Source organism: Bradyrhizobium sp. USDA 10063 (assembly GCF_054063735.1).
Window position 1 is genome coordinate 6136519 of record NZ_JBSSGP010000002.1, and the last position, 55989, is coordinate 6192507.

The following is a 55989-nucleotide window of genomic DNA, read 5'->3' on the forward strand; positions in this document are numbered from 1 at the left end:
AAGCGCCCGGCATCCGCATCAATGCGGCGCACTTCACCGGCGATCCGCGCGAGGACGAAATCGTCGGCGACGAAATTCACGTCCGGCTTGCGTCTTCGGGAAATCCGGAAGGCCGGCGCGAGCGGCTGCGCGTGCTCGACGAACGGTTCGTGGTGCTGATGCGGAACACCAATCCGGCGCGTCGCAGCAGGATGACGCTGCCGTTCTATGCCTCGCTCTCGCATGTCAAGGTCGCCGGCACGATCGGCACCAACGTGATTGACGACGCCTTGCGCATCCGCGGGCTCTATCGCCATGTCGTGTTCAACGTGCCGAGCTGGCGGGACGCGCGCCATATTGTGGCCAACAGCGATCTCGTCGCCGCTATACCGGCGCGATGGGCGCGCGACAAGGAAGCACCGCTGCCCTGCACCTCGGTCCGCTTTCCGCTCGACGACGTCACCTTCGCGATCGACCTCGAATGGCATCCGCGCTTCGCGGTCGATCCCGGCCAGACCTGGTTCCGCGCCCTGATCGCGAAGCAGTTCTAGTGTGCGATGTTATGCCAGCGCCGCGTTCGCGAACCGCGTCGACAGTCTCAGGGTGGATAGAGTCCTCACCCCACCTCCCCCGCAAGTGCAGGGCTAAAGCGGGGGAGGAGGCGCTGCTTTCTCGCGGATGCAGCTCGCCTCACTTCTCCGCGTCGATCACTTCGCCGATCGGCTTCCATTTCACGCCGTCGAACTGCATCAACTGCTCCTGGCTCATTGGCGTGTAGCGCGTCGGGCTGGTGTTGAGCTTGATGCCGGGAAGCATGATCGGGAGAACGAGGTCCTTGATGCTGGTCGCCTGCTTCATCAGGTTCTCGCGCGTCAGGTCATCGCCGCAATTCTTCAGGACGTGAACGAAGGTCTGCGCCGTCGCATAGCCGAACACGTGATAGGTTTCGGACGGATTGGCTTCGGGCATGTATTGCTTCATGAAGGCGAGATATTCCTTGATGCCGGCATCATCGGCCCATGCCGCGTCGTTCGGATCCTTGCGGAAAGCGACAGTGATGACGCCCTTGGAATTGTCCAGCCCCGCCGGCGCCAGCGTGCTGGAAATCGAGCCGGCGGCGTCGCTGAGAAGATGCAGCGCGTCCCACTTCGTCTCAGCCATCTTCTTGATCGCCTGCGCCGAGAATTTCGGCGTCGAAATGTCAAGGAACACATCGGCGCCGGTGGCCTTCAGGATCAGGATCTGCGAGTCGACGGTTGGCTCGGCAATCTCGTAGCTGAGCTCCTTGACGATCATCGTGGCGGCCTTGTCGCCAAGCCCGTCGCGAAAGCCCTTGAGGTGGTCGCGGCCGAAATCGTCGTTCTGGAACAGCACCGCGACCTTCGCGTTGGGCCGCTCCTTCAGGAGATATTTGGCGTAGATCACGCCCTTGGCATGGTTGTTCGGCTGCCAGCCCATCGACCACGGATAGGTCGCGGGCTCGGAGACGCGGTTGGCGCCGGTGCCGAGGAACAGGCCCGGCACCTTCTTGGCGTTCAGATATTTCTGCGTGGCAAAGTTGGTCGGCGAGCCGAAGGTGCCGACGATCGCCAGCACCTCCTCGCTTTCGACCAGCCGGCGCGTCTGCTCGACCGCCTTGGGCGGGCTGTAGCCGTCATCGAGCGAGACCAGGTTGATCTTGCGGCCGTTGACGCCGCCTTCCGAATTCACCTTCTGGAAATAGGCGGTCATCGCGCGGCCGATCGCCGCGAAGCTCGATGCGGGGCCGCTATAGGGCATGGTCTGGCCGATCTTGACTTCGGTATCGGTCACGCCCGGTCCGTAGTTTTTCTCCTGCCCGAACGCGGAGAACGACAATCCCGCCCATGCGATCGCACAGGTCGCCACCATGAGCTTCTTCATGCTCTTTTCCTGTCTTCGTTGTTGATGATCTCTGATCAGGCCGGCTGCAGATAGCGCTGCTTCAGCACGTGCTTGAACAGCTTGCCGTTCTCCTGCCGCGGCAACTCGGCCTCGAAATCGATCGAGCGCGGACACTTGACGTGCGACAGGCCGTCCCGGCAGAACGCCATCAGTTGGTCCGCAAGCGCCGACGATGCCTTTGCTGGCTGCTTGAGCTGCACCACCGCCTTTACCTCCTCGCCATATTCCGGATTGGGGATTCCGAACACGGCGACGTCGGCGACTTCAGGGTGCAGGGCGAGGCGGTTCTCGATCTCGGCGGGATAGATATTGACGCCGCCCGAGATGATCATGTGCGAGCGGCGGTCGGTGAGATAGAGGAAGCCGTCCTTGTCGAGATAGCCGACGTCGCCGATGGTCGACCAGCCCTTGGCGTTTCGCGAGCGCGCGGTCTTCTCGGGATCGTTGTGATAGACGAATTGCGGACCGTCGAAATAGACGTCGCCGATCTCACCTGGGCCGAGCTCGTTCTGCGCGTCGTCGAGGATATGGATGGTGCCGACGCAGGCACGCCCGACCGAGCCGCGATGCGTCAGCCAGTCCGCGGTCGAGATGCAGGTGGCGCCGTTGCGCTCCGAGCCCGCGTAATATTCCCAGACGATCGGTCCCCACCAGCCGATCATCCGCTCCTTGAGCTCGGGCGGACAAGGTGCGCGGCGGCGTGGATCGCACACCGATGCGAGGAGAGATCGTAGCGGGCGCGTGTCTCGTCCGGCAGCGCGAGCAGACGGAAGAACATCGTCGGCACCCACTGGCTGTGGGTGATGCGGTACTGCTCGATCGCGGCGAGCGCCTGCTCGGCCACGAACTTCTTCAGGATCACGGCGGTGCCGCCGCTCTCCAGCGTGCGCATCGTGAAGCGCAGCGGCGCGCCATGGTACAGCGGTGCCGGAGAGAGATAGACCGTATCCTCCGCGAAGCCGAAATTGTCGCGCACCCAGTCGCCGGAGGCCTGAGCCTGGCGGAGATTGGCGAACAGCGGCTGCTTGATGCCCTTGGGCTTGCCGGTTGTGCCCGAGGAATAGAAGAAATCCTTGCCGACGGGGCCGTCGGGAATCTCGATCAGGCGATCGAAGCGGGCGAGCTCTGCGGCGTAGTCAAGACTGCCGTCCAATGCACCGCCAACGGCGTACACGGCACAACGATGCGGATTGTCGGCGAGCAGTGCCTGGACCGCCTCGGTGAAACGCGAGGCGGCGAAGAACAGCTTGGCGCCGCTGTCGCGCACGATATAGGCCGCTTCTTCGGGCTTCAGATGTGTGCTGACCGGCGTGTAATAGACGCCGTGGCGTCGCGCGCCCCAGATCAGCTCGAAATAGGTGGAATCGTTGTCGAGCATGATCGCGATGCCGTCGCCGGCGGCGAGCCCCATCCAGATCAGGAGCTGTGTGACGGCATTGGCCCGGCGGTCGAGCTCGCCATAGGTGATCGCTTGGTCGGAAAACGCGACGAGCGCGGCGGTCTTGTCGGGATGACGTTCAGCCCATTGGCGCAGGATTGGCATTTCTTCCCCGTGATGGCCGAACACATCGGCCTTGCCGGGATTATCCGCATCAAGGCTGCATCATTGAATGACCGCGCCTGCCAATCCGATTGGCGGAATCCGACGCCGCTATTTTACCGGCGAGCCGCGGTGCTCGCGGTACTCGCCGGGCGTCACGCCGGTCCATCGCCTGAACGCCCGGTGGAAGGTGCTGAGTTCGGAGAAGCCGAGCGAGACCGCGATTTCTTCCAGCGACAGGCGGGACTTCTGCAGCAGGTGGGTGGCGAGGTCTCGCCGCAGCCGGTCCTTGATGTCCTGGAAGCCGCAGTCCTCTTCTTCGAGCAGGCGGCGGCGCAGCGTCTGCGGAGAGACCGCCAGCATCCCGGCGATGTCCTCGAACGATAGCGCGCGCTTGAGGTTGCGGCGGAGAATGCCGCGCACCCGCTCGGCCATGCTGCTGTCGTCGCGGTAGCGCACCAGCAGCGCATTGGGCATCGACGCCAGGAAGCGCCGCAGCCGCTCCTCGTCAGGCATGATCGGCAGATCCAAGAGCTCGGCATCGAAGCGGATTTCCGTGCGCGGCTGCTCGAACAGCATCGGCGCCCGGTAGAACGGCTCCAGCTCCGAACTGAACGGTTCTTCCGGGAAGACGTAGTGAACGGTGATCAGCGGCAGCCGGCGACCCACCAGCCAGCACATCAGCCCGTAGGCGAACAACAGGATCGCGCCATTGACCATGCGCCGCCGGTTCGGCTGAGCGATGGTGTCGGTAACGTAGAGCGAAGCGTCATCAAGCCCTTCCGCCAGCCGCACCACGAAATCGTCCGCGACCAGATGGTAGAACTGGCAGCCGATCCGGATCGCCTCGCGCAGATTGGCAGAGCGGATCAATAGCCGGCACATCATGCGGAAGGTGCCGGGCTTGATCGGGCGGTTGCACAACAGCCAGAGCTCGTCGCGCGTCTCCCGGGTCAGGATCGCGATCAGGCGGGCGAACTGATCCTGTGGCAACCGGGCGCCGGGCTTCTCGAGCTGCTCGGGCGCGATGCCGGCGCGGGCCAGCAGTCGGTCGATATCGAAGCCGGCCTCGCGCACGCCGCTCAGCACCAGTCCGACATAGCCGGAATCGATCGCTGAGCGCGACGGCGCAGCGCGTGATGATCGAAGTGCGGCGGAGGCTCCCGGCATGACGTCATCATGTTAGCGCCGGGATTGTTCCGTCGCCACCATTCCTGTGGCAGCCAAGGTCAACGCAACTGGTCGTTTTCGTCATTGCGGGCGCAAGACTTCTTTTCATTGTCGCCAATGGGATCGTCGCCGGAGGAGACTTGATGCGCGCATTGATGAGTTGCGAGCCGGGCGGGCCCGAAACGCTGCGGCTGCTCGATGTGCCCGAGCCGGTCGTAGGGCCGGGACAGGTGCTCGTGGCGGTGAAGGCGTGCGGCGTGAACTATCCGGACTTCCTTACGATCCAGGATCGCTATCAGGTCAAGACGCCGCGGCCGTTCGCGCCGGGGGCCGAGGTGGCCGGCGTCGTGGCTGCGATAGGGGAAGGGGCTATCGGGCTGCACGTCGGCGATCGGGTTGCGGCGCGGACCGGAACCGGCGGCATGGCGGAGTTTGTGGCCGTCGATGCCGCGCGCTGCAGCCCGATTCCCGACGGCATGTCGTTTGTCGATGCCGCGGTCATGCAGTTCACCTTCGAGACGGCCTATTACGCGCTGCACACCCGTGCCGGCGTGCGGGCCGGTGAAACCGTGCTGGTGCTGGGCGCAGCAGGAGGCGTCGGTATTGCCGCCGTGCAGGTTGCGCGCATTCTCGGCGCCCGTGTCGTCGCCGCGGCATCATCGGAAGAGAAGCTCGGCTTTGCTCGTCAGCACGGCGCCGCCGAGGGGGTGATCTATTCGGCCGGGACAACAGGGGATGGTCGCGAGCTCGCTGCGCGGCTGAAGCAGGCGGTCGGTTCGCGCGGCGCCGACGTGATCCTCGATCCCGTCGGTGGATGGCTCTCGGAAGCCGCCATTCGCTGCATCACTGAGGGCGGGCGCTATCTCGTGCTCGGCTTCACCGCGGGGATTCCATCGCTGCCGCTCAATCTTCCTCTGCTGAAGAACTGCGACGTGCTCGGCATCAACTGGCGCACGTTCACGCTGTCGCAGGATTCGCGCGTCGCCGAAAATCGGTGTGCACTGCAGGCCTGGTATTCGCGAGGCGCCCTGTCGCCCGGCATCAGCGCCGAATTCCCGCTGCAGGAGGGCGGCAAGGCGATCCAGCACCTCGCCGACCGGCGCGCCCTCGGCAAGGTCGTTGTGGTGATCTGACCTGCGCATCCCAGTCTGACCTGCGCGTTTCGAAATTCTGCAATGCATCAGGGCTCTCACGGCAAGATGACCGCAGGCGCCGCTTGCCGCCGTGCGGCACGCTGATATGGTCTGCGGCCGGCGAAACGGATCGCATTCGCCGCTTTCGCCGAAATTCACGATCATCCCGCGCTGCAGGAGCTTCTCATGACATATGCCTTCCGTTTCCATCAGGCCGGCGGTCCCGAGGTTCTGAAATGGCAGGAGGTCAAGCTCGGCAAGCCTGGTCCCGGCGAAGCGCGGATCCGTCACACCGCAGTCGGCCTGAACTTCGTCGATATCTATAACCGCGCGGGCGTCTACGGCGTGCCGCTGCCGAGTGGCCTTGGCAGCGAGGGCGCTGGAATCGTCGAGGAAGTCGGGCCCGGCGTCACCGACCTGAAGCCGGGCGATCGCGTCGCCTATGGCAGCTCGCCGCTCGGCGCCTATGCCGAGGAGCGGCTGATCCCGGCCGATCGTCTGCTCAAACTGCCCGACGGCATCGACGACAAGACCGCCGCCGCGATGATGCTCAAGGGCCTGACGGTGCAGTACCTCATCCGCCAGACCTATCGCGTCAAGAGCGGCGACACGATCCTGCTGCATGCCGCGGCCGGCGGCGTCGGGTTGATCCTGGGCCAATGGGCAAAACATCTCGGCGCCACCGTGATCGGCACGGTCTCCACCGACGAGAAGGCGAAGCTCGCGAAGGCCCACGGCACCGCGCATGCGATCGTCTACACGCGCGAGGATTTCGTCGCGCGCGTCAGGGAGATCACCGGAGGCAATCTGGTGCCGGTGGTGTATGATTCCGTCGGCAAGGACACGTTCCTGAAATCGCTCGATTGCCTGGCGCCGCTCGGGGTTGCGGTGCTGTTCGGCCAGTCCTCCGGCAGCGTCGAGCCGCTCAATCTCGGTCTGCTGGCGCAGAAGGGCTCGCTGTACGTGACCCGCCCGACGCTGAACACCTATGGCGCCAAGCGCGAGAACCTGGTAGCGATGGCGAATGAGCTGTTCGACGTGGTGAAATCCGGCGCGGTCAAGATCGAGATCAACCAGACCTATCCGCTCAAGGACGCTCCCAAGGCGCACGCCGATCTCGCCGCCCGCAAGACCACGGGATCGACGGTGTTCCTGGTGTGAAGCGATTCAGTTGAGCGGTCCTTCACCTTTCCCGCTTGCGGGAGAGGTCGGCGCGTAGCGCCGGGTGGGGGCTCGCTCCGCAGGTTCGAACAGCGTGAATCGCGGAGACACCCTCACCCCGCCCTCTCCCGCAAGCGGGAGAGGGAGCATTCGTCACTCCACGTTGAAGCGGCGCCGGTAGTCGCCCGGCGTCAGGCCGGTGATGCGGGTGAATACCTTCCTGAACGCGCTGGTGTCGCCATAGCCGACGTCCCAGGCGATGCGGTCGACGGGCAGCTTGCCGAATTGCAGGAGCTCGCGCGCCTTGCCGACGCGCAGCCGCTGGCAATATTCCGTCGTCGTCAGGCCTGTCGCCTTCTGGAAGCGGCGCAAGAAGGTGCGCTCTTCCAAGCCGGAGCGCGCGGCCAGCGTTGCCAGCGCGATGTTCTTGGCGCCGGTCGCCTGCAGCCAGTGCTGTACCTTGAGCACGGCCTTGTCGCCATGGGTCAGCCGCGGCGCGAACGCGCTGTAATAGCGCTGCTCGCGACCGGGCGGGTCGACCAGCAGCAGACGCGCGGTCTCGATCATCACCGTCGGCCCGAGCAGGCGGTCGACCAGTTTTAAGCCGAGATCGGTCCAGGCCATCACGCCTCCGGCGGTGATGATGTCGCCGTCGTCGATGATGAGCCGGTCGATATCGACGTGCGCTTCCGGGAAGCGGTTCTGGAATTGCTCGGCATAGGCCCAGTGCGTCGTCACCGATCGTCCCGCGAGCAGGCCGGTCTCGCCGAGCAGGAATGCGCCCGCGCACACGGAGCCAAGCGTGACGCCCTCATCGTGGTGGCCGCGCAGCCAGCGCACGAAAGGCGCCGCCTTCTCGGGCGTGGGCGGATCGCCCAGGCTCGGCGGCAGGATCAGCGCGGCAGGTGCAGCCTTCGCATCGCCGTCCGGGGCGGTGTCGAACACCCGCGCCGGCGGCTTGTCGGGTGCTGCCTGCTGCCAATGGCTGATCCGGAGCAGCGCGGACTTCCGCTTGCGGTGCCGGGTCGCAATCCGGTCGGCAACGCCGAACAGATCGGTGAGCCCATGGATCGCGGCGAGCTGCGCGCCGGGATAATGCACCAGTCCGATCTCGATGGGATTGCGGGCAACGGCCATGTGTCGATATCAACCCCTTTTATGTCGGCATCGCCAATTTGCACCATGCGATGGCGGGCCTAGGCTTGTCCAGCAAGATGCGAACCAATCCGCGGAAAGGACGGTCCGGCCATGAGCAGGCGCGCGATCATCGTTGTCGATCTTCAGAACGATTATTTTGCTTCCGGCAAGCTGCCGCTGGTCGGCATCGACGCGGCCGCAGCCAATGCGGGGCGCGTCATTGCTGCCGCCCGTGCGAGCGGCGATCCCGTCATTCACATCAGGCATGAGTTCGTGCGGCCGGATGCGCCGTTCTTCGTCGCGGGATCACAGGGCGCGCAGATCCATGCTTCCGTTCAGCCGGCTGAAGGCGAGAGTGTGATCGTGAAGAACTATCCCAACTCGTTTCGCGACACGGCGCTGAAGCAGGCGCTCGATGCGAAAGCCATCGAGGACGTCGTGATCGTCGGCGCAATGAGCCATATGTGCATCGACGCGACAGCGCGGGCGGCCGCCGATTTCGGCTACAAGGCCACCGTCGTGTACGATGCCTGCGCGACCCGTGACCTCGCGTTCGGCGGCGTCAGCGTTCCCGCCGCGCAGGTCCACGCCGCGTTCATGGCCGCGCTGGGCTCGTCCTACGGCACGCTGGTAAGCACGGCGGATTATCTGTCGCGCTAATCCGCGCCCGCGCCGAAGCGCTCGACCAGGAAATCGATGAACAGCCGCACCTTCACCGAGAGGTGCCGGGTCGGTGGGTAGATCGCATAGAGCGTCAGCGGCGGTGCGTGATAATCCGCGAGGATGATCTTCAGCGCTCCCGTATGGAGCGCATCGCCGGCGATGAAGGTCGGGATCAGCGCAATGCCATGTCCCTTCACGGCGACGTCGCGCAGCACTTCCGCGTTGTTCGCGCACAGCGACCATGATGGCTGGATCCAGTGATCGCCATCTGCACCCGTCAGCTTCCATTGGTTGCCGGTAAGCAGGAAGCCGTAGGTCAGCGCGGCATGCTCGCGGAGATCGCGCGGATGGGCCGGCGTGCCGTGCTTCGCGAGATAGTCCGGCGAGGCGCAAACGACGCGGTCGATCGGCACGATCCTGCGCGCGATCAGGCTCGAGGATTCCAGCTCCGCGATCCGTAAGGTGACGTCGAAGCCGTCCTGCACGGGGTCGAGCAGGTCGTCGCTGAGGACGAGCTGGAGCTGGATCTTCGGATATTTCCCCATGAAGTCCGCGACCGCCGGGCCGAGCCGCAGCGTGCCGAACGACATCGGCGCGTTGACGCGAAGCAGTCCGTGGGGCGTCGATTGCGCCTGCGACACCGCCTGATCGGCCGCGTCGAGTTCGGACAGGATCGAGAGCGCGCGCTCGAAATACATCTGGCCGTTCTCATTGGTGCTGACATGGCGGGTGGTGCGGTTGAGGAGCTGCACGCCGAGGCTCTCCTCGAGTTCGGCCACATACTTGCTGACCGCGGAGCGAGAGAGCCGAAGCTGCCGGCCGGCCTCGGCGAAGCTGCCGGTCTCCACGACCTTCACGAACGCCCGCAAGCTCGCGACCTTGTCCATCTTGCCTCCGGCCGATTGTCCTCAAATCGTAGACAGTGGCGCTATGAAAGCATGGATTGTTCTCGAAACATAGCGGGCCAATATTAGGTGGGACGAGGCCATCTGGGCTCTGGAGTTCAAGGAGGAAGATCATGTCAGGCATCCACCACGTCACCGCCATCGCTGGCAACCCGCTGAAGAATTTTGACTTTTACACGCGCGACCTCGGCCTGCGGTTCGTCAAGAAGACCGTCAATTTCGACGATCCCGCGACCTATCATTTCTACTACGGCGACGAGGTCGGCCATCCCGGCACCATCCTGACGTTCTTCCCCTGGGAGGGTGCGCCGGCCGGCCGCCGTGGCGTCGGCGAGACTCATCAGACCGCGTTTCGCGTTCCGGCACGCTCGCTCGGCTACTGGGTGCAGCGCTTTGTCGAGAAGGGCATCCCGCACCAGCCGTTGGAGAAGCGCTTTGGTGAATCGGTTCTGCCGTTCACCGATCCCGATGGCATGGCGCTCGCGCTGGTCGGCATTCCCGGCGCCGAGGACGAGCCGGCCTGGAGCAATGTCGACGTCCCGGCCGAGCATGCCATCCGCGGCTTCCACGGCGTGACCTTGCTGCTCGAGAGCGCAGCGAAGACCGCCGCCATCCTCACCGATGTGTTCGGTTTCCGCGAGGTCGCGCGCGAGGGTTCGGTGATCCGCTTCGCCGCTCCGGGTGACGTCCAGGGCGGCATCGTCGACATCTACGAGGCCAAGGGATTCTTGCGCGGTCGTCAGGGCGTCGGCTCGGTGCATCACATCGCGTTCCGCGCCGCCGACGACGCGGAGCAGGGCGAGATGGCGCAGAAGCTGGTCTCGGCGCACGGCCTGCATCCGACCGAGCAGAAGGATCGTAACTACTTCCGCTCGATCTACTTCCGCGAGCCCGGCGGCGTGCTGTTCGAGATCGCCACCGACATTCCGGGCTTTGCGGTCGACGAACCCGTCGAGAGCCTCGGCCATGCGTTGAAGTTGCCGGCGTTTCTTGAGCAGCATCGCAAGGAGATCGAAAGCGTGCTGCCTGATTTGGGAGAAGTCGCATGACGAACGAGACACCCTTTGTCTATCGCTTCGTCCCGGCGGAAGGGGCGGGCGCTCCGCCCCTCCTGCTGCTCCACGGCACCGGCGGCGACGAGAACGATCTGCTCGATCTCGGACGGATGCTGTCGCCGGACTCGGCGCTGCTGTCGCCGCGCGGCCGCGTGCTCGAGAACGGGATGCCGCGGTTCTTCCGCCGTCTGGCGGAAGGTGTCTTCGATGAAGACGACGTGCGGCGGCGCGCCGTCGAACTGGCCGACTTCGTTGCCGAGTCGCGCCGGCGTCTCGGCATCGGCGCGCCGGTGGCAGTGGGCTATTCCAACGGCGCCAACATCGCCGCAGCCTTGATGCTGCTCCGCCCCGGCACGCTGTCGGGCGCGGCGCTGCTGCGCGCGATGGTCCCGCTGTCCGATTCGCCGCACACTGAATTGGCTGGCATGCCGGTGCTGATAGCTTCGGGACAGATGGACCCGATCGTGCCGACCTCGAACTCGGCGAAGCTGGCCGAGATACTGGGCGATGCCGGTGCCGATGTCACGTACCGGACGCTGCCGGTCGGCCACCAGCTCTCACAGGCGGACCTCGTGCTCACGCGCGAGTGGCTGGAGCGGGTGAAGAAGCGGACGCTTCAATCCGTGTAAAAATGCGGGCGCTGCCTTATGCGGCGCCCGCATTCTTTTGCAGATAATCGTCCGCAAAGGCGAGATACCACTCCAGGCATCCCGGATTGGCCATCGCGTCCTTGTTGATGACCTTCTCGATCGGATGGCCGAGCAGGAGCTTCTTGATCGGCAGCTCCTGCTTCTTGCCCGATAGCGTGCGCGGGATTTCGGGCACCTGGAAGATCTCGTTGGGGAGGAAGCGGCGTGACAGGCCGGCTTCGATCGCCTTGTTGATTCTTGCCTTCATCGCCTCGTCGAGCGCGATGCCATCGCGCAGCACCACGAACAGTGGCATGTAGCTTTCGCGTCCGAGATATTCGAGGTCGACGACCATCGAGTCCAAAATCTCCGGCAGCGCCTCGATCGCCGAATAGAGTTCGCTCGTCCCCATGCGCAGGCCGTGCCGGTTGATGGTCGCATCGCTCCGGCCATAGATCACGCAGGAACCGTCGGTGCCGACCTTGAGCCAGTCGCCATGCCGCCACACCGGACCGCGTCCGCTGCCGTCGAAATTATCCGGATAGGTCTCGAAATAGCTGGCGCGGTAGCGCGCGTCATCAGGATCGTTCCAGAAACGCAGCGGCATCGACGGCAGCGGCTCGGTGCAGACGAGCTCGCCGACCTCGTCGATCACGGCCCGCCCCTGCTCGTTGAACGCCTCCACGGCGCAGCCCAGGATCCGGCATTGCATCGTGCCCGGCGTCTGCGGCAATTCCCTGTTGCCGCCGATGAAGGCGCCGGCGAAGTCGGTGCCGCCGGAGATGTTCGCCCACCACATGTCCGCCTGCGCGGCGTTGCCATTCACCTTTGAAAGCGCCGCGAAGCGCTCGTTGAACCAGGCTTGCGTGTCGGCGCTCAGCGGCGATCCGGTCGAGCCGAGCGCGCGCAGGCGCGAGAGGTCGCCGACGGCGGCGAGATCGATCTCCGCTTTCGTGCAATTGGCAAAGAACGCCGCGCCGGCGCCGAACACCGTCACCTTGGCGTCGGCCACGAAGCGCCACAGCGTCGTCCAGTCCGGCTTGTCCTTCGAGCCGCCGGGGCTGCCGTCGAAGATGCAGCAGGTGGTGCCGTTCAGGAGCCCGTTGACCTGGCAGTTCCACATGATCCAGCCGGTCGAGCTGTACCAATGGAAGCGTTCGCCAAACGAGTTCGGCTGGTAGCTGCAGCCGATGTCGTTGTGCAGCGTGTTCAGCGGCAGCACCACGATGATGATGCCGCCATGGCTGTGCACGATCGGCTTCGGCAAGCCGGTGGTGCCGCTGGAATAGACGATCCAGAGCGGGTGGTCGAACGGCAGCCACACCGGCTCGAACGCATCGATCGCGGGACCTTTGGCTGCCAGAATCTCCAAGAGCAGTTGGTCTTTCGAGGCGGCACTTGCCGCTGCATCGCTGTGCAGGATGACATGCTCGACGCTCGGCAGCGAGCGCCGCAGCTCGTCGAGCACGGCGCGGCGGTCATGTCGCCGGCCGGCATAGGTGACGGCATCGCAGGCGATCAGCACTTTCGGTTCGATCTGCTTGAAGCGGTCGATCACCGCCGGCGCCGCCATGTCGGGCGCGCACACGCTCCAGATCGCGCCCAGGCTCGCGGCGGCGAGGAAGGCGATGATGGTCTCGGGGATATTCGGCAGATAGGCCGCGACGCGGTCGCCGGGCTTGATGCCTTTCTCGCGCAGGTGAACGGCAAGCGCGGCCGCCTGGCGCCGCAGCTCGGGCCAGCTCGCTTCCTTCAGCACGCCATCTTCGCCGCTGCTTACGATCGCCGGCAGGCCCGCGGCCTCGGCGGCTTCGACGTGCCGGAACACCTGGTGGGCGTAGTTGACGGACGCGCCCGGAAACCAGACCGCGCCCGGCATCTTCCGCTCCGCCAGCACCGCGCGGTGCGGCGTCGGCGAGCGCAGGTCGAAATAGTCCCAGATGCTCTGCCAGTAGACGTCGAGGTCGCGCACCGACCACTGGCGCATCTCTTCAAAGCTGGAAAAGCTCAGCCCGCGCCGTTCCTGCAACCAGCGGCGATAAAGGGCGATCTCCGGAACGTAAGGTGCTGTCATTGCTCTTCGACTCGCATCGCGGCGAAAGCGCCGCTCGACCGAAAGTCCTAGCATGACGGAACCCGCGCGGGAATGTCATCTCGCCGAGGTCAGCGCGCACGATTGTTGCGAAGCCCGAGCTTCGCGGTCCTCGCACGCACCGCGCCCACCGTCCGCTTCATCTCCGCCGCGATGGCGCGCGGCGCCAGTCCGTCGCCGATGAACGCCCGGAGCGCGGCGTCGTCCTCGGCGGTCCAATCGGCGCCACTGAGCTGGAAGCGATGGTCGCGGTCGTCGGCCTTCGCAGCCGGCGCAAATCGCTGCCAGCCGAGTGTCTCGTGGAAGATCACGACGAACGCGATCCAGAGCATGATCGCGCGTCCTTCGGACAAGGCGATGGATTTCAGATGATCGACGCTGAACATGGGGTGCAGGATTGCTGCTACATCCGGCCAGATCCCGCCCGCGAGCCAATTCACTGACAGCGCGTAGATCGACACCAAGGGACCGGCCGCAATGGCGCCGAATGCCGCGGTCAGCCAAAGCGGCAGCCGGCCGCCGGACACCCTGCTCGCGAGCTGGGTGGTCAAGCCTGCCAACCACCAGGGAATGAGCGAGAGCGACAGCACGTAAGCGAACGCGCCGAAGAATCCGATCCTCCCCGCGTAAGGCCCGACCGCCGCCGTGAGCACGGCGAGCACCACCGGCACGCCACAGAAGAAGCCGATATCGATGAGAGCCTGCTGTGATGGCAGGGACCGGGCAATGGACCGCATAAGCTGCTCCGCTGGACAAAACCGGAAAAGTCATAGTGCGGCGGTCGGATGATCCGCAAGAGTATCCGCGGTGCCCTCACACCCGGTGGTTGCAGCGGGCGCGCACAGCGCTACTACGCAGATGCGAAAGCAGGAAGATATGCCTCAGCCGGGGCCGGCTGCTCTTTGCAGAAAAGAACGGGAGAAAGATAATGCGCGGAACCAAGGACCGGTCCAGCGACTTATTCGCGCAGGCTTTCACCGAGGCTCAAGAAAATGAAGCTGCTGCAGCGTCTCTCCCGGCTGTTCTGGCGGCGCCGGGAGTTGCGCCAACCGCCCGTCTTTCCGCAACCCTCCATCGATGCCGACGAATTCGCCCGCCTGCTGTGTAGCAGGCGGGTCGAAGATTTGAAGACGCTGGCGAAGAAGCTGAGCCAGCAGCCGAGGGCGCACGCCTGAGGCAGTGGTCCGTGGCCTGGGCGCGCCGGCCTTGGGTGGGCCTGGCGAACCTGGCGCTCGGCTAGCTGAGCGTCCCGAAATTTTTCGTACCTTCCGCTCTATTGCGCCTTCTCGTGCGCGGCCATGCCGACGGCCTTGTAGTCATAGGTCGGATAGAATTCGGTGTGATAGGCGCCCCAGGCCTTGTCCTCAAGTATGCGATTGACCTCTCGGAGCCGCGATGCCGGCAGCCGCAGCGTCACCACCTGTCCGATGCCCATCACCACGTACCAGCTCACGACCTCGACGCCCGCGGGTGGGAACGCCTTGTAGTATCCCTGCTTCTCGAGCTGTGCGTTGAGTTCGCTGAGCGGGCGCGACTGATCGTGCTTCAGGAACACCGTGATCATCACCGCATTGTCGGCGGTCGGCGGCGCCGTGCTCTCCGTGGGCGCGGTTTGCGCATTCGCGGCTGATATGAACGCCAGGGCGCAAGCGAGTGTCGCCATCGCAAGCCATGATCCGGTTACTCGGGCCATCGCCTTCTTCCTTCATAGCTGGAGGGATTGGGATCGCAATGATCGCGGTGTCGGTGAAAGCTGTAAATCGTCAAGCCAGGCGCGAGGCGCCCTGCGTTGATCACAAATCGTGCAGCAGTCCCTGCAGCGGGATGGCCTCTCGCGCACCCATCATTCGGTTCCGGCGCGATGTGTCACATCAGCTCCGCGCAAGGGCCGCGCGTTCGTCGTCAGGCCCGCATAAGGGTTCCCTGGAAAGCTCTCGAACTCACGCATCGATGGTGCGGTTCCATTCGCATCATCGGGTGATTCGCCGCGCGCCCGGGAATTGCCAACATTCGAGGTGTGGAACTCACACACATGCTCGTGAAACTACGATCTTCTGCCGTAATTTCAGTATTTTCCCGATGAGTAGAAATACTGAGATTTGCCACATTGCTGCGAGAATTGTTGCAAACTCTAGGCGCGTCTGCCTCTATTTCCTTGTGAGCTGGCAACACATGGTCGCGTTCTCAGTATTCCTACTGAGTGCCGGGTTAACGCGGGAACAGCCTTAGGGTCGCTAGATCGGTCGCATGACACAACACGAGCATCGAGCCGAAGGGTCGCATCTGTCGAAGTGGATGGAGGATCGCGCCCCATTCGAAAGCAATCGTGAGATTGTGGAACTCGCCGCAGAGCGCGCACGGGCGACGGAAGAGGCGGGCGCTGCGATCGCGCGCCAGTTCAACGGTCCGATGACGGCGCTGCTGCTCTACATGAACGAGATCAAGCAGCACAGCCATCAGTTCGCGCATTCGCCGGCAGCCCGGATCTATCTGCAGCAGGTGGTCGAGAACGCGCTGCATCAGACCGAGCGCGTCTGCGCGATGCTGAAGCAGATTTCCGACATTCCTGCCGGATCCGGCCCCGTGATTGATCAGAAGGCGGGATGGGACAATCCGCCCGCGCGCATCAAGGACGAAAGCCGGCCGCCAAAGATGACGGTTGCATCCAAGGCCGGCCAGAAGCCGCTCACCAGGCGCGAGCGCGAGGTGCTCCGCCTCATCAGCGAAGGCTATTCCAACAAGCAGGGCGCGTTGCGCATGAACATCAGCCCGCGGACCTTCGAAAGCCATCGCGCCGAAGCGATGCGCAAGCTCGGCGCGCGCAACACCGCCGATCTGGTCCGCAAGGCGCTGATGCAGTCGTCCTGATCGCTAAACCCCGACTGAGCAGGCGGTTGCCGGGCGCGACCCATGCCCGCTGCAGGCGGGAGCGGCAGAGCGCCATAAAGCACGATGCATTGGCGCCGAGATTGCGCTTAAGCAAATAACGATTCGATTCAAATTGATAAGGAAGCGCCGGAATACCTGGGGTCGCTCCTCGACATCGGCGCAGATCTCCCGGGTTACGCGTTTTGCGTCACCCGGCTATGAGGTCGTTCAGAGGTAATCTTCCGCGAAGGCATGAACGCGCGGAGCTGGCCGCAGGTTCACGGTTGCGGGCTTCGGCGCTTCCGGGATGATCGTGATGGTCCAGGCTGCTGGAACGCGCGACTTGTTTTCCACGATGGATCGAACGTGACCTGTGACCGTCGAGCCGGCCGAACGCGCGGTCGCGGTCCTGCCGTTGAACTGTGCGATACGAAAACGCCTGGCTTCCTTCTGGTCCGTCGTTTCGAACGTGAACATGTCAGCTCTCCCGTGTTCACGCCGATTATCGCCGGTTAAGCTTAGCCGTCTGTGAAAATTTGGAGCCGTAGAAGTACGGCCGGATTTCCACGCGGGGAGCAAGCGCGCGGTTGCGCCTATGCCCTAACCTGTTCACATCTCTGAATCAGGCGGGTGTATTGGGCTTTCACCGTCGCGTAGCATTCGCATGAGGTCTTCATCAAACCGTCGAGATTGGTGATCTCGATGTGGCCTCGGCTGTAGTGGATGAAATCTGCCTGCTGAAGCGTATGCGCGACCAGCGAGACGCTGTTGCGACGCGCGCCGATCATCTGCGCCATGGCTTCCTGCGTCAGCACGATCTTGTCGCTTCCGGACAGGTCGCGGGTGTGCAGGAGGCATCGCGCGAGCCGCGATTCCACGGTGTGCGAAGCATTGCAGCCGGCGGTCTGCTGGATCTGCGCATCGACCGCGAGTCCGTGCCGCGCCAGCGCGCGGCGCAGCGTCGCGCTCCGGTCGGCGGCGAGGCGAAGCTGATCGAGTTCGATCGTCGAAGCGATGCCGGGCACCACCACCATGGCGCTGTTCAGCGCGGTCGCGTCCCCGAGCGCGGCGAACGCGCCGAAGATGCTGTCACGCCCGACCAAGGCGATCTGCACATGCTCGCCGCGCGCGAGTTTCACGATCAGGGAAATCGCACCCTTGTGCGGCAGATAGGCTCGCTTGAGCACTTCGTCGACCTCGACCAGAACCATGTCCTGGATGAGATCGATGGTGCGCAGATGCGGGCGGATCAGTTCGAAATCGGATGCCGACAGTGCGGACAGGAATCCGTTCGGCGGACGAGGAACCGAATCCAAAGCAGTCTCCTGCCTCTTAGCTTGAGCATGTTTCGGGCCTGGCAGCCCGCACACGCTGCCTTTGTTGCAAGATGACCTTGTCACGCATCGCGAGCAAGGAAAACTTGGCGATTTTAAGGATGCTATGCGATTAGTGCCGGCAACTGTGGCTTCGACGACGCAGGTTCCGCCGCCTGCAGGGCTTCTCATTCGGTCTTGAGCAGTCGACCGCGCCGCGTCTTCACCGCGGCGTAGCACTCGCACGCGGTCTTCCGCAAACCTTCGAGATCGATGATTTCGATGTTCCCGCGGCTGTAGCGGATCAAGCCGGCTTCCTGGAATGCGTGTGCCACGATCGAAATGGCGTTGCGCCGAACGCCGAGCAGCTGCGCCAGAGATTCCTGGGTCAGCGGCAACGGTTCGCCGTCACACAACTCACGAGTGTGCAACAGCCAGCGAGACAACCGTGATTCGACCGTGTGCGATGCATGGCATGTCGCGGCCTGCTGGGCCTGCACGGACAGCGCCTGCTGATGCCTGACCAGAACGTCCCGCAGCGCGCTGCTTGCTTCCATCGCCGCATGCAGGCGATCGGTTGCAAGAACCGAGGCGATGCCGGGAATGATGACGACCGCGTCCGCCAGCGACGGTCCGTCATGGAGCGCGGCAGTGCCGCCGACAATGCTGTCGCGGCCTATCTTGGCGACTTCAACGGTCTCGCCTTCGGCGAAGCCGACGATCATTGAAACCACGCCGCTGTGCGGCAGATAGACTTCGCCGATCGGCGCACCGGCCTCGAACAGCACCGTCTCTTTGGTCAGTTCGACGGTTGCGAGATGCGGCCGCAGCGACTCGAATTCCGCGGCTGGCAGAGTCTGCAACAGATGATTGGACGGACGCGATGATCCAGCCATTCCCTCTCCTGCCGAAAGGCGGGAGCTCACGGTCTCGCGTCACCTACTCATGGCATGTCGGATGGCACGAAGAATAGCTGTCTCCGACGATTGCACAAGAGTTACGCGTTTGTGGCTATACACCTTACCGGGCAGACAGACCGCGTCGTTTGCGACCGTACGAGAATGGCGTGCTGATTCGCGCGGGAGACCGCGAAAGATATCGACAGCGCTCAAGCGCGCCGCGTCTCCATGCGAAGCACTGCGCAGCGGGATTGAATGGAACTTGTCGGCGCAACGAGGTCGCTTGTTCCGATGAGACGAACGCGAACGTTCGCGGTAGAGATGATGCTCGAACGAGAAGGTCATGCGTGACGGCGATTTGAATCAAACTCATTGCGTTACGCTCTCTCGATCGCGGTGAAGAGAGCGTGGGTCCTTGACGCTCGCGTTGTCCGTCGACGACGAGAGTTGTCTGCTCCGTGATCCGATCGCAATCCATCGTGCGCGCGTACTGCTGTTCCGATCTGCGCATTCACGCATTCACGCCTGCGATCGTCTCAGTAGAACTACTGAGAAACACGTCTGCGCGCGGATTTTCTGGGTATTTGTACTGAGGAGCGATTTAACGAACGGGTAGCGCCGCCGGAACAGTGTGGCACGGTCGCCGGAGTGAAATTTCCGGCGGCTGCGTCAACAGTGTTCATCCAGAAGGGTACTCAGTCATGTCCGGCATTGTTCTTTCCGCTTCGGTTCGCCAGAACCTGCTCTCGCTGCAATCAACCGCTGACCTGCTCGCCACCACGCAGAGCCGCCTCTCCACCGGCAAGAAGGTCAACTCGGCCCTCGACAATCCGACCAACTATTTCACTGCCGCCTCGCTCGACAATCGCGCGAGCGACATCAACAACCTGCTCGATGGCATCGGCAACGGCGTGCAGGTGCTGCAGGCGGCCAACACCGGCATCACCTCGCTGCAGAAGCTGGTCGACAGCGCCAAGTCGATCGCCAACCAGGCGCTGCAGGCGACCACGGGTTATTCGGCCAAGTCGACCGCTACGTCGGCCGCCATCACTGGCGCGACCGCCACGAACCTGCTCGGCAATGCCGATACGGCGGCGACCGTGACGGGTACTGCGGTTGCGGGCGGCATCACCGCGGCCACGACCACCACTGCTGCTGGATTTGCCAACGGCGACTCGTTCTCGGTCAACGGCAAGACGATCACGTTCGCGACGGGCGGCGTCGGCGCCACCGCGGCCTCGACCACGGACGCCAACGGCAACGTCACGATCAACCTGCAGTGGGGCGCGGGCCCCGCCGATACGACTGTGGCGGATGTTCTTACCGCGATCAACGGCATCACCGGCGGCACATCGTCGATCACTGCCAACGCCCTGACCGTCAGCAACGCCGCTGCTGATACGACCAACAGCATCACGTTCGGTGGCAGCACCACCGTCCTCGCCAAGCTTGGCCTTACGGCAGGTGAGACCAAGCCGACCAGTACCAAGGATGGCCAGGTCCTCAGCATCGCTGCGATCGGCAGCAAGGCGGCTCAGAACATCACCATCGGAACCGGCACCGGTGAGGTGAACACCCTGGACGATCTGAACAAGAAGCTCGCCGACAGCAACCTGGTGGCTTCGATCTCCGCCGACGGCAAGCTGAGCATCACGACTGCGAACGACGATGCGTCGGTTGACCTGACCGGCAAGATCACCGGCAGCGCCACGGGTGCCGGCGGTCTGCTCGGGACTCTCACCACGACCGCGCCGGTCAAGGATATCGATGCGCAAAACACTCGCGCGGATCTGGTCCGCCAGTACAATACGGTGATCGACCAGATCAAGACGACGGCGCAGGATGCCTCCTTCAACGGCATCAACCTGCTGAACGGCGATCAGCTCAAGCTGGTGTTCAACGAAACCGGCAAGTCGACGCTGACGATCAACGGCGTGACCGACGATCCGGCCGGCCTCGGCCTGTCGTCGCTGACTGCCGGGACCGACTTCATCGACAACGACAGCACCCAGAAGGTTCTCACCGTGCTGAACAACGCGTCGAGCACGCTGCGTTCGCAGGCGTCGGCCTTCGGTTCGAACCTGTCGATCGTGCAGATCCGTCAGGACTTCTCGAAGAACCTGATCAACGTGCTGCAGACCGGCTCGTCCAACCTGACGCTGGCCGACACCAACGAGGAAGCGGCCAACAGCCAGGCGCTGTCGACCCGCCAGTCGATCGCGGTGTCCGCGCTGGCGCTCGCCAACCAGAGCCAGCAGAGCGTGCTCCAGCTCCTCCGCTGAGCCCTGCGACGAAACCGAACACGGAAGCGGCGGAGGCAACTCCGCCGCTTTCGGGCTGAACTATCGCGAGACCGCATGGCGGCACCCCCATCGCCGTTTCGCGCGACGAAGACTTCAAAGATCGAGGGCGACTAGACGCCCAGGTCTTTACCTAGAAAAGCCGTTGCCTAGAAAAGGAGACGATCATGCCGTTACGCGTCGAACTCAAGCCGTTTGAACGGATCGTCATCGGCGAGACCGTGCTGATCAATTCCGGCACCCGCACCTCCTTCCTGATCGACGGCGAAGCGCCGATCCTGCGCGAACGGGACACCGTGACCGCGGAGACCGCCAATACCCCGGCAAGGCGGCTCTATCACTGCGTCCAGACCATGTATCTGAAGAACGACGTTCAGCGTTATCGGACCGCCTATCTCGGCTTCGCCAAGGAGCTGCGGGAGGCCGATGCCGGCGCGCGTGAGGCGCTCGACCTGGTTAACCGGCATGTGGCTGATGGCGCCCTTTACAAGGCGCTCAAGGAGATCCGCAAGCTGATGCAGCGCGAGCAGCAGCGCGCCGCGGCGTGAGCAGGCGAGGCCTACCCCGCACGCGAAAACTCCAACGAATTCATTGTCTTCGCGCCCGATGCGCGGCCGCGATCGAGTCAGGCGCATCCGGTAGCGCCCGCCCTGCGGTATCAACATGCCATCCGTAGTCGCACGGGCGGTAAAATTAAGTGGTTGTGAGCCGCTGGGCGCTATCGATTGACGAGCATCCACAAGAACAATCGAGAGGCGAACTCAGATGGACGACGTTCGGATCGGCGAGCAAGTGCGGACCTGCCTTGTCGTCGATGATTCCAGCGTGGTGCGGAAGATCGCGCGCCGCATCCTGGAAGAGCTCGATTTCCAGATCATCGAGGCCGAGAACGGCGAGCGGGCGCTGGAAGCCTGCAGGCGCGCCATGCCCACAGCGGTGCTGCTCGACTGGAACATGCCGGTGATGGATGGCCATGAATTCCTGCTCCATCTGCGTCGGCTACCCGGCGGCGACCTGCCCAAGGTCGTGTTCTGCACCACCGAGAACAACATCGATCACATCTCGCGCGCGCTCGAGGCGGGCGCCGACGAATACATCATGAAGCCGTTCGACAAAGACATCATCGCCGCCAAATTCCACGAAGTCGGCCTGATCGCAGCCTCGATGCCTGCCTGATCGTTCGAAAATCCCCTGCGCTGAGAGGCTGTCGTGAACGCTGCCGACTACGAGTATCTGCGTAAATTGTTCAAGGACCATTCCGGTCTCGACCTGTCCGCGGACAAGCAATATCTGATCGAAAGCCGCCTGCTGCCGCTGTCGCGCAAATGCGGCCTCGTCGGCATCGACGATCTCGTGCAGAAGATGAGGGCAGGCTCTGCCTGCCACATCGCGCAGGCGGTCGAGGCCATGACCACCAACGAGACCTTCTTCTTCCGCGACAAGGCGCCGTTCGATCATTTCCGCGATACGATCATCCCGGAGCTGTTGAAGGCGCGGGCAAGCCGCAGGACGATCCGGATCTGGTGCGCCGCCGGCTCGACCGGGCAGGAGCCGTATTCGCTGGCGATGTGCCTGAAGGAGCTGAGCGCGCAGCTTGCGGGCTGGCGCACCGAGATCGTCGCGACCGATCTGTCGCAGGAGGTGCTGGAGAAATCCAAGGCCGGGATCTACAGCCAGTTCGAGGTGCAGCGCGGCCTGCCGATCCAATTGCTGGTCAAATATTTCAAGCAGAACGGCGAGCTCTGGCAGATCAATGCCGACATCCGCGCCATGGTGCAGCACCGGCAGCTCAATTTGCTGCATGACTTCTCGCAGCTCGGCACTTTCGACGTCATCTTCTGCCGCAACGTCCTGATCTATTTCGACCAGGACACCAAGATCAGCATCTTCAACCGCCTCGCCAGGTCGCTCGAAGGAGATGGCTTCCTGGTGCTCGGCGCGGCCGAAACCGTCGTCGGCCTGACCGACGTCTTCAAGCCCTGTCCTGAAAAGCGCGGCCTCTACCGGCCGAGCGGCGCGCGCCCGGCGGTCGCTCCGATGGCGGCTGCCGCCATGCCCAGGATGGCCGCGATCGGAGGACGCTGACAGATGAGCGAGACCAGCAGGGCGGCGGAGCGGGTGACATTCAGCCGCGGCTACGAGGTGTGCATCATGGCCATCGATGGAACCTGGCGGCGCAACTGCGTGCTTAACGCCATCTCCGAGAATGACGCCGCCCTGAACGTCGAAGGCTCCATCCAGGGCCTTAACCTTAAAGAGTTCTTCCTGCTGCTGTCCTCGACCGGGCTTGCCTACCGCCGCTGCGAACTGGTCCGCGTCAACGGCACCGAGATCGACATCCAGTTCATCCGGGGCAAGCCGATGAAAAAGCGCGTCACCGCGGCGGCGGAATCTGCCGATTCCTGAGACGGCTGCCTCCGCCGGCGGCGCGGCCGCACCACATTTGCTGCAAAGCGAGGGAACCGAAAGCCGCAAAACCTCCGGCTAGTTCAGGCGGTGCTCGATTGCCGTCGCTTCGAGCAGGAACTCAAGGGCCGCGCCGAGCCCCTCGTCGCATGCCTTCAGCACCGCCCCCGCTCTGGCATAGCGGGGCGTGACGTCATCGAGCACGATAATGTCGGTATCGGCGCCATCAGCGGAAGCAAGCGAGGTTTCGCAGGCGATCGCGCTCTCGATCCGCGACAGGCTCGCCTGCACCTGCCCGATCAGGCACGTCAGGTCCGAGACGATTGATTGATAGGCGTCGTTTCCATCGACGGCCTCGGTGGCGATATTTTCTTCTGCAGCTTTCTGCATGCGCATTCTCCACGGTACCCTATCTTTAGGGACCCCGGTGCTACTTGTGCGTTAAGCCGTCGTCCCGTACAAATACGGGTCAATTCGATGCGATGTCGATCGGAGTCATTGTTTCGGTTTGCGCCAGGTTTCACCACTCAGGGACGAATGACCCATGGCTGAGAATGCCCCCTCCCGCGGGGAGATTTTCGTAGTCGATGACGATCCCGCCGTCCGCGACACGCTCTCGATGGTCCTGTCTGCAGCCGGCTACCAGGTGATCTGTTTTGCCGACGGCGCCGCGCTGTTGTCGGTCGCGCGAACCAGGACGCCGGCCTGTATCCTGCTCGACGTGCACATCCCCGGCAAATCCGGCCTCGATATTCTGAAGGAACTGCATGGCGAGGATTATCCGGCGCCGATCTTCATGATCTCGGGACAGGGCGACATCGCGATGGCCGTCAGCGCCATCAAGAACGGCGCGCTCGACTTCATCGAAAAGCCGTTCCGCGGCAGCGAGATCGTCGCCCGCCTCGATGAAGCGATCGGCGCCTATACGCGGCGGCAGGCGGAGAACTCCGGCTCCCGCATCGCGACGCTGCATTTTCCGGGACGCGAGCCGCTGACCCGGCGCGAGCGCGAGGTGCTGGAACAATTCACGGCCGGCGCCTCCAACAAGGAAGCGGGGCGTTCTCTCGGCATCAGCCCGCGCACGATCGAGGATCATCGCGCCAACATCATGAAGAAGCTGGGCGCCAGGAATGCCGCCGACCTCGTGCGCATCGTGATGACCGCGCAGCAGCAACAGCAGCGCTCGGCCTAGTCCGCCGTCGTCCCTGCGAAAGCAGGGACCCATAACCACAGGCGGTTGTTGTGACGCGAGCAAGCGGTTGCAGCGGAGCACACAACAACTGCCTGTGGTTATGGGTCCCGGGGCAAGCCCGGGACGACACCGTTATTGCTGCGAGTTATTGCAACGTCTTTCGCATTTGAGCTCGCCTCTATCCCGCCAGCGCCTTGCGGATCATGATCGCCATGTCCGACTTGCGATAGGGCTTTGCCAGCAAGAGCACGCCTTCGTCGAGCCGGCCGTGATGGATGATCGCGTTCTCGGTGTAGCCCGAGGTGAACAGCACCTTCACGTCGGGCTTCAATCTGCGGATCTCCTCGGCGAGCTGGCGGCCGTTCATGCCGGGCATGATCACGTCGGTGAACAAGAGGTCGAACGGCCGGTCGGCGCGGGTGATCGCGAGCGCCTCTGAGGCGTTTGCGGCATCCAGCGTGACATAGCCGAGCGAGTGCAATTGCGTCAGCACATAGTCGCGCACCAGCTTGTCGTCCTCGACGACGAGGATGGTTTCGTTCCCGCCCTCGAGCTTGAGCGCTAGCGTCGGCTCGATCGCGGCTGTCGCGCTGGCCGCAGGCGGCAGGTACATTCTGATCGTAGTGCCGTGGCCTTGCTCGCTGTAGATCTTGATGTGCCCGGCCGACTGCTTGATGAAACCATAGACCATGCTGAGGCCAAGGCCGGTGCCCTTGCCGGGACCTTTCGAGGTGAAGAACGGATTGAACACCTTGTCGATGATGTCGGAGGGGATTCCGGTGCCGGTGTCGCTCACCGCGATCATCGCATAGCGCCCCGGCCGGACGTCGCCCTGCAGTTTCGCGTAGGTTTCGTCGAGGAAGACGGTGCCGGTCTCGAGCACGAGCTTGCCGCCACCCGGCATCGCATCGCGGGCGTTGAGTGCGAGGTTGAGGATCGCGGTGACGAGCTGGTTGGGGTCGACGATCGCAAGGCAGGTCTCGTCCTCGAAGATCGATTCGATCTCGACATGCTCGCCGAGCGTTCGCTGCAACAGCTTGGTGGTCTCGACGATCAGGAGGTTGACGTCGATCTCGCGCGGGTCCAGCGGCTGCTTGCGGGCGAATGCCAGCAGATGCTGGGTGAGCTCGGCGCCGCGCCCGGCCGCCTCGTCGATCATCTTGGTGATCGCGGCAAGCTGCGGCTCGTTCTTCACCGCATCGGCCAGGATCTCGATCGTGCCGGTGATGACGGTGAGGATGTTGTTGAAATCATGCGCGATGCCGCCGGTGAGCTGGCCGACGGCCTCCATCTTCTCGGCCTGCCTCATGCGTTCCTCGGCGGCGATCTTGTCGGTAAGGTCGCGGACGAAGCCGTTGAACACGAAACCGTCGCGGGTCTTCAGCGCGGCGATGCTGAGTTCCGCCGTGAACTCGGCGCCGTCGCGCCGCCGTATCAGCACCTCGCGGCGCGGCTGTTGCACCTGTACGCCGCCCGTTTTCAGGAAGGCCGCCAGCGCCGCCTTGAGCGGGCCGTCCGGCCGCCCCAACAGCTCGAACACGTTCCTCCCGAGCGCCTCCTCGCGCGGCCATCCGAACAGCGTTGCGGCTTGCGGATTCCAGTAGCGGATGATGCCCTTCTGATCGATCTGCACGAAGGCGTCGAGCGCGCTGTTGATGATGCCGCGCGCCAGTTGCTCGCTCTCGCGCAAATTCTCCTGCGCCTTGCGGCTTTCGGTCATGTCGCGCGCGGTCTTGCAGACGCCGATGATGGCCCCGGATGCCGACTTGATCGGCGAGATCGAGAGCGAGACCTCGACCGCCGTGCCGTCCTTGCGCAGACGCACGGTCTCGTTGTTCGCGATCGTTTCGCCCCGGCTGATGCGGCGCAGCGCGTCGTCCGTCTCCGAGGCGCGGTCGGGCGGCACGATCAGCGAGATGTGCCGGCCCACCGCCTCAGTCGCGGGGTACCCGAACAGGCGCTCCGCGGCCGGATTCCAGCCGGTGACGATGCCGTCCAGCGATTCCGTGATGACGGCGTCGTTGGCGGATTCGACTGCGGCGCTGAACAGGCGCTCGCGCCCGGCGAGGCGGTCGCGCGCGGCTTCGGTACGCAGATGTTCGACCACCTCGCGCTCGAGCGCAACGGTCTTGGCGTTCGCCTCATTGATCACGCGCACGAAGGCGCGCGCCAGCACGCCGGTCTCGCCCGGCGCGTCGACCGGAATGGCGTCGGTGCCGTTCTTGGCCACGCTCTCGACCGCCGCCGTCAATTGCCGGATCGGCCGCATCAGCGACCTCGCGATCAGGATCGCCAGGACTGCTGCCGCCAGCACGGCGAGCAGGCCGACCACGATCGAGCTGTTGCGGATCGTCGCCGCCGGCGCCATGAACACCGCGTTCGGCACCGTCTCGATCACCGCGATCCATTCATTGCCGGCGAGCAGCGCAGGCGCCAGCGCCACGCCGTTCGGCCGTCCACCCGTGCCTTCGACCATGCGCGAGAAGCCCTGCGGCGTACCCTGCGACGACGCCAGATAGGGAAAGTCGCGCCGCCAGTCGGCTCCGGTTCCTGTCTGCTCACCGAATTCGCGCGCGCGGTCGGGATGGATGAGGTAGTTGCCTCGGCCGTCGACCACATAGGCCGCTTCGCCCGGCCGTACCGAGCTCCGCACGCGGTCGAGCTCGCGGCGCATGTCGATCTCGATCAGGATGATCCCGAACGGCTTGCCATCGGCCGCCGGCACCGGCGTCGCCACCCGTAGGATCACCGGCTGCGCTGCGCCGGCATCCTTCTCCAATTCGACCGGCGAGACATAGATCCCGCCAACACCAAGTGCGACCGTGTCGCGGAAGTAGGGCGCATCGCCGGCGCGCGGCAGCTCTGCTTCCGGCACGGCACGAATGCCGCCGTTCGGCCCCGAACGGTCGACGCGGACGATTTCATGCCCGCCATCGGCAACGCCGATATAACGCAGCCGCGCATAGGCCGGCTTGATCGCAAGCTGCGCGGCGAGGCGGTTTTCCAGCCGCTCGCGCCACAGCGTCTCGCTGACATGATCGACCGGATCCGTCCCGTTATTGAGACGGGCCTGCATCATCCCGATCACCGCGGCAAGATCGCGAAAGATCACGATGTCGGCGCGCGCACCGTCGGTATAGGAGGCCAGGTCGCCTGCGACGAAGCGCGAATGCGTCTCGATCCGGTCGAGCACGCGCGGCACGAACGCCTGTTCCAGGTTGCGATAGCTCAGCCACGCGACCGCGCCCACTGCGATCGCAACCAGCGCAATCATCGAGATGGCGAGCCTGGTTGTGAGCGTCATCTGTGCGGCTGCGGCCTTCCTCCGTCAGGACCAGGCGATCTTCCCGAAACCGGCCGGTTTATGCAACCGGTTCCCGCGGGTCTCGGTTCGCCTTGGTTTACGCATTTTTATGAATTGGGCCAACGGGAGAGCTTTCCGTTGCACGCGGGGAGGGGGCGCGCATGACGGGCTTGCCGGGCCAGCGATCCCTGTGACATGACGGTGCGCAGGTCTCACCACAGGTGCAAAAATGACAAGAAAGAAAAGCCCGGAAACGCTCCGCAGCGCGCGCTGGTTCGCGCCCGATGATCTCAGGGCCTTCGGCCACCGTTCGCGCGCCATGCAGATGGGCTATGCGCCACAGGAGTGGAAGGACCGGCCGGTGATCGCGATCATCAACACCTGGTCGGAGGCGCAGCCCTGCCACATGCATTTCAAGAGCCGTGTCGACGACGTCAAGCGCGGCGTGCTGATGGCGGGCGGCTTTCCGATGGAACTGCCGGCGCTGTCGCTGTCGGAATCGTTCTTGAAGCCGACCACCATGCTCTATCGCAACATGCTGGCGATGGACGCGGAGGAACTGCTACGCGGCCATCCGGTCGACGGCGTCGTGCTGATGGGCGGCTGCGACAAAACCACGCCGGCGTTGCTGTTAGGCGCCACCTCCATGAATCTGCCCACGATCTATCTGCCGGCTGGCCCGATGCTGCGCGGCAATTGGAAGGGCCGCACCCTGGGCTCGGGATCGGATGCCTGGAAATATTGGGACGAGCGGCGGGCGGGAAAGATTTCCGATGATGACTGGGTCGACATGGAAGCCGGCATCGCCCGCAGCTACGGCACCTGCATGACCATGGGCACCGCCTCCACCATGACCGCGATCGCCGAATCCATCGGCATGACGCTGCCTGGTGCTTCCTCGATTCCCGCGGCGGATGCCGGTCACATCCGGATGGCCTCCGAATGCGGCCGACGCATCGTCGAGATGGTCTGGGAGGATCTGACCCCGCGACAGATCCAGACGCGCAAAGCGTTCGAGAACGCGATCACGGTCGCGATGGCGATGGGCTGCTCGACCAATGCGATCATCCATCTGATCGCGCAGGCCCGCCGCGCCGGCCAGGACATCTCCCTCGACGATTTCGAGAAGGCAAGCCGCAAGGTGCCTGTGATCGCCAATGTCCGCCCGAGCGGCGATCTCTATCTGATGGAGGATTTCTTCTATGCCGGCGGCCTGCCGGCACTGATGAGCCGGATCAAGGATCATCTGCATCTCGACTGTGTCACCGTGACCGGCAGGACGCTGGGGGAAAACATCGCCCGCGCCGAAGTCTATAACGACGATGTCATCCGCGACGTCGCGAACCCGATCTACAAGGAGGGCGCGCTCGCGGTGCTCAAGGGCAATCTCGCCCCCGACGGCTGCGTCATCAAGCCCAGCGCCTGCGATCCGCGCTTCCTGAAGCATTCGGGCCCGGCGCTGGTGTTCGACGATTACTCCTCGATGAAGAAGGCGATCGACGATCCCGATCTCGATGTCACGCCCGATCATGTCCTGATCCTGCGCAACGCAGGGCCACAGGGCGGACCGGGCATGCCGGAATGGGGCATGCTGCCGATCCCGACCAGGCTCGTGAAGCAGGGCGTGCGCGACATGGTGCGGATCTCGGACGCGCGCATGAGCGGCACCAGCTATGGCGCCTGCATCCTGCATGTCGCGCCCGAAGCTTACGTCGGCGGCCCGCTCGCGCTGGTGAAGAATGGCGACCGCATCGCCCTCGACGTCGCTGCCCGCAGCATCACCCTCGATGTTCCGGAAGAAGAACTCGAACGGCGCCGCGCCGCCTGGAAGCCGCCGGAGCGCCGCTACGAGCGCGGCTATGGCTGGATGTTCTCCCGCCACATCAAGCAGGCCAACGAAGGCTGCGATTTCGATTTCCTCGAGACGGATTTCGGCAAGCCGGTCGACGAGCCGTCGATTTACTGATCGCCGTTGTTCTTCACCTCTCCCGCGTGCGGGAGAGGTCGGCGCGTAGCGCCGGGTGAGGGTTCTCTCCGCTGGGGGACTCGCGGAGAGAGCCCTCACCCCAGCCCTCTCCCGCACGCGGGAGAGGGAGCTCAGCATCGATCCCGGAATGATAAATGAGAGAGCGAGAACGCCGATGTCCAAACTCAGCGACGCCACCCGCAACAAGCTGAAAACCGTCTCCACCGCCACCGTTGCCACCGCGCTGTACAAACGCGGTTTCCGCATCCAGTGCATCCAGGACGTCCACCCCTTGAGCCCGGACCAGCCGACCATGGTCGGCGAAGCTTTCACGCTGCGTTACATGCCGGCGCGCGAGGACCTCAACAAGCTCGAGGTCTTCCGCGACCGTTCGCATCCGCATCCGCAGCGCAAGGCGATCGAGGATTGCCCGCCCGGCGCGGTGCTGGTGATGGACAGCCGCAAGGATGCGCGCGCCGCCTCCGCCGGCGCTATCCTGGTGACGCGCCTGATGAAGCGCGGCGTTGCCGGCGTCGTCACCGATGGCGGCTTCCGCGATTCCGTAGAGATCGCCGCGCTCGGCTTTCCCGCCTACCACCACCGGCCGAGTGCACCGACGAATTTGACGCTGCACCAGGCGATCGAGATCAACGTGCCGATCGGCTGCGGCGACGCCCCGGTGTTCCCCGGCGATGTGATCCTTGGCGATGCCGACGGCGTCATCGTCATCCCCGCGCATCTTGCCGACGAGATCGCCGAGGAAACCTTCGAGATGACTGCATTCGAGGATTTCGTCGCCGAGGAAGTCCACAAGGGCCGCGGCATCTTTGGTCTCTATCCCGCCACCGATCCGCAGACATTGACCGATTTCGCGGCCTGGCGGAAAAGGAACGGACGCTAGATCGCGATCCCACCTCCCCCGCTTGCGGGGGAGGTCGGCGCATAGCGCCGGGTGAGGGCTCTCTCCCCACGGATTGTCCCATCGTGGAGACACCCTCACCCCAGCCCTCTCCCGCAAGCGGGAGAGGGAGCGCAGCTTCGGCGCGGCTGCGGTTCAACTTGATCGAACCATGCTTTAGTTCTCGATTCGACAATTGGCACCAAGATCGACCAAGACGGAGGAACGCCATGCTGATGTTCAACAATCTGATCGACGGCGAATGGATGTCGGACGGCGCGCGCTCGCCCAACGTCAATCCGTCCGATACCAACGACATCGTCGGCGAAGCCGTGCGCGGCACCCGCGCCCAGCTTGATGCTGCGGTCGCCGCTGCCAAGGCGGCATTCCCCGCATGGTCGCGTGCGACGCCGCAGGTGCGCTACGACATCCTCAAGAAAGCCTCAGATGAAATCCTGGCGCGCAAGGATGAATTGGGCCGCTTGCTGTCGCGCGAGGAGGGCAAGACCCTGCCCGAGGGCACCGGCGAGGCCGCGCGTGCCGGGCAGATTTTTGCGTTCTTTGCCGGCGAGTGCCTGCGCATGGCCGGCGAGAAACTTTCCTCCGTGCGGCCCGGCATCGATGTCGAGATCACCCGCGAGGCGCTGGGCGTGGTCGGCCTGATCACGCCCTGGAATTTTCCGATCGCGATTCCGGCCTGGAAGATCGCGCCCGCGCTCGCCTATGGCAACACGGTCGTGATCAAGCCGGCTGACCTGGTGCCGGGTTCGACCTGGGCGCTGGTCGATATCCTGCAGCGTGCCGGTCTGCCCAAAGGCGTGCTTAACCTCGTGATCGGTCGCGGCTCCGAGGTCGGCGCCGCGCTGCTCGAACATCCCGATGTCGCGGCGATCAGCTTCACCGGATCGGTGGCGACCGGCCAAAAGGTCGCCGCGGCCTGCGTGGCGTCGCGGCCGATGAAGAAATTCCAGCTCGAGATGGGCGGCAAGAATCCGCTGGTCATTCTCGACGATGCCGACCTGAAGGTTGCGGTCGAATGCGCCGCCAACAGCGCGTTCTTCTCCACGGGCCAGCGCTGCACGGCGGCCTCGCGCCTGATCGTCACCAAGGGCATTCATGACAAGTTCGTCGCCGCGCTCACCGCGCGTCTGGGCGGCCTCAAGGTCGACGACGCCTTGAAGGCCGGCACCGATATCGGCCCGGTCGTCGACCAGAACCAGCTCGATCAGGACCTGAAATATCTCTCGATCGGCAAGGACGAGGGAGCCAAGCTGGTGTTCGGCGGCGAGCGGCTGAAGCGTGACGCGCCCGGCTTCTATCTGCAGCCGGCGCTGTTCACCGGCGTGACCAACAAGATGCGGATCGCACGCGAGGAGATCTTCGGACCGGTCGCCGGCGTCATTCGTGTCAACGACTATGCCGAGGCGCTGGCCACCGCAAACGATACCGAGTTCGGCCTCTCCGCCGGCATCTGCACCACCAGCCTGAAATACGCCAGCGACTTCAAGCGAAACGCCGAGGCGGGCATGGTGATGGTCAACCTGCCGATTGCCGGCGTCGACTATCACGTCCCGTTCGGCGGCCGAAAAGGCTCGAGCTACGGCCCGCGCGAGCAGGGAAAATATGCGGCCGAGTTCTACACGACGGTGAAGACGGCTTATACGAATCCGTGAGGTTTGCGTTGTTGCATCAGGCTGAAGTGCAGCCTCGTAGGGTGGGCAAAGCGTAGCGTGCCCACCATCCACGCTCGATGCAAGAGAAGGTGGGCACGCTTCGCTTTGCCCACCCTCATATGGGGCTTTGTGAGTCAAGGCTCTTGAACCGGTGCGGGTTGGGTTTTTGCAGTGAGAGGGCGGCGCGCGGAGCCATGCGTAGCGCAGCGCGACGACCGGGCCCCGGGCGAGGATTGGCTTCCGAAGATTTCTGCAGCTCACTGCATCACCTCATATCCGGTCGGATCGGCTGATCCGTACCCACATTCCGCATGCTTGCGGCGAGGAAGCCAAGAGGATGAGACCCATCTACAAAGCGGCCTGGTTGGGCCCCTGGGTGGCACGGTCATCATCCATCCTGTACGGGGCGCGCGGCGCGGAGCCGCCTCGCCCTGGTGGCGTGGTCCGGTGCTAGGCCTTCATCACGGCCTGCTCCGGAACAAGGCCGGTGGTGAGATAGCGCCACAGCGCCACGATCAGCTTGCGCGCCAGCGCGACGATGGCGATGCGCTTGGCGCGCTTGCCGGCGTTTTCGGTGCGGGTGCGGAACCAGCGGCTGAGCGCGCTGTCCGGCTGATGGCGCAGCCAGAGCCAGGCCAGTTCGATCGTCTTGTGGCGGGCGCGCCGGTTGCCGGCCTTGCTGATCCCCTGCTCGCGATCGATGCTGCCGCTTTGCCAGGGACTGGGCGCCAATCCGCAATAGCTGGCGACCTCGCGCCGGTTGCGGAAGTCCTTGTAGAACACCTCGTTCACCAGCGTCGCGGCAAACGCCGGGCCGAGCGCCTTGAGCTGCTGCAACTGATCCCGTCGCTTCGCCATCGGCGCCGGCGCCGCGGCGGCTTCCGCCGCGACTTCTGCCGCGACTTCTGTAGCGACTTGGGCCTGCTCCAGCGCCTTGAGCTGGTCGCGCACCAGCATCAGCCGGGCATGCTCGCGCTTCACTTCGGCCAGAAGCTGCGGCGGCAGCGGCTGCCCTTGCCAGTCCCGCTGCTGCTCCAGCCAGGCGAGCCAGGTCCGTCGTCGCAAGGTGCCGGCCGCCATGCCCAACAGGCGCAGCAGCGCCTTGATCCGGTTGGTGTGCCCCGTCTGCTCCTTCACCAGTCGTTCGCGTTCGCGGCTGGCGCGCCGGGCGTCCTCCTCGGCCACGCTCGGCACCCGGACGATCCGCACCACCCGCGGCTCGCCTCGCAAATGAGCCATCAAGGTGCGCAGCAGAAGCTCGCCATCGATCCGGTCTGTCTTCGCCCGCCGCGCCCGTTGCTCCACCGCGATGCTCGCCGGGTCGAAGATGAAGTTGGTGATCCCAGCCGCCGCGAGCAGCCGGTGCAGCCAGAAGCCGTCATAGCCAGCCTCGTAGCAGCTCACCACCCGCGGCGCCGCTCCAAGCTTCGCAGTCGCCCGGGCCTTGACCTGCTCGATCAGCGCCAGCAGCCCGGCGTGATCGCCGCCTTCCAGCTTGTGGCGCGATATCCGGTCCCGATCCGGACTGTGCAGCGTCACCAGCCACGTCTTCTGACTCAGTTCGATCGCAACGAAAATCGTGCCACAATGCCCGGCGGTGGGCGTGTTCTTGGTCAATGCTTGCATCAGACTCTCCGATGGTTCGAGTGTGGAAACCCAAACCTACCGGAAAGGGCGCGCTCACCGCCCCATGGAATCTACATTACTACGAAAGCTACGCGGCCGCGTCCGCCAATCCCACCGCCCATAGCGCAAACGCGTAGACGATCGCGATTTCATCGAGGCGGTTGAAGCGGCCCGATGCGCCGCCGTGTCCCGCGCCCATGTTGGTGCGCAAGAGCACCGGCCCGCCGGCGGTCATGTTTGCCCGCAGTCGCGCGATCCATTTCGCCGGCTCCCAATAGGTGACGCGCGGATCGGTGAGGCCGCCCATGGCGAGGATCGCGGGATAATCCTTCGCCGCGACATTGTCGTAGGGCGAGTACGACAGGATGGTGCGAAAATCCTTCTCGCTCTCGATCGGGTTGCCCCATTCCGGCCATTCCGGCGGCGTCAGCGGCAGCGTGTCGTCGAGCATGGTGTTGAGCACGTCGACGAACGGCACTTCGGCGACGATGCCGCCGAACAATTCGCCGGCGCGGTTTGCGACTGCCCCCATCAGCATGCCGCCGGCCGAACCGCCATGGCCGACGATGCGTTTTGCGCTCGTGTACTTTGCATCGATCAGCGCGCGGGCAGAGGCCGCGAAATCATCAAAGCTGTTGGTCTTCTTCTCGCGCTTGCCGTCGAGATACCAGCCCCAGCCCTTGTCGGCGCCGCCACGGATATGCGCGATCGCATAGACGAAGCCGCGGTCGACCAGCGACAGGCGGTTGGTGCTGAAGGAGGCCGGCATCGCCATGCCATAGGAGCCGTAACCATAGAGCAGTAGCGGCGCCGCGCCGTCGCGAACGAAATCCTTGCGGTGCAGGATCGAGACCGGCACCTCTGCGCCATCATGCGACGTCGCCATGATGCGGGTGGTGACATAGTCGGCCGGGTCGTGGCCGGAGGGAATCTCCTGGCGCTTGCGCAACACCCGTGTCCGCTTCGTCATGTCGTAGTCGTAGACTTCCGACGGCGTCGTCATCGACGAATAGGAGAAGCGCAGGTTCGTCGTCTCGAATTCGTAGGAGCCCATGGTGTCGAGCGAGTAGGCGGCCTCGTCGAAGGCGATCGCATGCTCTTCGTTGGTGGCGAGATCGCGGATCACGATCGCGGGCAGCGCATTGGCGCGTTCCAGCCGCACCATGTGGCCGGAGAAAAGCTCGAGGTCGATGACGTAGATGCCTTCGCGATGCGGGATCAGGTCACGCCAGTTCTTGCGCTCGGGCGATCCAAGCGGCGCGGTCACCACCTTGAAGTCGATCGCGCCGTCGGCATTGGTGAGGATGAACAGCTCGTCGCCGCGATCGGCGATCGAATATTGCACGCCCTCCTCGCGCTCGGCGATCAGCCGCGGCGGCGCCTCGGGATTTCCAAGATCGATCAGCCGCTGCTCCGAGGTCTCGTGATCGCCGCCCGCGATCACGCAGAAGCGCCCGCTCGCGCTCTCATGCAGATGGGTGAACCAGCCGGAATCCTGCTCTTCGTAAACCAACACGTCGTCGGCCTGCCGGGTGCCGAGACGATGGCGCCAGACCTGCATCGGGCGATGGTTGTCATCTAACTTGACGTAGAAGAAGCTCTTCGCATCCGCGCTCCACACCACGCCGCCATCGGTTTCCTCGACGATATCGTTGAGATCGCCGCCGGTTGCCCAGTCGCGCACGCGGATCGAGAAATATTCCGAGCCCTTGGTGTCGGCGCTCCAGGCATGCAGCCTGTGGTCCGGCGAATGCCGGCTGCCGCCAAACCTGAAATAGTCCCGGTCCTTCGCCAGTTCGTCGCCGTCGAGCACGACATGCGCCTCGCCGCCGTCGCGCGGCATGCGGCCGAACATCTCATGCTGCCCGCCCTCGCGGAATTTACGAAAGTAAGCGAACGGACCGTCGGGCGAGGGGACGCTGGAATCGTCCTCCTTGATCCGCCCGCGCATCTCCGCGACCAGCGTCTTCTGCAAGGGTGCGGTGTGGCCGAGCAGGCTCTCGGTATAGCCGTTCTCGGCTTCGAGATAGTTGCGGATATCCGGATCGAGGATCGAGGGATCGCGCAGCACCTCCTGCCATTTCGGATCCTTCAGCCAGGCATAGTCGTCGGTCACGGTGATGCCGTGCCGCGTGAAGGAATGCGGCCGCTGCGGCGCGACGGGCGCTGGGTGGGCAGGTGTCTTGGTGGCGGATTGGTCCACTCGGTCCTCGTTCCGTTTCAAAGGCTATGCCTTATATCGGGACGCAGGCGAGGATTGCCAGATGCGCCACAGGCCCTTCAATCAGCTTCGACGCTTTCGCCCAGCCATTCGATCGCGGCCTCGGTTCCACCCTTGCCGTGGGGAATGCCGAGCGCGTTGAGCGCGACCTCGACCACGCCGAGCGTGCCCAGGATCATCGGCGCGTTGACATGGCCCATATGGGCGATGCGGAAGGCCTGGCCCTGCAGGTCGCCGATGCCGGTGCCGAGCACAACGCCGCATTTCTCCTTGCAATAGCGCTGCAGCGCCGCCGGGTCATGGTCGTTCATGGTGACTGTCGTCACCGTGTTCGAACGCTCGGCAGGTTCGGTGATGTTGAAGCCGAGCACCTGTCCCTCGGCCCACACCGCAACGGCGCGCCGCACGGCTTCCGCAAGCAGCCGATGGCGCTCAAAGGCGTTCTGTAGTCCCTCGGCGGTGAGCATATCGATCGCCTTGCGCAAGGCGAACAACAGATGCACCGGCGCGGTGCCGGCATATTTGCGATAATGCTCGGTGCCTTCGCGCTCGGTCCAGTCCCAATAGGGCGTGCGCAAATCGGCGCGCTTGTGCACCTCCTGCGCGCGGGCGTTCGCCGCGACGAAGCCGAGGCCCGGCGGCGTCATCAGGCCCTTCTGCGAACCGGACATCGCGACGTCGATGCCCCAGGCGTCCATCTCGAACGGCATGCAGCCGAGCGAGGCCACGGTGTCGACCATGAACAGCGCCGGATGGCCGCTCGCCTTGATCGCCTTGCCGATCGCCTCAACGTCGTTATAGGCGCCCGATGCGGTGTCGACCTGCACCGCGAGGATCGCCTTGATCGTGTGATCCTTGTCGCGCCGCAGCCGCTCTTCCACTTCCGCGGGCCGGATCGCACGACGCCAGTCACCCTTCAACACTTCGACCTCGGCGCCCATTGCGGATGCGGCTTGGCCCCAGCCGATCGCGAAGCGGCCGCTCTCGAGCACCAGCACCTTGTCGCCGCGCGACAGCACGTTGGAGAGCGTAGCTTCCCAGGCGCCATGGCCGTTGGCGATATAGATGTAGGATTTGCCCTTGGTGGCGAACAGCTTTGAGAGATCGCGCAAGAGGCTCTCGGTCAGTTCGATCATCTCTGCCGAGTAGATATCGAGCGCCGGGCGATGCATCGCCTGCAGCACCTCGTCGGGCATCGTGGTGGGTCCGGGGATGGCCAGAAATTCCCGGCCCGCGCGAACGGTCATTGTTGGGTTCCTAATTCAATACCCCGCATATCGGGCATGGATGCAGGGATTGGCTGCAAATTTCAACCCACACTGGCGTTATTTTCCGATCGCGCCGGCGACTGCATGCCAGATCTGATCCTTGATCTCGACCGCCGGCGGGCTCGGGATCGTCGTCGCCGGGCCATCGCGGGGCTTGCATGCTTCCACCAGCGTCAGGATCCAGATCTCGCCGTCGGTGTAATAGAGGTCGCCGCCGCCATTGCGGCCTGCGATCGTCGGGCCGATGCCGGTGACCTGATATTTCGCAGCCACCATGCGGGCCTGTTCCAGGTCGGCGGTGAGCAGCGCGCGCTCGGCGTCGAGGTCGGGACCGATGTGATGGGTGATCGCGCCGGTGTAATGGCTGACGCCGACGCTGCGATCCTGCGTGGCGGCGCCGAGCCACACCGGGCGGCCCTCCTCGCCCTTGTCGAGCACCTGCCAATAGCGGACATGGTTGCGCCGATCGGCGCTGTTTCCGATCGGCTTCTCGAAGGCGAGGTCTTCGCGCCGGCCGAGATAGAAGAGATTGCTGACCGGCGCGTCGCGGTAGGGGCGGTCGAGCAACACGCTGCCGACGATCTCGATCGATGATTTCAGCGTGATCGGATCGGCCGGATACCAGCCGGCGGCGTGCATGGCGCAGACCACGTCGTATTTGTCGCCGATCAATCCGATATTCATGGGATCGCCGGGAATCCCCTGCGCGGTGCGCGTCACCATCGGCAGGTTGGCGAGGCCCTTCTGGTGCTCGTGATGGGTCCAGAATGCCGGCAGCACGAGATAGGCCGAAAGCGCATAGATCGCGAGCGTCAGCACCAGCAGCAATTGGATGCGCCGGACCCGTCCCCGCCGCGCCGAAGGTTGCGCCTTGTCGTCGAGCTCTGTCACTGTGCTGCGCTCTCAAACGGAGGTTGCGCGGAGCAGTTTAAAGGGTGGTTATCGCCTTGTCTCGCGGCAGCCGGCGGCTTCCGCCTCCTCGACCGAGCAGAACCAGCGCGTGCCCTTGGCGATCTTCATCTGGATCTTGGCGTACCAGCGGCTCTGCGGCGTGTGATAGATGCATTCGCCCGAGGTGTTGACATTGCCCTTGATGGTGCAGTCGGGCGAGGGCGCGACCGGTCCCGAGGCGGAAGCAAGCAGGATGGTGCGGGCGTTCTCCGGCGGCTTCACGGCGCCCAGGATCGGCGTCTTTTTGTTGCGGATGCGCCAGTCCCAGGGCGCGATGAAGGCGCCCTGCCACATGCCGGCCTTGGCTTCGCGCGCGGCTTTCTCGTCCGCCTCGTAATCGTGCGACAGGCGCATATAGGCGAGCGCCCAGCCGTGCGCGACCAGCCATTTCTGGATGTCCTCGCCGTCGACCTCGCAGCGCGCCACGATGCGGCCGCGGCGGTCGGTGGCGCGGGGATGGCAGGTCCAGCTCTTGTGGCCGGCATGCTTGATCAGCTCGTCGCGCGCGGCGACCCCGCAGGTCCAGCGCTCGCCGTGGGTGTTGAGGCAGAGCTGGTCGGTCGATGGCGCGTCGATGCCGCCGAGCCGGATGCGGGCTGAGCCGATCTGGAGCTGGTCGCCCTCGCGGATCTTCGGCACGCCGGTGATGTCGGCGGCCTGCGCCAGCGCGGGCGACAGCAGGAGGGCGGCAATGAGGAGCAGCGATCGCATCGGCGGGTTCACGGAAATTGGCGAACGATTGTGCGGAGATTCGGGCAGGCCGGCCAGTAGCGCGAACGCCGCAGCCCTTTCAACTTCGCGTCATTTGGCGGCGAATGGCGAATAGCGAGTGGCGAGTAGGGGAGGACCCCGACCTTTCGCCATTAGCTACTCCCCATTCGCTACTCGCCACTCACCATTCGCCTTCTCGCCAGTGCCAGCGCCATCAGCACGAAGGCCGAGGTCACCTCGGGGCCACCGACCAGGATCCGCGTCGGCGTCTTCATCTTGTTCCACTCATAGGCCCTGTACGGTCCGCGGCGGCCGCCTTCGCCGAAGCTAGCGACGATGCAGTGCAGCGCCGGCGTGAATGTCGCCACTTCCGCGCCGAGATGCGCGAGCGCCATCAGCGCCAGCGCGGCGTCGAACGCGTTCATCTCATGCGCGGTCAATTCCTGCTCCACATATATCAGCACCTGCGCGCGGATCATCGCGAACACGCCACCCGGATCGATCAGGCGCTGCGCCGCCAGCGGCAGCGCGATGAAGGCGGCGTAGCAGCGGCCGAAATAGGCGCAATAGAGCTCGGGCAGATAATAGATATGCGAGCGCGGATTCTTGAACGCGCCGCTTTGCACCAGTCGCCGCTGGAAATCGATGATACGGTGCACCGTCTCCAGCCGCTGCGGAGTCTCCAGGATCCGCCAGCGCTTGAGGTTGCGGAAGCTGACCTCGAGGATATCGAGATTCAGCGTCGGGTCGAGATCGTTGCCGTAAGGACGGTCGCCGGCGAGATTGTCGATCCAGGTGACGACGCCGCCTTCGTAATCGATATTGTCGTTGAGCGGCACGGTGACGCGCGGCTCGTTGGCCCCGCTCTGCACCTGGTAGCCGCGGTAGAAGTCGAGCAGCGGCTGCCCCAGGATCGGATGCTCGCTGCCGGCCTGCGTCGCCGCCGAGAACGCGCAGGCGGTGGTGTCGCAATCAGGCACATAGATGCCGAAGCCGAGATCCTGCTTGATCTGGGCGAAGAAGCGCGAGAAGCGCGGATGCGGCAAGGGCGCCAGCGCCGTGATCACGTTCACGGTCGAGCCGTCATGCGAGGGCACCTCCTCGGCGCTGACCGATAAACAGAAGTCGACCATGTCGGCGATCGCCCCGCGCGCCGCGCTGGTCTCCGCGCCAGAGGCGAGCCCGGTTTCGATGAAGCCGAGCAGCGCCTCGGTGAAGAATGCATCGTAATAGGCCGAGCGGTGGCGGATCTGCATCGGCTGCCACATCGGCTCGGCGATCCCGCGCCAGGGCGGGTTGATCAGCGCCCGCGCCGGCGAATGCGCGATGAAGACGCGCGCGAGGTTGAAGAGAAGAGTCGAGTTCTTGTAGCCGCGCGAGTTCAGCCCGGTCAGCGCCATCAACAATTCACGCCCGCCCATGTCGGCATCGCCGATCAGGTTGAACGCCGCATAGGTCGGGATGAAGCCGTTCCTCGCATAGGCGCCGAGCAGATGCGCGCCGCAGGCCCGGATCACGCGCTCGATCTCGGCCCCTGCGGGCGCCCGCGCTGGCGCCGCCGCGGCGGGCAGGGGATGCCGCACCTCGATATCTTCCATCAGCGCCGCGACCGGCGCGCCGATCGCCGCCCAGTCCGGCGCCTCGGCATCGCGCGCCTGTAGCAGCGCCGCCTGCAGCGCGCCGAGTCGCGCGCCGTCGTGCAAGGCCGGCAGGCCGGTCCGCCGCAGCAGGCCGCGCAGCGCCGGATTGCCGAGCGCGGTCCGGTAGAATTTCCCTAAGTGCGCGTCGCCGCCGCGATATTTCAGCAGCAGGGGATCGCAGACGTCGTACAGCGACGGCCCGTCCTTCCGGACCGTCAGCGACCGGCACACCGCCCCGGCAATGTCATGAAAACCCATGCCACCCCTTTCTGGCGCGCATGATCCGGACAAGCCGGTTCCGGCTTGTTCCGGAAAATCCTGCGCAATCCAAGGAGGCCCCACCCAGAAGCCCCCTGCAAACCTTTGAATCGCAGCACAAAATCGCAGGAAACACAAATGTGACAGACATCACATACGCCGCTGCGTTTTGGCACAATCCTCCACCCCGGCGCATTACGGATAAGGCGCGAGGGGCGAATCAGGTTGCCCTGGAAGGCTGAGCAGGTTAAGGGTTTCTGTGTTGCGGTGCCGCAAATTGAGCACAATCTGACGGCACTCGATCAAGCAACCCCTAAAACCACAGACGGCTTTGACGCGACTATACAGTCGCGCCTTGGTCAACGATTGGGATCAGAAACGCGATGAAGGTTACGCAGCTCTCCCTTTCCCGCCGCACGTTCATCGTCGCCGCCGCTTGCGTTGCGATGGTGTCGCTGGCGATTGGCGCGCATGCTGCGCTGAACAAGCGGCCGCTCGAAGCCGCCAAGGCTGTCACGACCGAGCAGGGCGTCGTTCCGGTGAAGGCCTCCCGCGTCGCGCTGATCATCGGCAACGGCCATTACCCCGATGCGAACCACCCGCTGCAGCAGCCGATCAACGACGCCCGCGACCTCGGCGCGGCGCTGCGCGCAAGCGGCTTCGACGTCGACGTCGTCGAGGACGCGACCAAGGACGACATGAGCCGCGCCGTCGACCGCCTGAAGGCCAAGGTCGGGCCGGACACGGTGGTGATGCTGTTCTTCGGCGGCTTCGGCGTGCAGGCCGGCCGCGAGAGCTTCATGCTCCCGGTCGACGCCGCGATCTGGAAGGAAAACGACGTCCGCCGCGACGGCCTGAGCGTCGAGCAGGTGCTGGCCGTGATGGACGAGAAGGGCGCCAAGGCCAAGCTGGTGGTGCTCGACGCCTCCCGCCGCAACCCCTATGAGCGCCGCTTCCGCTCCTACAGCCACGGCCTCGCCCCGATCAGCCCGCCCGAGAACACGCTGGTGATATCGTCGGCGACCCCGGGCAAGGTCACCGAGGAATCCAAGGCAGCCAACAGCCTGCTGGTCTCCGAGCTCCTCACCAACCTGAAGACCCAGGGCGGCATCGAGTCAGCCTTCAACAAGACCCGCGTCTCGATCTCCCGCTCCAGCGAAGGCGAGCAGGTGCCGTCGGTGTCGTCGTCGCTGCTTGAAGACATTCGCTTAGGCGGCTGATTCTTGGCGAAGTAGCGAATGGCGAGTAGCGAATAGGGAAGAAGTCAGCGTCTTCCTTCCCTATTCGCTACTCGCCACTCCCCATTCGCCTCTTCTGCTATTCGCCACTCCCTATTCGCTATCTCGCTTCCGCCATCACCGGCCGCACCGGGTCGCCCTCGCGCAGCAAGGCCCCCGCGCGCGCCACCACGATGTCGCCTTCCTGCACGCCGTTGCGGATCTCGACCTGGCCGGCCTGCATCAGCCCGGTCTCTACCCGCCGCGTCTCGACGCGGTCGTGCTTGATCACCTGCACCACGGTGCCGGCCGAGCCATAGAGGATTGCGGTGAGCGGCACCGAGACGCCGCAGCTCTGTCCGGTCTTGATCTCCGCCCGGCCGGCGGAATTCACCAGCAGCCGCCGGGGCGCGTTGATGGCGACGAACACCTGGCCGAGCTGAATGTTCGGCTCCACCGTCGGCGCCACCCGCCGCACCTTGCCGTCCATCTCGCCGGCGCCGATGACCTTGATCGACGCCGTCTGGTTCGGCTGCAGCTTGGCGAGATCGCGCGTCGGCACCATGCCGATCAGATCGAACTCGTTGCGTGCGATGATCGAGAACAGCGCCTCGCCCTTGCCGCCCGCGATCGTGCCGACGATCGCGCTGGAGGACGAGATCGTCCCCGCCACCGGCGCGGTGATGTTGAGCTGCCCGCCCTCGGGCAGGTTCAGCCGCGCCAGGATCTGCCCCGCGGTCACATTATCCCCCGCATCCGCCATCACCTCCGCCACCTTCAGCCCGAACCTTTCAGGCCGCACCTGCGTCTCCTCCCGCGGCATGATGATCCCGGACACCTCGACGATATTGCCGAAGCAGGTCTTGGAGGCCTTCAGCACCGTGACGGTCGCGCCCTTGGGGGCCTCGGGCTCCTCGGCGGCGAGGGTGGGGGAGATCCAGAGGAAGAGCGCGCCTCCAAGCAGCAAAGCGGGCCATTTTGCCAAAACGTCGCGCGCGCGGGGCATCATCTGCAGTCCACTTTCGAAAATCGGGCCGCTATCGATATCAGATGACCGTCGCGCCAGCCAAGCGGCGCACGCCGCCCTCAGTCTGGTGTCTCGGTTGAACTCTTGAACACCGACGGCTATCCTTTATATGATATACATATTGAAAATGTATATGGCGCGGAGGTGGCAATGCAGGTTTCCAGATGGGGCAACAGCCTTGCGGTGCGCCTGCCCAAGGCGCTGGTCGATCAGCTCGGCCTCAAGGAGGGCGACGAGCTCAGCGTCGTTGCCGCCAAGCCTGGCACGATCGAGGTCGAAACCAGGGAAGCCCAGCGCCGCCGGGCACTTGAGCGGATGGCGGCGCGTAACTGGACGCTCCCCGAGGGCTACCGGTTCGATCGCGACGAGGCCAACGCGCGGTGAGCGCCTTCTTCGACACCAACATCCTCGTCTACGCTCAGCAGGCCGGTCTCAAGTCCGAGCGGGCGCGGGCTTTGCTGGCGCAAGGCGGCAAGCTCAGCGTCCAGGTGCTCAACGAGTTCACCGCAGTCGCGCGAGGTAAGCTGCAGCACGATTGGCCTGATATCGCTGAGGCCGTCTCCGACGTCCTGACGATGCTCGATCCGCCGCTCGCGCTGACACTCGAACTCCACGCCTCGGCGCGAACGCTCGCTGAAGAAAACCTTCTGTCGTTCTATGACGCACTGATCGTCGCCGCCGCGATCGAAGCCGGCTGCGCGACCATCTACAGCGAGGACATGCAGCATGGCCACACCATCGGCGGGGTAGTGATCGTCAATCCTTTTGCTGAACGCACGGCGTGAGGCACGGGACTTTTCCGCGCAATGGATTTCGTTCCCAGGTTCAGCTCCACCGATACCAGACACCCCTTGAACGCGCTAAGCATCGCGCGATATATACCATAGATATCTATCAAGAATCAGGAGGCGGATCATGACTGCAACCGCCAAATTGTTCATGCACGGCCGCAGTCAGGCCGTGCGCCTGCCCAAGGAGTTTCGCTTCGAGGGCAGCGAGGTGCGCGTCAGCAAGGTTGGCGACAAGGTGATCCTCGAGCCGATCAAGAAGCAGCCCATCGATCTCGACAAGTTCTGGGCCGAGCTCGACGCGCTCGGGGCAAAGGACTTCCTGCCGGACGGCATCCCGGACGAGCCGCCGGCCGAACCGGACCCGCGCGTCTTCTTCGACGAATGATCTGCCTCGACACCAACATCGTCATCTGGATCGTCAACGGGCGCAGCCCGTCACTTCGCCATCGCCTCGGCGAGCAGATACGCGCCGGCACTTCGGTTGCGCTGCCGGTCGTTGCCCTCTTTGAAATGCGCTATGGCTTCGCCAAGAGCGGCCGGCGCGAGCACAACGAGCGCCTGCTCGACCGGTTTCTCGATCTCGGCATCGATGTCCTCCCGTTCGAAGCCGACGACGCGATGCACGCCGGCGAAATCCGCGCTCACCTGGAAAGCGCCGGCACGCCGATCGGACATTACGACTATCTGATCGCAGCCCAAGCACGCCGGCACGGCGCCGCACTGGTGACGCTCAACACGCGCGAGTTCTCGCGCGTGCCCGGGCTGATCGTGGTGGATTGGGCGGCGTGACGGTTAAGGGAGCGGCGTCGGCGGAGTGACTAGCCCACGGTAACACTATCCCCCGCATCCGCCATCATCAGCGCGAAGCGCTCGGTCCGCATCTGCGTCTCTTCCCGCTGCATGATGGTCCCGGACACCTCGACGATATTGCCCAAGCAGGTTTTCGAGGCGTTCAGTACGGTGACGGTCGCGCCCCTGGCAGCCTCGGGTTCCTCGGCGGCGAGGGTGGGGAGATGGCGGCCGCGGTGAGGAAGGCGGCGAGGAGGAGGGTGGGCCTATTGGCTGCAGTGAGGCACAAGGAAAGTTTGCTCATCAGCAATTTCAATCCCGATTGTCTATTTGTGAATATCAGGTGGATGCCGCGGAAGCTGGGCGCTCAAGGACTGTACCGCTCTCTAGTCCATGTTGTTGGCGGCGGTGTCTCGTAGACCAGTTCCCCCCAGTTTGAACATGAAGGATCTTTTCTAGATTACTTGTGTCGAACGATAACAATCGTTTAGATTGCACAAGTGTTGGCAGAGCCCCATCTCCCCCCTTTTCTTCGCGCGTGCCTTCGATGACGGAAATCGTTTACATCCTAATCAATGAAGCAATGCCCGGTCTTATCAAGATCGGGCGCACGAACGGCGACTTAGCTATACGTATTCGTCAGCTATATTCGACCGGCGTACCGCTTCCATTCGAGCTCTTCTATGCGTGCGAAGTTGCTAGCGGAACCTTCGTCGAAAGCAATCTGCAAGAAGCTTTCGGCGATCACCGTGTAAGCAAGGGTAGGGAGTTTTTTCGGCTTGCACCTGAGCGGGCACGTGCGGCACTCCTTCTTGCTGCGATGAGAGAGGTCAAGCTTGGGGACGAAATCTTCGAAACAAGCGAAGTTAAGGCCGAGGTCGAAGCGGCAAAAAGACGAAGTAGGTTCCGGCTTTCAATGATAGGCATCAAGCCTGGTACTGAACTTCAGTTGTTTAAAGATCCAACCATCATTTGCACCACTGTCGATGAAGGCAACCAAGTAGACTTTCGTGGTGACGTGACCTCGTTGTCGGATGCAGCCCTTCAGGCGCACACGGCCCTTGGAGATGAATGGCCATCCGTCTCTGGACCTTGGGCGTGGGCGTACAAGGGAAAGCGTTTAGATGAACTAAGGCGCGAAATCGAAGATCAGGCAGATTGATGCTGCAGCCTGCTATATCGACCTGATGTTTCTATGATCTCATTAGCTCGTGCAGATCGTCCTGAATGCTCTTGAACACATCATCTTCGATCGACTGAGCTACTCCGAACCTAACCCAAGACTCCTGAATATCTCGGCTCATACCTATTGGAAGAGGTGGGAGAACGACTCGTTCTGCATCGATCGGGAACGTGGCGTCGACTACAGAACCAGACGCGAATGCTTTGAGTTGCATTTGCGCGTGCGGCGATTGAAATGCAAGATACAGACTACCTGCGTCGGAGGCCTTGTTTGCAACAATTCGACCGACATGACCGCTTGCGAGCCAGCCCTTTCTGTCGTTTGTTATCATAACTGGTTCGCCCAATGCTTCTTCAGAACGGCCATCCGCCTGGTACGCTATCCAGCCTGCCTCTAGGCGATAGCGATCAACATCCGTCAAAGCGCGCGGCGCAATGTATCTCAGATTGAGAGGTCTAATTTGTAATAGCTGTCCGCCCGAAAGAATCGGTATGCCATGGTCGGCTCCCACGTAATTCGTCTTGTATCGTCCGCTTGGCTTCAGCGCTTTGGCGATGTCGCCCAGTAGCGGGCCGCCTCTTGCCATAAGTTCTCTGCGTGTCGACAATACAGCAGGCTCATACGGGGCCGCATCCAAGCGATCGCTAATCTCCTGAGACGATATGGTCCACCTGCGAGGGATTGGTTGTCCCGAGTCGATTGGTGGGAGAGTGGCTTCGTACAGCTTCTGCTGTTCACAGAGATGCAATCTCGAAGATTCGCGTAGTTGGACGGCCTGCTTCATTTTATCAGCGATGTCAGCAATCGTCCGATCCGGGAGCATCGGAACCTCTAAAGACGCAACGTGCTCGACCGTTATGTGATCAATGACCGATCCGCTCTTATCCTTGCGCAGAAGGTGCTGGCCGATCCGTGTACCCAGAAGGCCGAGGACATAGAATCGAAGGGTTTCATCTTCGATTTCCACTCGGATCATATCGTGGCTCAACACAAATTGAGCCATGCAGGTGTCGACATAGACCGCGGGACCGAGATTGCGGCCTGAGCAGGTCACAAGGATCATGCCCCCTTGCAGTCGGTACTCGTCGATATTCTCGTTTCTAGTTGCCGACAGCATATCTGCGGCACGGAAGGTGTAGTTGAGCGTATCCGAGGGACGCAGGTAGGGAAGCTCTTCTTCCCCCGGCATCGCGTATACGCGCTTAAAACGTGCGGGAGCCCAGACCCTCGCCTTCAGGCCGTCAGGATGCCCAAGCCGGGAATACTTGATTGCCATTTGCCCAACGCGCCGAGCGAGTAGTCGGCCTTCCGACAAATGAAAGTAGGCGTCTAACCGCGCTGTTTTCGCCAGGTCAGAGCTCGAAATCGTGAGTGTTTTCATTCTTGAGCAGCCAACCACTGGCGGAAAGCATCAGCTACCTCAGGCAACTCGTCATCAATTACCCGATCTCGAATAACGCGCACTTCCGTTCGATGCTCACCGGTCTTGGGGTCGACGTGGATCGTAGAATCCTGTCTTTCGATCAGCATATCTTCGCCAGTAGGCAACCGGCGATAGAGAGTGTTGCCGCGCTTATCGTGCCCGATCTTTCGGTCACTGCCATGAACAGCGGATATGCTAGCTTCGTCTTGGCAGCACTCCGACGCTCTTCCGACGACAAACGCCGAAGCAAAATCATTGAAGTCTGGGTGTCGTTCTTAGGCTGAAAGAGTTCTCGCGCCATATCGACGACAGCGATGACCTGGGCGTTCTGCAGGATCCAATGTCGAACGTAGCCAAGTGCGGGATTATTCAAAATGCCATTTGGAAGAACGATGGCCATTCGGCCCGTACCCTCCCTTAATAGCTGCAAGCATCTCTCTATGAAGAGTATTTCCGGCGGTTGGGATTTTTGCAGAATAGCTGCACCGTGCCTATCGATGCGCATCGACCACGTGCCGTCATCTTGCTCGTCCCAAGCGGCGGCGAGGTCGTACTGTCGCAAGACGTGCTGATCATCGATTACAATGTTGGCGCCAAATGGGGGATTCGTGAATAGAACGTCGATCGAACCAAGCGGAATCGTTTCATTTGCTTTGCGGTCCCATGTGCGTGGATTTGCCAAACTATCAGCCTGCCACAAGCCTCCCGCGCCGTCATTATTCATGACCATGTTCATTTTGGCGGCACGAATAAGTTTTGGATTGAAATCGAAGCCCATGACGCGCTGAGCCAAATACTCACTCCGTGCGCGATAGAACTCTTCCAGCTCGGCTTGCGATGGATTCAGTCGATTGCTCCAGCGCTCCTTATGAGTCTGTTCGATTTTTTCCAGAACATGGTTCATGGCGGTAATCAAAAAGCCGCCGGTTCCACAAGCGGGATCCATTAAGCGCTCTTCGGGAGTGGGATCGATCATGGCAACCGCCATCCTGCAAGCGTTCCGTGGCGTAAAAAATTCCCCGCGGTCTCCCCTTAGGTTTGAACCCACAATTTCTTCATAAGCGACACCTTTAACGTCTACGGGTGATCGAAGCAGAGAATATCGTTGTAGCTGCCCAACGATGAACGCAACTACATCGGACTTCAACTGTATGGTGCGATCATTCTCTTCAAAGATAGTAGGATATTTTTTCAACACTTTAGAGTTGAACAGATCTTGAACGCGCGCCTTCGCGGTAGCGGCCGACGTAGAGTTGACCAACTCAGTTGGAGTGACAAAAAAATTGAGAGAGGAGGACCGCTCATCCTCGATCTTACAGAAAATAATTTTGAGGAGCTCCCAGAAAGCTGCGTCTTTCTGCAGGCCCATCGCGCCGGCGATTTTGTTGTGGCATCTCCTGAACGCGAAGAGCAGGTTGTCACCCGTAACTGGCATAAGGTCGCGCAGCTTCGGCCGCTGAGCATCGGCTTCGGTTTGACCGACCGCCGGAATATCAATGATTTCTTCGAAATGAAGGGCAGACTTCGTCGTTCGCTTCGCGAAGCAAAATCGGTCGTCACCGTTCGTCCATAGGCCGTATTCACAATTCAAGCAGGCTGCCATGTACGATTGTAGCTGACCGACACCGTCTTTCGCATTGCTGGGCTTGGTGTCTGCGCTCTTAGTTTCAACCAACAACCAGGCATTCTGCTGAATGTGCTCGACACCGGGCTTGAAGACGACAACGTCCACTCGCTTTCTAGATGAGCCAACCTTGATGGGGAACTCAGGTACGGCATCGGCGGGGTCGTACTTGTATTGTCGGACTATCGCCTTTTCGATGTTTTGACGGACGTACTCCTCGGGAGTGTCTCGAAAGAACCGGCCCGTTAGGAAGTCCACCACCATTCCGTCAGGGATGCCTTGAGAGGCGGGTTGGATGGATGGTGCACGAAATTTCTTGTTGTCTGTCGCCATTCCCGACGCAGTGCCCCGAACATTTGAAAGAACAAACCGGTATCGCGCCTTTACCCTAAGGGCAATGCCCCCGGGCCAAAAGTCTGAAGCTGTGTTCCGGGGACGCCGGCGTGGAATTCTCGAGCTGTCGCCGGGCCGCTGATTTAGCCCTTCCTTTTGACGCATCCATCGTGCCGGTCTCATTGCGCTAAGCCCTGATTGCCACAGCTTCCAACCTCTCCCGCACCGCCGTAAGCACCGCACGCGCGGACACTGTCGCCTTCACTCCGATCCCCTTCGCCAACTTCGTCGCCCACGGCTTCTGCTTCCGCTCGGCAGCACGATAAAGCACCTCCCCCTTCTTCGTCAGGCGCACCAGTTTTGCACGGCGGTGGGGGGTGTCATCGAGGGTGACGATGCTTTTTGCCGCGAGTTCGTTGACGATGCGCTGCGCGCCCTGGCCGTGCAGGCCCATAGAGCGGGCGAGGCGGGCGAGGGGTCGGTCGCCGGCCACGATTAGGCTGCCGTTCAGGCGGAATACTTCCAGGGCCAATTGCGTCAGTGCGTCGGATTCTCGGTTGGATGAGGGGGCTCGCTGGACGTCAGCACGGTTTCATATTGACAAAAGAGAAGCCGCATTGACTTTCCGGCGGAGGGAAAACTGACTGCCGGACTTCTTGCCCTTGTCGCCATAGCGCTGTTTGCTGGGGCCGCGTTCTATATCAGCGTTGCCGAACTGTCCGCGGAGCGGACAGCGATACGTATGTTTTCGGCTCGCCGGCCGACGCGCCGCGAGGTCCGCCAATATAAGGAAGGGTGATCTGATGGAGGGCGAATATGACTTCTCCACCGCCGAACGCGGCAAGTTCTTTCGCAAAGCAGCGCGCCTGATGCCGCCGGTCCATCTGGAGCCGGAGGTGCTCGACTATCTCTCCGAGCGGGCCTTGGCGCGAGGAGTGTCGCTGAGTTCACTGGTCAACACGTTGCTCAAGAAAGAGATCGAGTTGATCGACGCCGGCAAATAGTCGCGCCAACTTCGCGTTCACCGGCGAATTCCCGCTGTGCACGAGGCGGATCGATGCGCCTTACTGAAGACTGATGTGCGTTGACGATCTATCAAAGGGAAACCGCATTTGCCCTCCCTGCTGTGGAGAAAGCAATGACAGCCGGACTCCTCGCCCTCATCACTGCCGCAGCGTTTGCCGGGGCCGCGTTCTACATCAACGTCGCCGAGCAGCCGGCGCGGCTCTTGCTCGACGATGCGAACCTGCTGCGGGAGTGGAAGCCGAGCTATGCGCGCGGCTTTGCGATGCAGGCGAGCCTCGCCGTCGTCTCCGGTCTGCTTGGGTTTCTCGCGAGCTGGCAGTTGCAGGATTGGCGGTGGTCGGTCGCCGCTAGCCTGATGCTGGCGAACTGGCCGTACACGCTGATCGTGATGATGCCGACCAACAAGCGGCTCGCGGCGTGGCCGGCCGAGCAGGCCAACGGCGCGTCGCGGGCGCTCGTCGTCTCCTGGGGCTGGATGCACGCGGTGCGCACCGCGCTCGGTCTCGCTGCGACCGCGATCTATCTGGCGCTGGCGGTCAGCCGATAGCGCTACGTCTTTCCAGCGGCCGCCTCGCGCGCCAGCCGTTCGGCTCTCAGCCGTTCACGATTTTTATGAAAGGCCTCTTGCGCGAGTTGATGTTCTCGCATGGCCTGCTCTGCATCGCGCCGTCGCTCGGCCTCTTTGGCCTTGCGTTGCTCCGGCGTTGGCTTTTCACGCGCTGTGTATGTTTCTGACATGCAGCTACAACGCGCGAGGCGATCAAAGGTTCCCTTCGCGTTGCGCGGTGAGGCGAAATTCCTCAATCCGATCAATATGATTTGCCCTGTCCAGTCTATCACCGAAAAATAAATCGCTTCGGTTTCTCCCCAAATCACCCCTATAAATCCGCCGTCCCGCCCGGCAAGAGGGGCGGATCGCGATCGTCACGAACGCGCGGCGGGATGCGGTGGACGCGAGTAGCTGTGCAAGACGAACGCAGCTTTTCGCGGACGGCGAAGCCGTGTGGTCCTGGCGCCCCGACGCTGGCGCTAAGTCCTGGGGGATGGAAACATCCCTAGGGGTGACGGTGGCAAGAAAGCCCGGTCACCGGGGAGAGCACGGAGTAAGCCGTAAACCATTGCGCAGGGAAGGCCGGTGTGAATCCGGTTGACCTGTGGTCCTACCCCCGTGCTTTTTGTTGCACGGGGCCCACGGGTGCAATCGGCACCCGGCCTTCCCTGTGCCCTCTCTTTGGCGAGACGGGTAACAGACGCAAAGCTCGGGCGCTAGCCGCGCCGCGAGAACGCGGACGCACGTTTCCTCAAGCTCTGTTCGTCATGCCCCGCGCATGCGGGGCATCCAGTACGCCGCAGCCTCTCTGCTTGAGCGCAGACGTCTCTGGAATACTGGATCGTCCGGTCAAGCCGGACGATGACCGTGGAGTAGCTGTTTGAAAATCGAAACTAGAGGCGCCTCAGCGATTGAAGAGCTGGCGCAGCACTTCGTTCATCGCCTGGCTGTCCTGCGTCTCGCCGCTCTCGCTCGGCGGCGAAGGGGCTGTGGATTGGGACGGCGGCTCGGGCTGTTGCTGCGGCTGCGCCGAGGCCGGCGGGATGCTGCGGCTCGGGCGCGGCGGCTGCGTTCCACCGTTCAGGCCCTGCTGGATCAGGTTGCCGATGGTCTCGCCAAGCTGGCCGCCAAGCAGCCCGCCACCTTGCCCGCCCTGGCGCTGGCCGTTCGTGCCGCCGTCCTGGGTGCCGCTTCCGCCTTGGCCGCCGCCGCCAAGGAGTCCGCCGAGCGCGCCGTTCGGCCCGAACAGGCCCTTGCCCATCTCGCGCAGCTTGGCATAGGCGGCCTCGGGATTGTCCAGGATGCCCTGCATCTCCGGATAGATGCGCGGGCCATCCCACGGCCCCTCGATCATCACGGGGATGCCGAGGCCGACCGGATCGGAGGCGCGGCCCTGGCCCTCGGTGGTCAGCACCAGCTTCGGCTCGACGCGGAAGCCGATCATCTTGGTGCCGAGATCGATGGTGCCGACGCCCGTCATCTTCACCAGCGGGCCCACCAGGTTGAGGTCGGTCGTGACCGCCTGGCCCTTGTCGATCTTGAACGAGGCCGAAAGCTGGCTCAGGTCCGTCGCGAGCTGCTCGCCCTCCTGCCAGCCGGAGAGGGGGCTCGTCGTCAGCGAGCGGATCATCTGCGCGACGTTGAGGCCGCGGATCGCGCCGTCGCGGAATACGGCGAACGCCGTGCCGCTCATGTTTCCCATGATCGCGCGCTGGCTGTTGCCGGCGGAGCGCACCGCGATCTTCGCCTGCATCCTGCCGTCGAGCTTGTCGAAACCGGCGAGACTCCGCAGCAGCGGCAGCGCCCGCACATTGCCGAGATCGGCGCTGAGCGCGTAAGTCGGAGTGCCGGCGGAGGCGTCGATGGCGAGATCGCCATTGGCGTTGCCCTCATAGGCGCCGAGATTGGCGAGCCGCGCCTTCAGCACGCCGCTCATCAAGGTCGCCTCGATCGCCGCCGGCGCGAAGCGGCCGTCGCCGATGTTGAGCTCGGCCGCGGAAATCTTCGCCTGCGCGTCGACATAGTTCAGCCCGATGAGGTCGATCGAGGCATTGCTCCAAACGGCACTGCTCAAAGGCTGCGCCGCCGTGCCGGGGTTGCCGCGCTCCATCGCCAGCGAAAGCTTCTGGAAGTCGAGATCGAGTTTCACCAGCGGCTTGTTGCTGGCGATATCGACCGAGGCCCAGCCGTTGAATGCGCCGTCGCCGAGCGTGCCGCTGACGCCGTTGAACATCACCACGCTGCCGCTCAGCCGCAGCTCGGCCCGCGCCGACAGCGGCGCCGAGAGCAGGCCGGGCGCTTCGAAGGCGATTTCGGTCGGGATATTCTGCCGCTCGATCGGCGGCTGAGGCGCGGTCGCCTTGATCTCGAATTTCAGCGGCTGGCCGCCGCCCCGCGCATTGCCGGTGATGAGGATCTTGCGGTCGCCGCCGATTGTCGCATCCGCGTTGACGGTCTCGATGCGGCTTTCGACGCGGTCGCGCACATTGGAGAACACGATCGTGCCGCCGGTGACGCTGACATGCTCGATGCCGAATTTGGCCTCGCCGGTAGCGGCGGTACTGCTCTTGGCGGGCGGACTGGGCTCGCGCACGCGCTGCAGCGGCATGGTCAGGACCGGCCGCACGATCAGCAGGTCGGTGACTTGCGGCTGGCCCGACCACAGGCTCGACAGCGTGACGTCAGCCTGGACGCTGCTCGCGGTCAGGCGGTTGTTGATCTCGCGGTCCTTCGGATCCTGCAGCGCGACATCGTTCAGCGTGATGTTGAGCGTCGGCCACAGGCTGACCTTGGCGCCGCCGTTGATGGCGAGCCGATAGCCGGTCTCGCGCTCGACCCGCTGCTGGATCGCCGACGTCAAAAAGCCGGAAGGGATGCCGATCACGGCAAGCAGCGCGATGATAACGATCACGACTCCGATCGCGGCGCCTGCAAATTTCAGTGCTCTCATCTCGACATTCCAGACCGCGCAAACGTCACGCCTCTGGCCGCGCCACAGCGCAGCCGATCCCACAAGTTTATCCCGGAAACAGGTTTCCGCTCAAAGCGGCCGAAAATAATCTGCCGCTGCTGCAAACATATGTGACTTATGGCACACTTCCATGGGGGTGAATTTTGTTACTCCGAGCCTGCAGGCAAGCCGCTCGGGAGGTTGTTGTGGAAGGCATTACAATGAGCAAACAGGCCGAATTTGCGGTCATTTTGAAGATGAACCCGATGTTCGCCGATTTGGGGGCGGACGAATTGCAGCGGCTCGCGGGTCTTTGTCACACCCAGCAACTCCAGGCGGGCGAGGTGCTGTTCCAGAAGGGCGATGCCGGTGACGCCCTGTTCGGGGTCCGGCGCGGCCAGGTCCGCATCGAGACCGGCGCCTCCAACGGCAGCCGTCCGACGCTGAACTTCATGGGCCCCGGCGATCTCTTCGGCGAGGTTGCCGTCCTCGATGGCCAGGACCGCACCGCGGACGCGACCGCCGGAGACGCAAGCGAATTGTTCGTGCTGCGCCGCGAGGATTTTCTCAACTTCCTCGAGCGCGAGCCGAAGGTTGCGGTGAAGCTGATCGAGCTGCTGTGCCGGCGCATCCGATGGATGAGCGAGCGGATGGAGGAATCGGTGCTGCAGCCTTTGCCGGTTCGCCTCGCCAAGCGGCTCTGCGCGCTGGCGTCCGACTACGGTTCCGAAGTCCACATCTCGCAGGAACAGCTCGGCATCTTCGTCGGCGCCGCGCGCGAAAGCGTCAACCGTCAGCTTCAGCTCTGGCGCAAGGACGGCATCCTGGACCTGCAGCGCGGACGAATCCTGCTGCACAACATGAACAAGCTCACCGCGGTGGCGAGGAAGGAGTAGGACGACCGCGCCCGCCTACTCCGCGGCGGGCGAGACCATCGATGATGGGTGCTGCTTCTTGGCGGGTGGCTCGCCCTGATGGTCGGAGGGCGGTTCCTCGTCGGCGTGCGAGACGATCAGCCGCTTGCTGAAGCGCCAGATCACGTTGCCGATGTCGTCCATCACCATGAACATCGCCGGCACGAACACCAGCGACAGCACCGTCGAGAACAAGAGGCCGCCGATCACGGCGAGCGCCATCGGCGAGCGGAACTCGCCGCCGGCGCCGACCGCCAGCGCGCTCGGCATCATGCCGGCCACCATCGCAACGGTCGTCATCACGATCGGGCGCGCGCGCTTCATGCCAGCGTCGATCATCGCTTCCTCGCGCCGCTTGCCGGCGCGGATCGCCTCGATGGCGAATTCCACCAGCATGATCGCATTCTTGGTGACGATGCCCATCAGCATCAGGATGCCGATCCAGACCGGTGTAGTGAGCTGCTTGCCGGTGAGCAGCAGAGCTGCAATCGCGCCGCCGATCGAGAGCGGCAGCGAGAACAGGATGGTGATCGGCTGCAGGAAGGTGCCGAACAGCAGCACCAGCACCGCGTAGACCATCATCAGCCCGGCAGTGATCGCGGTGGCGAAGCCGTCCGAAAGCTCGTTGAGGCTTTCGGCGTCACCCGATGGGCTCACCTTGACGCCCTTCGGCAGGCTCTTCATCACCGGCAGCTCATAAATCTGCTTGGTTGCATCGCCGAGCGCGGCGTTGCCGACGAGGTCGGCCGCGACCGTGGCCTGCCGCTCGCGATCGTAGCGGTTGATGCTGGTCGGGCCCTGGTCGAGCTGGATGTCGGCGACAACCGACAGCGGCACGCCGCCGCGTTCACCGCGCTGGCCGAGCGGCACCCGGAGTTGCTCCAGCATCTGCAGGTCGCTGCGCGCGGAATCCTCGAGCTGGACGCGGATCGGCACCTGGCGGTCGCCGGCATCGAATTTCGCCAGTGCCGGGCCGACATCGCCGATCGTTGCCACGCGGATCGTCTGCGACAGGCTCTCGGTGGAGACGCCGAGCCGTGCCGCCAGTTCGGCGCGCGGGCGGATGCGCAGTTCGGGCCGATCGAGCGCGGTTTCCGAGATCACATTGGCGATGATCGGAATCCGCTTCATCTGCGTCGCCAGTTCGCTTGCGACATTGTTGACGATATTGCTGTCGACGCCGGTCACGACCAGCGAGATCGCGCGCAGGCCGTTCTCGTCGAGGAACCAGTAGCGGATGTCGGGGACGTTCTCGAGCTCGTTGCTGATCGAAAGCTCGAG

At 63.5% G+C, this 55989-nt stretch carries 52 protein-coding genes and 1 pseudogene (2 of these 53 cut by a window edge); 26 read left to right on the plus strand and 27 right to left on the minus strand.

Going from position 1 to position 55989, the window contains the following annotated elements:
• Positions 1 to 530, plus strand: partial view of a LysR family transcriptional regulator gene (locus tag ACVJGD_RS31125; RefSeq protein ID WP_456637798.1) — the 3' portion only. Its footprint begins 364 nt before the window's first position; only the last 530 of its 894 coding nucleotides appear in the window; its start codon lies beyond the left edge, outside the window; its stop codon occupies positions 528 to 530.
• 139 nt (positions 531 to 669) lie between these two features.
• Here ACVJGD_RS31125 and ACVJGD_RS31130 read toward each other — a convergent pair whose 3' ends face one another.
• The 3 genes and pseudogenes from ACVJGD_RS31130 to ACVJGD_RS31140 all read right to left on the minus strand — a co-directional run bounded on the left by ACVJGD_RS31130 (position 670) and on the right by ACVJGD_RS31140 (position 4612).
• The gene (locus tag ACVJGD_RS31130; protein WP_456637799.1) at positions 670 to 1881 is read right to left on the minus strand and encodes an ABC transporter substrate-binding protein; all 1212 of its coding nucleotides are present in this window, start codon (positions 1879 to 1881) and stop codon (positions 670 to 672) included.
• A 35-nt stretch (positions 1882 to 1916) separates the two neighbouring features.
• Positions 1917 to 3445: pseudogene (locus ACVJGD_RS31135) on the minus strand (acyl-CoA synthetase).
• A gap of 108 nt (positions 3446 to 3553) precedes the next feature.
• Positions 3554 to 4612 carry an AraC family transcriptional regulator gene (locus ACVJGD_RS31140; protein WP_456637800.1) on the minus strand — a complete coding sequence of 353 codons (1059 nt, stop codon included), beginning with the start codon at positions 4610 to 4612 and terminating at the stop codon, positions 3554 to 3556.
• Positions 4613 to 4755: 143 nt separating this feature from the next.
• Between ACVJGD_RS31140 and ACVJGD_RS31145 the strand changes: the two genes are divergently transcribed.
• Positions 4756 to 5745, plus strand: coding sequence for an NADPH:quinone oxidoreductase family protein (locus ACVJGD_RS31145; protein ID WP_456637801.1), 990 nt, complete (start codon positions 4756 to 4758; stop codon positions 5743 to 5745).
• A gap of 186 nt (positions 5746 to 5931) precedes the next feature.
• Positions 5932 to 6906: a quinone oxidoreductase family protein gene (locus tag ACVJGD_RS31150; protein WP_456637802.1), complete on the plus strand. Its 975-nt coding sequence runs from the start codon at positions 5932 to 5934 to the stop codon at positions 6904 to 6906.
• Between the two features lie 153 nt (positions 6907 to 7059).
• On the opposite strand, the gene ACVJGD_RS31155 is transcribed toward ACVJGD_RS31150, so the two are convergent.
• A complete protein-coding gene (locus ACVJGD_RS31155; RefSeq protein ID WP_456637803.1) occupies positions 7060 to 8043 on the minus strand; it encodes a GlxA family transcriptional regulator in 984 nt (327 codons plus the stop codon).
• A gap of 111 nt (positions 8044 to 8154) precedes the next feature.
• Between ACVJGD_RS31155 and ACVJGD_RS31160 the strand changes: the two genes are divergently transcribed.
• Positions 8155 to 8703: a cysteine hydrolase family protein gene (locus ACVJGD_RS31160; protein WP_456637804.1), complete on the plus strand. Its 549-nt coding sequence runs from the start codon at positions 8155 to 8157 to the stop codon at positions 8701 to 8703.
• On the opposite strand, the gene ACVJGD_RS31165 is transcribed toward ACVJGD_RS31160, so the two are convergent.
• Positions 8700 to 9593, minus strand: coding sequence for a LysR substrate-binding domain-containing protein (locus ACVJGD_RS31165; protein WP_456637805.1), 894 nt, complete (start codon positions 9591 to 9593; stop codon positions 8700 to 8702). The genes ACVJGD_RS31160 and ACVJGD_RS31165 overlap by 4 nt on opposite strands.
• A gap of 131 nt (positions 9594 to 9724) precedes the next feature.
• Here ACVJGD_RS31165 and ACVJGD_RS31170 point away from each other — a divergent pair, with 131 nt between their 5' ends.
• Entirely contained in the window at positions 9725 to 10660 is a 936-nt protein-coding gene (locus tag ACVJGD_RS31170; protein ID WP_456637806.1) for a ring-cleaving dioxygenase, read from the plus strand.
• Positions 10657 to 11295 (plus strand): alpha/beta hydrolase, encoded by a 639-nt coding sequence (locus ACVJGD_RS31175; RefSeq protein WP_456637807.1) that lies wholly within the window; start codon positions 10657 to 10659, stop codon positions 11293 to 11295. The genes ACVJGD_RS31170 and ACVJGD_RS31175 overlap by 4 nt, the downstream gene beginning before the upstream one ends.
• Positions 11296 to 11311: 16 nt before the next feature.
• On the opposite strand, the gene ACVJGD_RS31180 is transcribed toward ACVJGD_RS31175, so the two are convergent.
• Complete coding sequence (locus ACVJGD_RS31180; protein WP_456637808.1) at positions 11312 to 13369, minus strand: acetoacetate--CoA ligase; 2058 nt, start codon at positions 13367 to 13369, stop codon at positions 11312 to 11314.
• 89 nt (positions 13370 to 13458) lie between these two features.
• Positions 13459 to 14124, minus strand: coding sequence for a hypothetical protein (locus ACVJGD_RS31185; RefSeq protein WP_456637809.1), 666 nt, complete (start codon positions 14122 to 14124; stop codon positions 13459 to 13461).
• Positions 14125 to 14379: 255 nt separating this feature from the next.
• Between ACVJGD_RS31185 and ACVJGD_RS31190 the strand changes: the two genes are divergently transcribed.
• Positions 14380 to 14562 (plus strand): hypothetical protein, encoded by a 183-nt coding sequence (locus tag ACVJGD_RS31190; RefSeq protein ID WP_454621849.1) that lies wholly within the window; start codon positions 14380 to 14382, stop codon positions 14560 to 14562.
• 98 nt (positions 14563 to 14660) lie between these two features.
• Here the strand turns inward: ACVJGD_RS31190 and ACVJGD_RS31195 are convergent, their stop codons facing one another.
• Complete coding sequence (locus ACVJGD_RS31195) at positions 14661 to 15080, minus strand: hypothetical protein (protein ID WP_456637810.1); 420 nt, start codon at positions 15078 to 15080, stop codon at positions 14661 to 14663.
• A 554-nt stretch (positions 15081 to 15634) separates the two neighbouring features.
• On the opposite strand from ACVJGD_RS31195, the gene ACVJGD_RS31200 reads away from it, so the two are divergent.
• Positions 15635 to 16255 (plus strand): response regulator transcription factor, encoded by a 621-nt coding sequence (locus tag ACVJGD_RS31200; RefSeq protein WP_456637811.1) that lies wholly within the window; start codon positions 15635 to 15637, stop codon positions 16253 to 16255.
• A 228-nt stretch (positions 16256 to 16483) separates the two neighbouring features.
• Here ACVJGD_RS31200 and ACVJGD_RS31205 read toward each other — a convergent pair whose 3' ends face one another.
• The 3 genes from ACVJGD_RS31205 to ACVJGD_RS31215 all read right to left on the minus strand — a co-directional run bounded on the left by ACVJGD_RS31205 (position 16484) and on the right by ACVJGD_RS31215 (position 18464).
• Entirely contained in the window at positions 16484 to 16732 is a 249-nt protein-coding gene (locus ACVJGD_RS31205) for a hypothetical protein (protein ID WP_456637812.1), read from the minus strand.
• 116 nt (positions 16733 to 16848) lie between these two features.
• Positions 16849 to 17571: a Crp/Fnr family transcriptional regulator gene (locus ACVJGD_RS31210; protein WP_456637813.1), complete on the minus strand. Its 723-nt coding sequence runs from the start codon at positions 17569 to 17571 to the stop codon at positions 16849 to 16851.
• Positions 17572 to 17756: 185 nt separating this feature from the next.
• Complete coding sequence (locus ACVJGD_RS31215) at positions 17757 to 18464, minus strand: Crp/Fnr family transcriptional regulator (protein WP_456637814.1); 708 nt, start codon at positions 18462 to 18464, stop codon at positions 17757 to 17759.
• Positions 18465 to 19168: 704 nt separating this feature from the next.
• Between ACVJGD_RS31215 and ACVJGD_RS31220 the strand changes: the two genes are divergently transcribed.
• From ACVJGD_RS31220 to ACVJGD_RS31240, 5 genes are all read left to right on the plus strand, one after another.
• Positions 19169 to 20749 carry a flagellin N-terminal helical domain-containing protein gene (locus ACVJGD_RS31220; protein ID WP_456637815.1) on the plus strand — a complete coding sequence of 527 codons (1581 nt, stop codon included), beginning with the start codon at positions 19169 to 19171 and terminating at the stop codon, positions 20747 to 20749.
• Positions 20750 to 20934: 185 nt separating this feature from the next.
• Positions 20935 to 21315: a flagellar biosynthesis repressor FlbT gene (flbT, locus tag ACVJGD_RS31225; protein WP_456637816.1), complete on the plus strand. Its 381-nt coding sequence runs from the start codon at positions 20935 to 20937 to the stop codon at positions 21313 to 21315.
• A gap of 244 nt (positions 21316 to 21559) precedes the next feature.
• A complete protein-coding gene (locus tag ACVJGD_RS31230) occupies positions 21560 to 21943 on the plus strand; it encodes a response regulator (RefSeq protein ID WP_456640432.1) in 384 nt (127 codons plus the stop codon).
• A 33-nt stretch (positions 21944 to 21976) separates the two neighbouring features.
• A complete protein-coding gene (locus ACVJGD_RS31235; protein ID WP_456637817.1) occupies positions 21977 to 22852 on the plus strand; it encodes a CheR family methyltransferase in 876 nt (291 codons plus the stop codon).
• Between the two features lie 3 nt (positions 22853 to 22855).
• Positions 22856 to 23173 (plus strand): PilZ domain-containing protein, encoded by a 318-nt coding sequence (locus tag ACVJGD_RS31240; RefSeq protein WP_456637818.1) that lies wholly within the window; start codon positions 22856 to 22858, stop codon positions 23171 to 23173.
• Between the two features lie 78 nt (positions 23174 to 23251).
• On the opposite strand, the gene ACVJGD_RS31245 is transcribed toward ACVJGD_RS31240, so the two are convergent.
• Entirely contained in the window at positions 23252 to 23563 is a 312-nt protein-coding gene (locus ACVJGD_RS31245; protein WP_456637819.1) for a hypothetical protein, read from the minus strand.
• 154 nt (positions 23564 to 23717) lie between these two features.
• On the opposite strand from ACVJGD_RS31245, the gene ACVJGD_RS31250 reads away from it, so the two are divergent.
• Entirely contained in the window at positions 23718 to 24365 is a 648-nt protein-coding gene (locus ACVJGD_RS31250) for a response regulator transcription factor (RefSeq protein ID WP_456637820.1), read from the plus strand.
• 178 nt (positions 24366 to 24543) lie between these two features.
• Here the strand turns inward: ACVJGD_RS31250 and ACVJGD_RS31255 are convergent, their stop codons facing one another.
• Positions 24544 to 27669 (minus strand): PAS domain S-box protein, encoded by a 3126-nt coding sequence (locus ACVJGD_RS31255; protein WP_456637821.1) that lies wholly within the window; start codon positions 27667 to 27669, stop codon positions 24544 to 24546.
• Positions 27670 to 27898: 229 nt separating this feature from the next.
• On the opposite strand from ACVJGD_RS31255, the gene araD reads away from it, so the two are divergent.
• The 3 genes from araD to ACVJGD_RS31270 all read left to right on the plus strand — a co-directional run bounded on the left by araD (position 27899) and on the right by ACVJGD_RS31270 (position 32206).
• A complete protein-coding gene (araD, locus tag ACVJGD_RS31260; protein WP_456637822.1) occupies positions 27899 to 29635 on the plus strand; it encodes an L-arabinonate dehydratase in 1737 nt (578 codons plus the stop codon).
• 175 nt (positions 29636 to 29810) lie between these two features.
• A complete protein-coding gene (locus ACVJGD_RS31265) occupies positions 29811 to 30536 on the plus strand; it encodes a ribonuclease activity regulator RraA (protein WP_456637823.1) in 726 nt (241 codons plus the stop codon).
• 227 nt (positions 30537 to 30763) lie between these two features.
• Complete coding sequence (locus tag ACVJGD_RS31270; protein WP_456637824.1) at positions 30764 to 32206, plus strand: aldehyde dehydrogenase family protein; 1443 nt, start codon at positions 30764 to 30766, stop codon at positions 32204 to 32206.
• Between the two features lie 450 nt (positions 32207 to 32656).
• On the opposite strand, the gene ACVJGD_RS31275 is transcribed toward ACVJGD_RS31270, so the two are convergent.
• The 6 genes from ACVJGD_RS31275 to ACVJGD_RS31300 all read right to left on the minus strand — a co-directional run bounded on the left by ACVJGD_RS31275 (position 32657) and on the right by ACVJGD_RS31300 (position 40881).
• On the minus strand, positions 32657 to 33832 hold the full coding sequence (locus ACVJGD_RS31275) for an IS110 family RNA-guided transposase (RefSeq protein WP_456632918.1): 1176 nt from the start codon (positions 33830 to 33832) through the stop codon (positions 32657 to 32659).
• Between the two features lie 88 nt (positions 33833 to 33920).
• Positions 33921 to 36035, minus strand: coding sequence for a S9 family peptidase (locus ACVJGD_RS31280; protein WP_456637825.1), 2115 nt, complete (start codon positions 36033 to 36035; stop codon positions 33921 to 33923).
• 77 nt (positions 36036 to 36112) lie between these two features.
• Complete coding sequence (locus ACVJGD_RS31285; RefSeq protein WP_456637826.1) at positions 36113 to 37300, minus strand: pyridoxal-phosphate-dependent aminotransferase family protein; 1188 nt, start codon at positions 37298 to 37300, stop codon at positions 36113 to 36115.
• 78 nt (positions 37301 to 37378) lie between these two features.
• Positions 37379 to 38212, minus strand: a complete 834-nt coding sequence (locus ACVJGD_RS31290) for an LssY C-terminal domain-containing protein (protein WP_456637827.1) — start codon at positions 38210 to 38212, stop codon at positions 37379 to 37381.
• Positions 38213 to 38260: 48 nt separating this feature from the next.
• Positions 38261 to 38983 (minus strand): thermonuclease family protein, encoded by a 723-nt coding sequence (locus ACVJGD_RS31295; protein ID WP_456637828.1) that lies wholly within the window; start codon positions 38981 to 38983, stop codon positions 38261 to 38263.
• Between the two features lie 170 nt (positions 38984 to 39153).
• Positions 39154 to 40881, minus strand: a complete 1728-nt coding sequence (locus ACVJGD_RS31300; protein ID WP_456637829.1) for a hypothetical protein — start codon at positions 40879 to 40881, stop codon at positions 39154 to 39156.
• A 383-nt stretch (positions 40882 to 41264) separates the two neighbouring features.
• Here ACVJGD_RS31300 and ACVJGD_RS31305 point away from each other — a divergent pair, with 383 nt between their 5' ends.
• Positions 41265 to 42101: a caspase family protein gene (locus ACVJGD_RS31305; protein WP_456637830.1), complete on the plus strand. Its 837-nt coding sequence runs from the start codon at positions 41265 to 41267 to the stop codon at positions 42099 to 42101.
• Between the two features lie 118 nt (positions 42102 to 42219).
• Here ACVJGD_RS31305 and ACVJGD_RS31310 read toward each other — a convergent pair whose 3' ends face one another.
• The gene (locus ACVJGD_RS31310) at positions 42220 to 43107 is read right to left on the minus strand and encodes an efflux RND transporter periplasmic adaptor subunit (protein WP_456637831.1); all 888 of its coding nucleotides are present in this window, start codon (positions 43105 to 43107) and stop codon (positions 42220 to 42222) included.
• Positions 43108 to 43275: 168 nt separating this feature from the next.
• On the opposite strand from ACVJGD_RS31310, the gene ACVJGD_RS31315 reads away from it, so the two are divergent.
• The 5 genes from ACVJGD_RS31315 to ACVJGD_RS31335 all read left to right on the plus strand — a co-directional run bounded on the left by ACVJGD_RS31315 (position 43276) and on the right by ACVJGD_RS31335 (position 45867).
• Entirely contained in the window at positions 43276 to 43509 is a 234-nt protein-coding gene (locus ACVJGD_RS31315; protein ID WP_456637832.1) for an AbrB/MazE/SpoVT family DNA-binding domain-containing protein, read from the plus strand.
• Positions 43506 to 43910 carry a PIN domain-containing protein gene (locus ACVJGD_RS31320; RefSeq protein ID WP_456637833.1) on the plus strand — a complete coding sequence of 135 codons (405 nt, stop codon included), beginning with the start codon at positions 43506 to 43508 and terminating at the stop codon, positions 43908 to 43910. The genes ACVJGD_RS31315 and ACVJGD_RS31320 overlap by 4 nt, the downstream gene beginning before the upstream one ends.
• Positions 43911 to 44040: 130 nt before the next feature.
• Positions 44041 to 44301, plus strand: a complete 261-nt coding sequence (locus tag ACVJGD_RS31325; protein ID WP_456637834.1) for an antitoxin — start codon at positions 44041 to 44043, stop codon at positions 44299 to 44301.
• A complete protein-coding gene (locus ACVJGD_RS31330) occupies positions 44298 to 44705 on the plus strand; it encodes a PIN domain-containing protein (RefSeq protein ID WP_456637835.1) in 408 nt (135 codons plus the stop codon). Before ACVJGD_RS31325 ends, ACVJGD_RS31330 begins: the two co-directional genes overlap by 4 nt.
• A gap of 547 nt (positions 44706 to 45252) precedes the next feature.
• Positions 45253 to 45867 carry a GIY-YIG nuclease family protein gene (locus ACVJGD_RS31335; protein ID WP_456637836.1) on the plus strand — a complete coding sequence of 205 codons (615 nt, stop codon included), beginning with the start codon at positions 45253 to 45255 and terminating at the stop codon, positions 45865 to 45867.
• Between the two features lie 31 nt (positions 45868 to 45898).
• Here ACVJGD_RS31335 and ACVJGD_RS31340 read toward each other — a convergent pair whose 3' ends face one another.
• From ACVJGD_RS31340 to ACVJGD_RS31355, 4 genes are all read right to left on the minus strand, one after another.
• Entirely contained in the window at positions 45899 to 47269 is a 1371-nt protein-coding gene (locus tag ACVJGD_RS31340; RefSeq protein ID WP_456637837.1) for a hypothetical protein, read from the minus strand.
• The gene (locus ACVJGD_RS31345) at positions 47266 to 47418 is read right to left on the minus strand and encodes a hypothetical protein (protein WP_456637838.1); all 153 of its coding nucleotides are present in this window, start codon (positions 47416 to 47418) and stop codon (positions 47266 to 47268) included. Before ACVJGD_RS31345 ends, ACVJGD_RS31340 begins: the two co-directional genes overlap by 4 nt.
• Positions 47412 to 49268: an N-6 DNA methylase gene (locus ACVJGD_RS31350; protein WP_456637839.1), complete on the minus strand. Its 1857-nt coding sequence runs from the start codon at positions 49266 to 49268 to the stop codon at positions 47412 to 47414. The genes ACVJGD_RS31345 and ACVJGD_RS31350 overlap by 7 nt, the downstream gene beginning before the upstream one ends.
• Positions 49269 to 49455: 187 nt before the next feature.
• Complete coding sequence (locus ACVJGD_RS31355; RefSeq protein WP_456637840.1) at positions 49456 to 49800, minus strand: MarR family transcriptional regulator; 345 nt, start codon at positions 49798 to 49800, stop codon at positions 49456 to 49458.
• Positions 49801 to 50071: 271 nt separating this feature from the next.
• On the opposite strand from ACVJGD_RS31355, the gene ACVJGD_RS31360 reads away from it, so the two are divergent.
• Complete coding sequence (locus ACVJGD_RS31360) at positions 50072 to 50272, plus strand: hypothetical protein (protein ID WP_456637841.1); 201 nt, start codon at positions 50072 to 50074, stop codon at positions 50270 to 50272.
• A gap of 134 nt (positions 50273 to 50406) precedes the next feature.
• A complete protein-coding gene (locus ACVJGD_RS31365; protein WP_456637842.1) occupies positions 50407 to 50841 on the plus strand; it encodes a DUF1772 domain-containing protein in 435 nt (144 codons plus the stop codon).
• Positions 50842 to 50843: 2 nt separating this feature from the next.
• Here ACVJGD_RS31365 and ACVJGD_RS31370 read toward each other — a convergent pair whose 3' ends face one another.
• Positions 50844 to 51032 carry a hypothetical protein gene (locus ACVJGD_RS31370; protein WP_456640433.1) on the minus strand — a complete coding sequence of 63 codons (189 nt, stop codon included), beginning with the start codon at positions 51030 to 51032 and terminating at the stop codon, positions 50844 to 50846.
• A 716-nt stretch (positions 51033 to 51748) separates the two neighbouring features.
• Positions 51749 to 53794, minus strand: a complete 2046-nt coding sequence (locus ACVJGD_RS31375; protein ID WP_456637843.1) for an AsmA family protein — start codon at positions 53792 to 53794, stop codon at positions 51749 to 51751.
• A 221-nt stretch (positions 53795 to 54015) separates the two neighbouring features.
• Here ACVJGD_RS31375 and ACVJGD_RS31380 point away from each other — a divergent pair, with 221 nt between their 5' ends.
• Entirely contained in the window at positions 54016 to 54690 is a 675-nt protein-coding gene (locus ACVJGD_RS31380; protein ID WP_456637844.1) for a Crp/Fnr family transcriptional regulator, read from the plus strand.
• A 15-nt stretch (positions 54691 to 54705) separates the two neighbouring features.
• Here ACVJGD_RS31380 and ACVJGD_RS31385 read toward each other — a convergent pair whose 3' ends face one another.
• Positions 54706 to 55989: the end of an efflux RND transporter permease subunit gene (locus ACVJGD_RS31385; protein WP_456637845.1), read on the minus strand. The gene runs 1866 nt beyond the window's last position; 1284 of the gene's 3150 nt are visible here — the last part of the coding sequence; the start codon falls outside the window, past its right edge; it ends in the stop codon at positions 54706 to 54708.

Excerpts from the sequence above, each read along its gene's own strand:
- ACVJGD_RS31130 (WP_456637799.1), bottom strand. The coding sequence starts at position 1,881 with ATGAAGAAGCTCATGGTGGCGACCTGTGCGATCGCATGGGCGGGATTG.
- ACVJGD_RS31140 (WP_456637800.1), bottom strand. The coding sequence starts at position 4,612 with ATGCCGGGAGCCTCCGCCGCACTTCGATCATCACGCGCTGCGCCGTCG.
- ACVJGD_RS31145 (WP_456637801.1), top strand. The coding sequence starts at position 4,756 with ATGCGCGCATTGATGAGTTGCGAGCCGGGCGGGCCCGAAACGCTGCGG.
- ACVJGD_RS31150 (WP_456637802.1), top strand. The coding sequence starts at position 5,932 with ATGACATATGCCTTCCGTTTCCATCAGGCCGGCGGTCCCGAGGTTCTG.
- ACVJGD_RS31155 (WP_456637803.1), bottom strand. The coding sequence starts at position 8,043 with ATGGCCGTTGCCCGCAATCCCATCGAGATCGGACTGGTGCATTATCCC.
- ACVJGD_RS31160 (WP_456637804.1), top strand. The coding sequence starts at position 8,155 with ATGAGCAGGCGCGCGATCATCGTTGTCGATCTTCAGAACGATTATTTT.
- ACVJGD_RS31165 (WP_456637805.1), bottom strand. The coding sequence starts at position 9,593 with ATGGACAAGGTCGCGAGCTTGCGGGCGTTCGTGAAGGTCGTGGAGACC.
- ACVJGD_RS31170 (WP_456637806.1), top strand. The coding sequence starts at position 9,725 with ATGTCAGGCATCCACCACGTCACCGCCATCGCTGGCAACCCGCTGAAG.
- ACVJGD_RS31175 (WP_456637807.1), top strand. The coding sequence starts at position 10,657 with ATGACGAACGAGACACCCTTTGTCTATCGCTTCGTCCCGGCGGAAGGG.
- ACVJGD_RS31180 (WP_456637808.1), bottom strand. The coding sequence starts at position 13,369 with ATGACAGCACCTTACGTTCCGGAGATCGCCCTTTATCGCCGCTGGTTG.
- ACVJGD_RS31185 (WP_456637809.1), bottom strand. The coding sequence starts at position 14,124 with ATGCGGTCCATTGCCCGGTCCCTGCCATCACAGCAGGCTCTCATCGAT.
- ACVJGD_RS31190 (WP_454621849.1), top strand. The coding sequence starts at position 14,380 with ATGAAGCTGCTGCAGCGTCTCTCCCGGCTGTTCTGGCGGCGCCGGGAG.
- ACVJGD_RS31195 (WP_456637810.1), bottom strand. The coding sequence starts at position 15,080 with ATGGCCCGAGTAACCGGATCATGGCTTGCGATGGCGACACTCGCTTGC.
- ACVJGD_RS31200 (WP_456637811.1), top strand. The coding sequence starts at position 15,635 with ATGACACAACACGAGCATCGAGCCGAAGGGTCGCATCTGTCGAAGTGG.
- ACVJGD_RS31205 (WP_456637812.1), bottom strand. The coding sequence starts at position 16,732 with ATGTTCACGTTCGAAACGACGGACCAGAAGGAAGCCAGGCGTTTTCGT.
- ACVJGD_RS31215 (WP_456637814.1), bottom strand. The coding sequence starts at position 18,464 with ATGGCTGGATCATCGCGTCCGTCCAATCATCTGTTGCAGACTCTGCCA.
- ACVJGD_RS31220 (WP_456637815.1), top strand. The coding sequence starts at position 19,169 with ATGTCCGGCATTGTTCTTTCCGCTTCGGTTCGCCAGAACCTGCTCTCG.
- flbT (WP_456637816.1), top strand. The coding sequence starts at position 20,935 with ATGCCGTTACGCGTCGAACTCAAGCCGTTTGAACGGATCGTCATCGGC.
- ACVJGD_RS31240 (WP_456637818.1), top strand. The coding sequence starts at position 22,856 with ATGAGCGAGACCAGCAGGGCGGCGGAGCGGGTGACATTCAGCCGCGGC.
- ACVJGD_RS31245 (WP_456637819.1), bottom strand. The coding sequence starts at position 23,563 with ATGCAGAAAGCTGCAGAAGAAAATATCGCCACCGAGGCCGTCGATGGA.
- ACVJGD_RS31250 (WP_456637820.1), top strand. The coding sequence starts at position 23,718 with ATGGCTGAGAATGCCCCCTCCCGCGGGGAGATTTTCGTAGTCGATGAC.
- ACVJGD_RS31255 (WP_456637821.1), bottom strand. The coding sequence starts at position 27,669 with ATGACGCTCACAACCAGGCTCGCCATCTCGATGATTGCGCTGGTTGCG.
- araD (WP_456637822.1), top strand. The coding sequence starts at position 27,899 with ATGACAAGAAAGAAAAGCCCGGAAACGCTCCGCAGCGCGCGCTGGTTC.
- ACVJGD_RS31265 (WP_456637823.1), top strand. The coding sequence starts at position 29,811 with ATGTCCAAACTCAGCGACGCCACCCGCAACAAGCTGAAAACCGTCTCC.
- ACVJGD_RS31270 (WP_456637824.1), top strand. The coding sequence starts at position 30,764 with ATGCTGATGTTCAACAATCTGATCGACGGCGAATGGATGTCGGACGGC.
- ACVJGD_RS31275 (WP_456632918.1), bottom strand. The coding sequence starts at position 33,832 with ATGCAAGCATTGACCAAGAACACGCCCACCGCCGGGCATTGTGGCACG.
- ACVJGD_RS31285 (WP_456637826.1), bottom strand. The coding sequence starts at position 37,300 with ATGACCGTTCGCGCGGGCCGGGAATTTCTGGCCATCCCCGGACCCACC.
- ACVJGD_RS31295 (WP_456637828.1), bottom strand. The coding sequence starts at position 38,983 with ATGCGATCGCTGCTCCTCATTGCCGCCCTCCTGCTGTCGCCCGCGCTG.
- ACVJGD_RS31300 (WP_456637829.1), bottom strand. The coding sequence starts at position 40,881 with ATGGGTTTTCATGACATTGCCGGGGCGGTGTGCCGGTCGCTGACGGTC.
- ACVJGD_RS31305 (WP_456637830.1), top strand. The coding sequence starts at position 41,265 with ATGAAGGTTACGCAGCTCTCCCTTTCCCGCCGCACGTTCATCGTCGCC.
- ACVJGD_RS31310 (WP_456637831.1), bottom strand. The coding sequence starts at position 43,107 with ATGATGCCCCGCGCGCGCGACGTTTTGGCAAAATGGCCCGCTTTGCTG.
- ACVJGD_RS31315 (WP_456637832.1), top strand. The coding sequence starts at position 43,276 with ATGCAGGTTTCCAGATGGGGCAACAGCCTTGCGGTGCGCCTGCCCAAG.
- ACVJGD_RS31325 (WP_456637834.1), top strand. The coding sequence starts at position 44,041 with ATGACTGCAACCGCCAAATTGTTCATGCACGGCCGCAGTCAGGCCGTG.
- ACVJGD_RS31330 (WP_456637835.1), top strand. The coding sequence starts at position 44,298 with ATGATCTGCCTCGACACCAACATCGTCATCTGGATCGTCAACGGGCGC.
- ACVJGD_RS31335 (WP_456637836.1), top strand. The coding sequence starts at position 45,253 with ATGACGGAAATCGTTTACATCCTAATCAATGAAGCAATGCCCGGTCTT.
- ACVJGD_RS31340 (WP_456637837.1), bottom strand. The coding sequence starts at position 47,269 with ATGAAAACACTCACGATTTCGAGCTCTGACCTGGCGAAAACAGCGCGG.
- ACVJGD_RS31345 (WP_456637838.1), bottom strand. The coding sequence starts at position 47,418 with ATGCTGATCGAAAGACAGGATTCTACGATCCACGTCGACCCCAAGACC.
- ACVJGD_RS31350 (WP_456637839.1), bottom strand. The coding sequence starts at position 49,268 with ATGGCGACAGACAACAAGAAATTTCGTGCACCATCCATCCAACCCGCC.
- ACVJGD_RS31360 (WP_456637841.1), top strand. The coding sequence starts at position 50,072 with ATGGAGGGCGAATATGACTTCTCCACCGCCGAACGCGGCAAGTTCTTT.
- ACVJGD_RS31365 (WP_456637842.1), top strand. The coding sequence starts at position 50,407 with ATGACAGCCGGACTCCTCGCCCTCATCACTGCCGCAGCGTTTGCCGGG.
- ACVJGD_RS31370 (WP_456640433.1), bottom strand. The coding sequence starts at position 51,032 with ATGTCAGAAACATACACAGCGCGTGAAAAGCCAACGCCGGAGCAACGC.
- ACVJGD_RS31375 (WP_456637843.1), bottom strand. The coding sequence starts at position 53,794 with ATGAGAGCACTGAAATTTGCAGGCGCCGCGATCGGAGTCGTGATCGTT.
- ACVJGD_RS31380 (WP_456637844.1), top strand. The coding sequence starts at position 54,016 with ATGAGCAAACAGGCCGAATTTGCGGTCATTTTGAAGATGAACCCGATG.